The organism is Sphingomonas sp. DMC6 (genome assembly GCF_056314225.1).
On sequence record NZ_JBQUYT010000008.1, the window covers coordinates 57,107 to 111,519 of the forward strand.

Sequence of the window (54,413 nt, forward strand, 5' to 3'; positions counted from 1 at the left end):
GCATGGGTGCCGGCGCTGCCGTTGGGGACCAGAATCCGGTCGAACCGCAGCCCCAGCGCCGCCTCCTGCGCCAGTATTTCCCAGGCGCAGCCGACATAGCCCAGCGCACCGACCGGCGAGGAACCGCCCGCGCCCACCACATAGGGGCGGTGCCCCTCCGCCCGCAGCGCCGCTGCCCGCGCCTGGGCGAAGGCGAGCGGGTCGATATCGCCGGGCACGCGGTGGACCGTCGCGCCGAACAGGCCGTCGAGCAGCAGATTGCCGTTGTGGCGATAGTCGGGATCGTGCTGCGGCACGACATCGCCCAGCACCAGTTCGCAGGCCAGCCCCGTCCGCGCCGCCGCCGCCGCGCTCAGCCGCGCATGGTTCGATTGCAGCCCGCCGGTCGTGACGAAGGTGTCGCAGCCCTGCGCCAGCGCCTCGCCCAGCAGGAACTCCAGCTTGCGCAGCTTGTTGCCGCCACCGCCAATGCCCGCCACGTCATCGCGTTTCACATAGAGGGCGGTGCGCGTGCCTAGCGCGCGTTCCAGCCGTTCCAGCCGTTCGATCGGCGAGGGATGGGCGAGCAGCCGGACAGCGCCATGGCGCGCACGCAGCGCGGCGGGGTCGATCGCAGGGTTGTTCATCGCGCATCCTTATACCGTGCCGCCGGGGGGTAAAAACCGGCGCCCCCGCATGCCCGCGCAGCCGTGCGGATGGCAAGCCGTGGACATGGAATGGGCGCCGCTCCTGCTGCCGATTGATGCGATTTCGGCAACGGTCATTCTCACTTTTGCCCCCTAATCACGGCCTCGTAACGACACGAAATGACGGCAACGATGTGAGGGTGACCGCCCATCGCACGGAGGAAACGGGTATTTGCGCCGGAGGTCCGGCGGGCTGCTCCCCCATGCAGGCGAATTACGCTCCATCCCGTTTGTTCAGAGGAGCGTTACAATGCAGAAATTCATCCATGGCCTCGCCGCCGTCGCCGCGCTGTCGATCGCAGGTGCCGCGCATGCCCAGTCCGCCTCGTCGTTCAACGGGCCGTCGGTGGGTGTGCAGGGAGGCTGGGAATATACCGGCGTGCGCAACCCGACCACCGACCTGGGCGTGACGCCGGTGATCGGCCATCACGATACGGGCGTCGCCGGCGGCTTTGTCGGCTATGACAGGCAGGTCGCGCAGAACATCGTGGTCGGCGGCCAGGCCGAACTGAACCTGCCGATCGACAGCGCCTTCACCCGGGGCGGTGTGCAGGTCGATCCGAAGCGTTCGATCGATGCCAGCCTGCGCGCCGGCTATCTCGTGACGCCGGCGACCCTGGTCTATGTCCGCGGCGGCTATGCCAATGAACTGGTCGGCACCACGCTTGCGGGCCGCTCGGTTTCCGAAAGCCGCGATGGCTGGCTGGTCGGCGGCGGCCTTGAGCGGATGGTGACCGACAAGGTCTCCGCCCGCCTCGAATATCGCTACACCGACCTCAGCGGTGGTGACGGCAAGTTCGACCGGCACCAGGTGCTGTTCGGCGTCGCCTATCGCTTCTGATCCCGCGCCGGCGCCTGGTTCCCCCCCAACCAATGGCGCCGGCCCTAGCCTGCGTGCGTATGCGACGCGCCGCAGGGCGCGCCCGGCCGGTCCACCCCCGGCCGGGCGCCAGCTTTTGAAAGGCTTCCCGGACGTGCAATTGCTGGTATCGACGGGCCATGCACCTCGATGACCTTGCCGCCTTTGCGCAGGTGGTCCGCCACGGCGGCTTCACCGCGGCTGCGCGCGCGACGGGCTCGCAAAAGGCCAAGCTGAGCCGCCAGGTCGCGCGGCTGGAAAATGATCTGCAGATGCGGCTGCTCGAACGGTCGACGCGCAGTTTGCGGCTGACCGAGGCGGGCCGCGAGATTTTCGAGCATTGCGACGTGATCGCCGACCGCATCGATGCGACCCGGCTGATCGCCCAGCGCACCCGCACCGAAATCGTCGGCCTGCTGCGCGTGTGCTGCCAGCCGGGGTTCGCGCGCGCGCTGGAGCAGGATCTGCTGCCCGGCTTTCTCGCCCGCTATCCCGGCGTGCGGCTGGAACTGCATGTCACCAGCGAAGATGTCGATCTGGTCCGCGAATCGTTCGACGTGATGCTGCGCGGCAATGTCGATCCGCCCAGCTCGGGCTCGCTGATCTATCGCGAGTTTGCGCGGCTGCACCGGGTGATGGTGGCGGCGCCTGCGCTTGCGGCCAGCCTTGCCGGCCGCGATGTGATGGCGCTGCGCGACATCCCGACGCTTGTCTTCGGCGCGCCCGGCCGGGAGATGCGCTGGACGCTGGTGCACAGCTCGGGCGAGCGCCGCGAGCTTGAAATGCAACCGCGGCTGGCGAGCGATGACGGGTCGGTGATCCTGGAGGCCGCCCGCGCAGGGCTGGGCGTGGCAGTGATTCCGCAGGTCGCCTGCGAAGAGGAACTTGCCGCCGGCCAGCTCGTCCGCCTCTGGCCCGACTGGCGGACCGACGATTTCGCGATCAGCCTCTGCTATCCCTCGAAGAAGAGCATGACCCCCACGCTGCGCGCCTTTATCGACCATGTCGTGCCGGGAGTGGACCGGCAGCTCGCCGAGCGGATGCTGCAACAGACCGGCTGAGGAAAAGCGCTTACGCCACCCCGAACGGCACCACCCGGTTCAGATGGACATGGCCGATTTCGGCGCGGCCCAGATAGGGCACGCCCATTTCGCGGCACCAGCGCACGATCATCTCCTCGATCGTCTCGCCGAACGCCTCGCCGCCATTCGGGTCGATCTCGGTCACCGCGCCCAGCCGGATGCCGGCCACGCCCTTCAGCTGCTCGGCATGGGCCATGGTGAACAGCATCCGGTCGATGCGGTACAGCGGTTCCGACACTTCCTCGATCATCAGCACATGGTCGGTCAGGTCGGGCAGATATTTGGTGCCGATCAGCGAGGTCAGGATCGACAGGTTGAACGCCGCCGCCGGCCGCCCGTCGGCCAGGCTGGGCTCCAGCCCGCGCCGGTCGCGCTCGATCAGCCAGCCGAGCGACCAGCCGGCATCCTTGCCGTCGTCGTTGCGGCCGAGCGAACTCGCCATCGCCCCGTGCGCGACATGGCCGATCCCCGCCGCATAGAGCGCGCCGAGCATGAACCCCATGTCCGAATAGCCCAGATAGGTCTTGCGCCGCGCCGCGTCCCCCAGATGCGGCATCACCGCTTCCAGAATCCGGTTCGATCCATAGCCGCCGCGCGCGAACCAGATGGCGTGGATCGCCGGATCATTGGCATATTCCAGAAACGCCTGGGCGCGCACCGCGTCCGTCCCGGCGAAATGCCCCGCTTCCTCAAAGCATTGCGGGTGGAACACGATCTCGTGCTCCGGATAGGTCAGCGCCATGAACGCCGCCATCCGCAGCGAGGATTCCCTGGTCACCGTTCGTGCCGGTGCGACGACGCCGATCCGCATATGCTTGCCCACACTCCTCAAACCGCCGATAGCGTGCCCATGCAGCACCGCAAAGCATACTTCTTCGTAGGGATAGGCGGATCGGGCATGATGCCGCTGGCGCTGATCCTCGCCGGGCAGGGCGCCCGCGTCGCCGGATCGGACCGCAGCCTCGACCAGGCGCGCCTGCCCGCCAAGTTCGACTGGCTGCGCGCGCGCGGCATCGGCCTGTTCGCGCAGGACGGCAGCGGCGTACAGTCGCCCGATCAGGTGGTGGTCGCCTCCGCCGCGATCGAACCGAGCGTGCCCGACATGGTCCGTGCCGCCGCGCTGGGCTGCGAGCGCCGCACCCGGGCCGAGCTGCTCGCCAGCCTGTTCAACGCCTCGCCCTGTTCGATCGGCGTGGCGGGCACCAGCGGCAAGTCCACCGTCACCGGCATGATCGGCTGGATTCTCCACGCCTGCGGCCGCGACCCGACGGTGATGAACGGCGCGGTGATGAAGAATTTCGCCACCCCCGATGCGCCGTTCGCCAGCGCGCTGGTGGGCGGCGGCAAGGCGTTCGTCAGCGAAGTCGATGAAAGCGACGGCTCGATCGCCAATTACTGGCCGCACATCGCCGTGCTCAACAATGTCAGCCTCGACCATAAATCGCTGGAGGAATTGCGGCTGCTGTTCGGCGGCTTTGCCGGCAAGGCGGCGACCACCGTGGTCAATGTCGGCGATGCGGAAAGCGCCGCGCTGGCCATGGCGCTCGACCGTGGCCGCACCCGCACCTTCGCAGTGGAGGGCGAGGCGGACCTGATGGCGGTCAATCTGGTGCCGGAGGCGTTTGCGATACGCTTCGATCTCGTCACCGGCGGCGAGACGCACCGCGTGCGGCTGCAGGTGCCCGGCCGGCACAATGTCGCCAATGCGCTGGCGGCGATCGGCGCGGCGGTGGCGGCGGGGGTGACGCTGGCCGATGCCTGCGCGGCCATCGCCGGCTTCACCGGCCTGCGCCGCCGCTTCGAGCTGGTGGGCGAGGCGGGCGGCGTCGCCGTGATCGACGATTTCGGGCACAATCCGGACAAGATCGCCGCGACGCTCGACACGCTCCACGCCTTTCCCGGCCGGTTGCTGATCCTGTTCCAGCCGCACGGCTATGGCCCGCTGAAGGTGATGCGGCACGAACTGGTGGCGATGTTTGCGGGCAAGCTGGGGCGCGAGGACGTGCTGGTGCTGCCCGATCCGGTCTATCACGGCGGCACCGTCGCCCGCGAAGTGACCAGCGCCGACATCATCGCCGATGTCGCGGCAACCGGCGCCACCGCGCTCCACATCCCGGACCGCGCGGCGGCGGCGGCGCATCTGGTGGCCCAGACCCGCCCCGGCGACCGCATCGTCGTGATGGGCGCGCGCGACGATACGCTGAGCCAGGTGGCGGCGGAGATGGTGGAGCGGTTGAGGGGGTAGGGCGGCCTCGCCGCGTTGGGAAAGGCGGTGGTCAGCTTGCGACCAACATGCGTCTCTCGCGGTCGGGCTTTAAATGGAAGCTTCGGCCAGAACCTGCCGTTCGCTCAGCGCGAGGCTCTCTGTCAGAAGCGCGCCCCATGTCGGCCGTTCGATCCACCGGCCGGCAATCTTGAAAGCTGCCGTCGGTTGATATCACTCCGAGCCTTTTAATGGGTGAGGCGAAGGCTGAGTCTGATCCGGCCCGGGTTGCTGCAGTCTATTAAAACGCTCCCTTTGCTCTTTCTGCAAGCGCCGCTCTTCTCGACGATCAGCCCCACTGAAGGCATCGACTTTTAGGCGCCGACCTCCGGTAACTGACTTCATTGTATCGGCAATCTCCTTGAGCCTTCTAGCAACATCATCAATTCCATAGACTTGCCAATTGCCGTGGCCGGTAACGCTTTCAACCTTGAGAATGTCGTCGAAAGTGAATTTTCGGCCATCTAGGCTCTCGAACGCAATGTGGGCTTTGAAGACGGCCGGCTCATTGTCCCGGAACAGTTCCGGGCCTGATTCCAAATCGAAATGCAAGACTTCGTGCGGCCGTAAGAACTTGAGATCGCGTAAAATCGCCGAGTTCTCTAGGTCGAACTCAAGTGGCCATTCTGTCACCTTCGCAATTGAGGCTGTGACACCGGCCGCCGCTGCCCCGGCTAGGTTGGCTACGCAAAGCTGCACAAAGTTCGAATGGATCTCGTGAACACGAAGGTAAGCAACAACCCGTGGTTCTCCAGCGGATAGGCGGGTCTTCTCAGCCTCTCGTAAGAGGGCTCGCGTCGTCCACGCGTACCAGCCGGTCACTATCAGCAATGCTACCGTGGCAAGCGCTGTTACGGCCCCGGCATTGGAGTTGAGGAACTGGATCATCGTCCGAGTATAGGGAGTCGCCTGCAAGACCGACACCCAGGACGCAGTCTCCGTTTGCGCCATCATGGTACGCGCCTATGATCGGTCGAGTGCGCGAGCGGTTTGGCCACCGCTTCTCAGTACATCAGTCAAAGCTTCTCGACGCACCGCCGTTGCTTCCCTGACTGTTGCCGTTTCTATTAGATGTCGGCTTCGGCTCAAGCGTTGACCCGCGACGCCCTTCGCGATCTGTAATCCACTAACGCAAACTTAGAACCCAATTCTGTTACGCCGCATGCTCTTGATTTTTCATAGAGTAGTTCGCGCAACGGAACGTCAGCTATCCCGCCGATGTTCGCAGCTTGTTCTTTCCGCTTTATCCAGGCTATAAGAACGCAAAGGGGCACTCATGACTATAGCAAAGCGTTGGGCTGGCCGCGCGTTCGGCACAAACACTGGCAATGTGTTCATCACACTCGAGGGCGATGATTCGGCCCTGACTGGCACGCTGCGAATGAATGAACCCGGTGTGGCGATTGCCATCTATGCCGTCCAGGGCACGTTTGAGGGAGCATCACTGAAACTATCGGGGCAGCCCCAGATCGAGATAGAGGGGCTTGAATTTGGCGCCCTGACGATCGTCGGAAAGATGGACGGCAAGGGCGAAATAAGGGGTGATTGGGAAACAACGGTTGGTTCGGCGGGCACGTTTGTTCTCTTCCCGCACGGCGATGGAGGACAGTCAGACGAAGCCCAAAGGATCGAGCAGTTTCACGTCGCGCGTCACCATTTTGGTGCGATTGAAATAAACCGCAGCCAGTTTACGGAGATTGCGGAGAGCATTCGAAACGACTTTCCGACTGTGATCATAACGGTGGTCGCTGGCACCGAGCAAGCTCGCTACTTAGACGATTTCAAGCAGCTGCAATTCAGTGCGGATAGAGCAGAAATTATTAAAATCTTTGCGCAGAAACCGGACGGGTTGGGCGCAAACAATGTGGTATCGGTGGAATTTGGCCCCGGCGCTAATACAGCCATGACGCAGGGCGCGAATGAGGCATGGGTATTAGGTCGTTTAGAGACGCTTAAGCGCGACCTAAAGCGGTATGAACGAAGTTACGTGACGAACATAAAACGATGGGGCGTTGGAGTAAATCAAGTCCTTATGCTAGGCGGAATCGTCGTTCTACCTAGCCTGTCGACCCTTCGGGATCGCGCCGTTTTGATGGGAGCAGTTTTGGCGCTCATAGTTGCGGTGAATTGGCTCCACTCGCGGTACGTTCCATTCGCTGCAATTTATCTCGGGGAGAAGAAGACCGGAATGCTAGGCCGTATCTGGCCATCATTCACTTCGTGGGCAATTGGAATAATCGCCACGGTACTCGCCACGATCGTGGCAGCGTATCTTCAAGGGTATCTAAAAATTCCCAGCCCGCCGTCCGCGCCGAGCGCGGTCGAGGCTAAGAAGCAGTAATCCTTGCCGACCCGGCGCGGTCCGGATCAAAAATTCATCTGCGCAACCCTGTTGCCCATTTTGCTGCAGGAGGCTCCGCCGCGTCCGACTTCGGCCTTGCCTAAACGTGAAGCCGACCTTCAGCTATCGGCCCAGCCTCGGTCGATGTCTGATAGCCGGCCAGCGCAGCGCTGGACGTCGGCTCCTGGCAGGACTTGCCATTTGGCACATCACCTAGGAACGGCAGCTCCGTTCCACTTCCAGCCAGCCTGCTGCCTCTTGTTCCCAGCTGCATGTTCCCTATATGTTCAGGTTGCATCTCAATAAGGCGCCGCTCTTTGCCTCTGTCGGATCAACAGCCTCTCGTCCCTCTCGCGCACGCGCGTGAGCCTAAACTTCCTAAACTTCACCCCCGGTCCAGCCGGCCGGGCGTGCGCCGGAAAACACCTGTCATCCCGGCGGAAGGGATTTCTCTCGATGCGCTTTGGAGTACGCTCCCAAGGCGGCAGGTCTGTAAAGCACCATTGACATGTAAAGCGCGCTTGACGTAAAGTTAACTTGACTGATTCGCAAGGGAGCTTGACATGCAGCGTGAGCGTCTCAACCCGGCCCAGCGCCGCTATAGCTGGCGGTTCTCCAGTGCGATGGGGATCTATGCCGTCGTCATCATCGCCTGTGCGATGGCCAGCCGTGCCTGGCATCCGCAGGGCGCGGCGCTGTTCCTGCTGGCACTGGCGCCGGCCTTGCCGCTGCTTGCGGCGATCACTGCCTATGGCCTCTATCTCGTTGAGGAGAAGGACGAGTTTCTGCGCGCCACCAACGCCACGGCGGCGCTGGGCGGGCTCGGGGTGGTGCTCGCCTTCTTCACCGTCTGGGGGTTTCTGGAAGAGGGCGGGGTGGTCGCGCATTTCCCGCTCTGGGGCGCCTTTCCGCTGTGGGCGTTCGGCATGGGGCTCAGCCAGGGGGTGATCCGCCTGCGCAGCCGGGGCGACGGGGGCTGCGCATGAAGAACCGCCTGCGCGTGCTGCGTGCCGAGCGCGGCTGGAGCCAGCAGGATCTTGCCGAGCGGCTGGAGGTCTCGCGCCAGAGCGTCAACGCCATCGAGACCGGCCGCTACGATCCCTCGCTGCCGCTCGCCTTCAAGATCGCCGATCTGTTCGGCCTCGCCATCGAAGCGATTTTCGTCAATCCCGCACTGGAGAACGACCAATGACTCGTCTGGCGTCTTGCCTGTGCCGCCGCGACCGGGCGCTGCCCTGGGCGGCGATTTTCATTGCCCTTGCGGTGGCGAATGGCTGGTTCGGCCATGCCCGTGCGGCGACGGTTGCGGCCGCCCCGGCCGAGGCGGCGCTGGTGCAGATGGACCATGTCTCGGTGTCGGTATCGGGCAGCGGCAGCCCGGTGATCCTGATCCCCGGCCTGGCGAGCCCGCGCGCGGTGTGGGACGGTGTGGTGCCCGATCTCGCCCGGCACCACACCGTCTATGCGGTGCAGGTGAACGGCTTTGCCGGCGATGATCCGCGCGCCAATCTCCAGCCCGGCGTGCTCGACGGTATCGTCGCCGATCTCCACAGCCTGATCGCGTCGCGCAAGCTGGGTGCGGTGCCGGTGGTGGGGCATTCGATGGGCGGGCTGGTTGCGCTGATGCTCGCCGCGCGGCACCCCGGCGATGCCGGCCGGGTGCTGATCGTCGATGCGCTGCCGTTTGTCGGGGTGCTGTCTTCGGTCGACGCCACGGTGCAGAGCGTGAAGCCCGTCGCCGACATGCTGCGCACGCAGATGGCGAGCCTCTATGGCAAGACGCTGCCCGATGCCTTCGTCAACCAGAGCGCGGCGCAACTCGCGCTGAAGCCGGATTCGCGGGTGAAGGTCGCGGCCTGGACGCGGCAGGCCGACCTGCGGGTCAGCGCCCAGGCCTTTTATGAGGACATGACCACCGATATGCGCTCCGAACTTGCCGGTATCACCGCGCCGGTGCTGGTGCTGGTGCCGTCGGCGGCGGCGCAGGGTGGCGAGGTGTCGGCGCTCGACTTTTACCGCAAGCAATATGCCGGGACGCCGCATCTGGCGGTGCAGGGCGTGGCCGACAGCGGCCATTTCATCATGCTCGACCAGCCAGAGGCATTTGCCGGGGCGCTGAACGGCTTTTTGCGGTGAGGCGGGGGGTGTGAAAAGGGCGCCCGGCATCGCGGCCGGGCGCCCCTTTCTGCTGCGCGGGCTCAATAGGTGCCCGAGAAGCTCCGGTTGAGGTTGCGGTCGCTGCGCCAGTTCTGGTCGTCGCGGTCGGTGCGGTCCTCACCCTTCTCGCCGAACAGCGCGCCCGACCGTTCCTCGTCGCGCCAGTGGTTCTGGGCTTCCTCGGCGGTCTTGCGCAGCCGGACCTTGTCGTCGACCGACTGGATCCAGCGCGAGGGGATCGAGTGGTGGCGCCCCTCGGCATCGGTGTCGGTCTTGGTCAGCAGGATGCGGTCGCCGCGCACCTTGTCGACCGTGCCGACATGCACGTCGTCGGAGCCGACCACTTCCATATGCTCGGTCACGCGACGCAGGGCGTCGCGCTGGCCGGTGCGCTCGGTGCGCCAGCTTTCGAATTCGTTGTGGAAGCGCTGGGCATTCTCGCGGCGATATTCGTCGTAATCGCGGTCGAACTCCTCGATGCGGCTGCGGCGCCAGCTGCTGTAGTGATTGTCGGGGTGCTCGCGGCCTTCCTGGCGGGCGCGCAGTTCGTCCTGGCGCTGGTCCATGCGGCGGCGGCGTTCGGCCTCTTCATCGCCGAACCACGAGCGGACCTCGTCGCCGGCGCGTTCGAAAAAGCCGCGATCGTCGTCATAGTTGTTGCCGGCGCCGCCGCTGCGGCCCCAGTCGCGGTTGCTGGCGCCGCGATCGGTCCAGCCGCGGTTCTGCTGCCCGCCCTGGCCATAGCCGCCGTAGTTGCCGCCATAATTGCCATAGCTGCCGAAGTCGCGGTCGCGCTGGTTCTGGCCGCCATAGCGCTGCTGCTGGCCATAACCCTGTGTGCGCCAGTCGGGCCGGTTGCGGTTCCAGTCGTCGCGATAGTCCCGCTGCTCGCGCCCGCCATACCGGCCGCGCCCGCCGCCCAGCTCGCCCGCGGCGGTATAGTCGCGCGCGCTGGAATAGCTGTAATCGCGCCCCGAACCATAATCGCGGGTATAATCGCCATCGCTACCGTCATAGCGATCGTTCGGCGCATAGGGATTGTTGCGATCGTTCATCTGCCTATCTCCTGCTTCGGGCTTGGGAAGTGCGGCGATTTCTTGTTGCCGTCTGCGTCACAAGCGAGCGGGCGCGCGATCAGTTCCTGAAATTTGCAGCGTGTACAGACGCTTCGGCGCGGCGAAAAAACCGCCGGCCGGGAATGTGCGAAGCCAGTTGCATCGCGTTGCGGCTGTCGCTAATGGGAGCCCCTCCCGGGGCACCCCGGGGACCGGCGGCGGGGCTGTAGCTCAGATGGGAGAGCGCTGCAATCGCACTGCAGAGGTCAGGGGTTCGATTCCCCTCAGCTCCACCAGCCGCCCTTTTGCTTTCTTTTTCTTTATAGCATGATGGCCCCTGCCGGATCGGCAAGGGCCGGGTTCATTCTGCCATCGGCGGCATCAGGGGCATTTGGTGAACTGGCCCTTTTTCGGACCGCTGGCGACGTGGCACCGGCCTTTGGCGTCTTTGGTTACGCCCGAAGCGGCTGTGGGGGCTGCTGCGGTTGGGCACTTCACGAACTTGCCTTTGGCGTCCTTGCACGGGCCTGCCAGCGCAGGTGTAGCGATCAGCGCCAGCGTGGCGGCTGCTGCAATAATCCGACTCATAGCGATCCTCCTCCTGTAGATTCTTCGATGCGTGGATCATGCACCGTTTACAGGAGGCCGCAAGATATAACCGGAACGGATGTAAATAACACTGTAATGTCGAGGGTTATTTTCTGGCGATGTGCCGGAGCCTTCTAGGAGTCTGTTTAGTCCTCCATAATCACACCCAGCGCATCGGCGACGCGCAGGCGTCGGTCGATGATTTGGGCGGTCAGTCGCAATGCCAGCGCGCGGGCGTTTTGCCACGGCGTGCGTTCCTGCTCTGGAATCTGGAGCAGGCCGCTGCCCCAGCCCTGGGCGAGCAGGTGGAGGCGCTGCGGGTCGCTTCGGGCAGGCCGGTCGATGTCAACCAGCGCCGAAGGGAAGGGCAAGGCTGCTCGCGGAGAATCGAACCGCTCGGGCAGCGTGGGGTCGAGGCGGTCGGCCCCCGGCACCAGCAGCAACGCGCCCGCGACACGCGACACATAGCTGGCCGGCGATAGGCGCGCCCACCAGGCAGCCGCGAAGCAGCTCGCCCCGCTGGCGACCAGCAACACCGGCCGCGGCGCGTGCAGCACCACGTCGTCCAGCCGTGCGGCCCACAGGCTCCGCTGGCTGGGCGTCTCGGCGGTGTAAGGGATATGGGCTTCCCCCTGGGGAGGCAGGCCGAGCACCGCGCGCCAGAAGCGCGAGGGAGCATCGCCCATGGTCACTACGGAGAACAGGTCAGGGCTGGCAAGGACGAGTCCGGTCATGCGCGCGATTCTCCGAATCGAGGCCGCAACGCATCAATGCTATTCCTAGTTGCGGGCTAGGCAATAGCGAATCGGCGGACGGAAAAAGCGATGCGGGGAACTGCAGCGCGCCTTTTATATTTCCACCTGGCTACCCAGTTCGACGACGCGGTTGGTGGGCAGCTTGAAGAATTCCATTGCGCTTTCGGCGTTGCGCACCATCCAGGCGAACAGCTTTTCGCGCCAGATCGCCATCCCCGGCCGGCGCGACGGGATCAGCGTCTGGCGGGCCAGGAAATAGCTGGTGTCCATCGGCTTGAACGGCGCCCCGGCATCGGTGATCCGCGCCAGCTCCGCGGGCACGTCGATATCCTCCATGAAGCCGTAATGGAGGATGATGCGGTAGAAACCTTCACCCATTTGCGCGACTTCGGTGCGGGCCTGGCTGCGGACATGCGGCACCGGTTCGATCGCGACGGTCAGCACCACCACCCGCTCGTGCAGCACCCGGTTGTGCTTGAGGTTGTGCAGCAATGCCGGGGGAATGTCGTCGGCGGTCGAGGACAGGAACACGGCGGTGCCGGGCACGCGCGGCACTGCATGACAGGCCGAGCGGATGAACAGCTCGATCGGCATGGCGCCTTCGTGCAGCCGCTCGCGCACCAGCTTGCGCCCGGTTGCCCAGGTGGTGAGCACGGTGAAAGCAATCGCCGCGATTAGCAGCGGGAACCAGCCGCCATCGGGAATCTTGGTGACGTTCGAGGCGAAATAAACGCCGTCGATCACCAGGAACCCGCCGGTGACGAGCGTTGCCACCACCGGCGGCCAGCGCCACACTGCGAATGTAAGCACGCCCAGCATGCAGGCGGTGATGAACATCGTGCCGGTGACAGCGATGCCATAGGCGGCAGCCAGGTTGCTCGAGCTCTTGAAGCCTAGCGCCAGCAGAATGACGAGCGCCAGCAGCAGCCAGTTGACCAGCGGTACATAGATTTGCCCGGCTGCCTTGGCGCTGGTGTGGCGGATCTTGAGGCGCGGCAGATAGCCGAGCTGGACAGCCTGTTGTGTGACCGAGAACGCCCCCGAAATCACTGCCTGGCTGGCGATGATGGTCGCCATAGTGGCAAGGATGACGAGCGGCAGTCGGGCCCAGTCGGGCGCCATCAGGAAGAAGGGGTTCTCGATCGCTTCGGGATGTTCGAGCAAAAGCGCCGACTGACCCAGATAATTGAGCATCAGGCAGGGAAAGGCGATGTAGAGCCACGCGATCGAAATCGCCTTGCGGCCGAAATGGCCCATATCGGCATACAGCGCTTCGGCCCCCGTCACCGCCAGCACCACCGAGCCCAGCGCGAGGAAGGCGAGCGTCGGGTTAAGCTGAAAGAAGGCCAGCGCATAATGCGGGCTGAGCGCCCACAGGATACGCGGGGCATGGGCGATGCCGATCACGCCGAGCACTGCCAGGACCGCGAAATAGACGATCATCACCGGCCCGAACAGCTTGCCGACGGTGGCGGTGCCGCGCGATTGAATCGCGAACAGGCCGACCAGAATGGCAATGGTGATCGGCAGCACCAGCGGCGTTAGTCCATCCTGCACCACCGCCAGCCCTTCGACCGCCGACAGCACTGAAATGGCCGGCGTGATGATTGCATCGCCATAGAAGAGCGCCGTGGCGAGCACGCCCAGCATCCCGATCAGCGCGATCCAGCGCCGCGCCTGTAGCCGCGCGCCGATTAGCGCGAGCAGTGCCAGGCTGCCGCCTTCCCCCTTGTTGTCGGCGCGCAGGATGATGAAGACATATTTGACGGTGACGATCAGCATCATCGTCCAGAACACAAGCGACAGCACGCCGAAGATGTGCGTCGGGTCGACCGCGAGTTTGTGGTGGCCGATGAAGCTTTCCTTCAGCGCATAAAGCGGTGAGGTTCCGATGTCGCCGAACACCACCCCGATCGCGCCGATGGCGAGGGTGGCAAGTCCGTCCTGATGGGAATCTGCGTCGGAATGCGGATGTACGTCGTCCATGATCCCGCCTCTAGGCGCCGCGCGCGTGCGCGACCACAAACTTTATAGCTTCTTTATGCGAAGGCCACTCTTCCCCGTGGAACCTTAATCGCAATCGCGGTCACAGCGCTCCGCATCATCCACGGGAATTGGGAGCGGCGGCGATGGCGGCGATCCTGCAGCGCCTGGCGGCGGAAAGGCCGGGCTGGAAATTTCAGATCGCGGTGCGCGCGCTTGGGGCGGTGCTGCTCGGGCTATGCGCCTGGGCGGGCATCTGGCTGCACCGCGTGCTGGCCCATCCCGTACCCGCTGGCCCAGGTCTTGCCGTGTTCGCCATGGCGCTACTCGCCGTGGTCGGCTGGTGCTTGGGATGGGCCTTTCTGATCGAAGGCCCGGGGCTGTTCCGTCTGATCCCCGTGCCTGACCGCGCTTTTGTACCCTTTGCCGATTGAGGACCAAGACCATGTCCGATCTTTTGTGGGTGGGCGTACTGGCAGGGCTGTTCCTGCTGACGCTCGCCTTTGTCCGTTTGTGTGACCAGGCGTGAGGAGGGGCATCCGATGACGCTCGATCTCGCGCTCGCCGGGCTCACTGCGCTGGGCCTTCTCGCTTATCTCGTTGCCGTCCTCGTACGGCCCGAACGGTTCTGAAAGGGCCTGCCATGACTATCCAGGGCTGGGCGCTCATCCTCGCTTTCACTGCCATCGCCGTTGCGCTCGCCAAGCCGATCGGTCTGTGGCTTTTCGCCCTCTATGAAGGGCGCCGCACGCCGTTCCACCGCGTGCTGGCGCCGGTCGAGCGCGGCTTCTATCGCCTTGCCGGCATCAACCCGGATGTCGAGCAGAGCTGGCGCCGCTATGCTGTGCACCTGCTGCTGTTCCAGCTGGTGCTGACGCTATTCACCTATGCGCTACTGCGCCTGCAGACGGTGCTGCCGATGAATCCGCGCGGCCTGGCGAACCTCACCCCCGACGGGGCGATGAACGTCGGCATCAGCTTCGTCACCAACACCAACTGGCAATGGTATTCGGGTGAGGCGGCGCTGTCGAACTTCAGCCAGATGATGGCACTGGCGATTCACAACTTCCTGTCGGCGGCAACCGGTATTGCGGTGGCGTTTGCGCTGTTCCGCGGCTTTGCCCGACGGCAGGCGAACGGCATCGGCAATTTCTGGGCCGATTGCACGCGCGTCACCCTGTATCTGCTGCTGCCGCTCAGCATGGTCTATGCGCTCTATCTGCTCGCGAGCGGCGTGCCGCAGACCTTTGCCAGCACGATCGATCTGACCACGCTGGAAGGCGCGCACCAGACGCTGGTGGTCGGCCCTGTCGCCAGCCAGGAAGCGATCAAGATGCTCGGCACCAATGGCGGCGGCTTCTATAACGCCAATTCGGCGCACCCGTTCGAGAATCCCACGGCGCTCACCAATTTCGTGCAGATGTTGTCGATCTTCCTGATCGGCATCGGTCTGACCTGGACCTTCGGCAAGGCGGTGGGCAACACCCGCCAGGGTTGGGCGCTGCTCGCGGCGATGATGGTGCTGTTCCTCGCCGGCGTCGGCATCACTTACTGGCAGGAAGCGGCGGGCAACCCGATCCACCACGCCATGGGCCTTGCCGGCGGCAATATGGAGGGCAAGGAAGTCCGTTTCGGCGTGGCTGCTTCGGCGCTGTTCTCGGTCATCACCACGGCGGCGTCGTGCGGCGCGGTCAATGCGATGCATGACAGCTTCACGCCGCTCGGCGGAATGATCCCGATGTTCAACATCCAGCTCGGCGAGATCGTCGTCGGCGGCGTCGGATCGGGCATCTATGGCTTCCTGCTGTTTGCGCTGCTGAGCGTGTTTGTTGCGGGCCTGATGGTCGGCCGTACGCCTGAATATGTTGGCAAGAAGATCGAGGGCCGCGAAGTGAAGCTGGCGGTGCTGGCCATTGCCGTGCTGCCGCTGATGATCCTCGGCTTCACCGCGCTGGCCGCCGTGCTGCCCGACGGGCTGGCCGGGCCGCTCAACAAGGGGCCCCACGGGTTCAGCGAGATACTCTATGCCTTCAGCTCGGCGACCGGCAACAATGGCTCGGCCTTTGCGGGGCTGACCGCGGGCACGCCCTTCTACAACGGGTTGCTGGCGGTGGCGATGTGGATCGGCCGCTTCTTCATGCTGGTTCCTGCGCTGGCGATCGCCGGCAGCCTGGCGGCGAAGAAGTATCACCCCGAAAGCGCAGGCTCGTTCCCGACGACCGGGCTGCTGTGGGTGGGGCTGCTGGTCGGCATCATCCTGGTGGTCGGCGGGCTGACTTTCCTGCCCGGCCTGGCACTGGGGCCGATCGCCGAGCACCTCGCGATGCTGCACGGCCAATTGTTCTGACGAATCCCTCTCCCGTCGGGAGAGGGGGAGGGTGGGTGCGACGTCGTCCCCTGTAGGTGCCCACCCTCACCCCGTTTTTCGCCGCCCAGGCGGTGTCCGTCCCCTGCGAACGAGGGGGAACTGGAGTAGAATCGATGTCGACTGCCTCTTCCATCTTTTCGGCAAAGCTGATCGGGCCGGCGATCGGCGACGCTTTCCGCAAGCTGCATCCGGCCGATCTGGTCAAGAATCCGGTGCTGTTCACCACCGCGGTGGTGGCGCTGCTGCTGACGGTGCTGCTGGCGCTGGGCGGCGAGCATTTGCCCCTGGGCTTCCAGATCCAGCTGATCGTGTGGCTCTGGCTGACCGTGCTGTTCGGCACCTTTGCCGAGGCGCTGGCCGAAGGGCGCGGGCGTGCCCAGGCCGCGTCGCTGCGGGCGACTAAGTCCGAGCTGACCGCCAAAAGGCTGGTGGGTGCATCGGGCATTGAAGTCGTCGCCGCCGCGCGGCTGCGCAAGGGGCAGATCGTGCTGGTCGAAACCGGCGACCTGATCCCGGCCGACGGTGAGGTGATCGAAGGCGTTGCCAGCGTGAACGAAGCCGCCATCACCGGCGAAAGCGCGCCCGTGATCCGCGAGGCGGGCGGCGACCGCTCCGCCGTGACGGCGGGCACGCGCGTGATCTCCGACTTCATCAAGGTCCGTGTGACGCAGGATCCCGGCCAGGGTTTTCTCGATCGCATGATCGCCCTGGTCGAAGGCGCAGAGCGGCAGAAGACGCCGAACGAAATCGCGCTGACCATCCTGCTCGTCGGACTGACGATCATCTTCCTCATCGCGGTCGGCAGCATTCCGGGCTTCACCCGCTATGCCGGCGGCAGCGTGCCGGTGGCGATCCTCGCGGCGCTGCTCATCACGCTGATCCCCACGACGATTGCGGCGCTGCTCTCGGCGATCGGCATTGCCGGCATGGACCGGCTCGTGCGCTTCAACGTGCTCGCCAAGTCGGGCCGCGCGGTCGAAGCTGCGGGCGATGTCGACACGCTGTTGCTCGACAAGACCGGCACGATCACCATCGGCGACCGGCAGGCGAGCGAGTTCCGCCCGGTTTCGGGCATCTCGGTGGACGATCTCGCCCGCGCCGCACTGCTCGCAAGCCTTGCCGACGAAACGCCCGAGGGGCGCTCGATCGTGGTGCTGGCGCGCGAGAAATTCGGCGTCGCCGAACGCGAATTGCCGGCTGGTGCGGAAATTATTCCGTTCACTGCGCAGACCCGCATCTCCGGCGTGCAGCTGGGCGAGCGGCTGATCCAGAAGGGCGCCGTGGACGCAGTGCTTCGCGCCAATCCCGGGCTGGGCGACAGCGCCGCTGCGACCGAGCTGCGCACCATGACCGACGCAATCGCCCGCTCGGGCCAGACGCCGCTGGCAGTGGCGCAGGACGGCCGGCTTCTGGGCGTGATCGCGCTGAAGGACGTGATCAAGGCCGGGGTGCGTGAACGCTTTGCCGAACTGCGCCGGATGGGCATCCGCACGGTGATGATCACCGGCGACAACCCGCTGACTGCCGCCGCGATTGCTGCCGAGGCAGGCGTGGACGACTTCCTCGCGGAGGCCACACCTGAGGACAAGCTGGCGCTGATTCGCAAGGAACAGCAGGGCGGCAAGCTGGTCGCGATGTGCGGCGACGGCACCAACGATGCGCCGGCGCTGGCCCAGGCGGACGTCGGCGTGGCGATGAACACCGGCACCCAGGCTGCGCGCGAGGCGGGCAACATGGTCGACCTGGACAGCGACCCGACCAAGCTGATCGAGATCGTCGGTCTGGGCAAGCAGCTGTTGATGACGCGCGGCGCGCTGACGACCTTCTCGGTCGCCAACGACGTGGCGAAATATTTCGCCATCATCCCGGCCATGTTCATTGCCTTCTACCCCGGCCTTGGCGTGCTGAACGTGATGGGGCTGGCCAGCCCGCAGTCGGCGATCCTGTCGGCGATCATCTTCAACGCGCTGATCATCCCCTGCCTGGTGCCGCTGGCGCTGAAGGGCGTGCAGTATCGCGCGATCGGGGCGGGCCCGCTGCTGGCACGCAATCTCGCGATCTACGGGCTGGGCGGGCTGATTGCCCCGTTCGCCGGGATCAAGCTGATCGACCTTGCCGTCACCGGGCTGGGATTGGCCTGAGGCTCTTCAACGCGATTATTCCCTCCCCGCCGCTGCCCCCGCCACGCGCAAGGGGAACGCAGGCGGGACGGGACAAAGGAAACTACGATGCTCAACGATCTTACCTCTGCCGTCCGCCCCGCCGTGGTGCTGACCGTGCTGTTCGCGCTGTTGCTGGGGCTCGCTTACCCTGCCGCGATCACCGGCGTGGGCCAGCTTGCCTTCCCGCATCAGGCCAATGGCAGCCTTGTCACCGAAAAGGGCCGCGTGGTCGGTTCCGAACTAATCGGCCAGAATTTCAACGGTGCCGGCTATTTCCATCCGCGCCCCTCGGCCGCGGGCAAGGATGGCTATGACGCCACGGCTTCGTCGGGCTCCAACCTCGGCCCGACCAGCCAGGCGCTGGCTGATCGTATCAAGGGCGATGTCGCCAAACTGGGTATCGCACCAAGAGGTCAGGTTCCCGCCGACCTGGTGACGACCTCCGCCTCGGGGCTCGATCCCGACATCAGCCCCGAGGCGGCTCTTTTTCAGGCAGCTCGCGTTGCCGAGGTGCGGCACCTGCCCGTGAAGCAAGTGCAAGCGTTGGTTGCGGCCCAGACCGAACAGCCGCTGCTCGGCTTTATCGGCGAACCGCACGTCAATGTCCTGGCGCTCAATCTGGCCCTCGACAGGCTGGGGGCGGGCGAGGCACATAGCGCTAAGTGAATTCCCGTCCCGACCCCGATCAGCGCCCGTCGCCTGAGGCCTTTCTGCGCGAAGCCGCGCAGGAGGGCCGCGGCCGTTTGAAGGTATTCCTCGGTGCGGCGCCCGGGGTGGGCAAGACCTATGAGATGCTGGGGGACGGCATGGCCCGCCGCCGCGCCGGCATCGACGTGGTGATCGGCGTCGTTGAAACCCATGGCCGCGCCGAGACCGAGGCGATGACGCACGGTTTCGAGATCGTGCCGCGCCGCGCTGTCGACTATCAGGGCCGCCGCATCGAGGAGATGGACCTCGACGCGATCCTCGCCCGCCGCCCGCAACTGGTGCTGGTCGACGAGCTTGCCCATACCAACGCTCCGGGCAGCCGCCACGACAAGCGTTATCAGGATGTCGAGGAACTGCTGGCGGCGGGGATCGACGTCTATTCCACCGTCAATATCCAGCATATCGAGAGCCTGAACGACGTTGTTGCATCGTTCACCCGCGTGCGGGTGCGGGAGACGTTGCCCGACCGGGTGCTCGAAGCTGCCGAGATCGAAGTCGTCGACATTCCGCCCGACGAACTGATCGAGCGGTTGAAGGACGGCAAGGTCTATGTGCCCGAGGAAGCGACGCGGGCGCTGGGCCATTTCTTTTCCAAATCGAACCTGTCGGCGCTGCGCGAGCTGGCGCTGCGGCGGGCGGCGCAGGCGGTCGATGCCCAGATGCTCGATTATGTCAGGGCGCACGCGCTGGCCGGCACCTGGGCCGGCGGCGAGCGCGTGGTGGTCGCGGTGAGCGAACTGCCCGGATCGGCCGAGCTGGTGCGCGCCGCCAAACGCACCGCCGATGCGCTGCGTGCGCCCTGGACGGCGGTGCATATCGAAACCGCCCGAAGCGGAACGCTGCATGCAGCGGACGAAGCGCGGATCGCCTCTACATTACATCTGGCGAGCCAGCTGGGCGGGCAGGTCGCGAGTGTACCCGCCGAAAGCGTAATCGAGGGGCTGAAGCGCTTTGCCGCCGAGGCGCGGGCGACGCAGTTGATCGTAGGCAAGTCAGCGCGTTCGCGCCTGTTCGAGCTGCGCCACGGATCGGTGGTCGACCGGCTGGTGCGCGAAACGCCGGGCGTCGCCGTGCATGTCCTGCCGCTCAGTGGCGGCGAAGCCGATCAAGGCCGCCGCGAACGCCGGCGGATCGCCTTTGGCTCGGCCGAAGCCTATCTGGTGTCACTGGGCCTGACCGCACTCGTAACGTTGCTCGGGGTTGTGTTTCCCGAAGGCACGCTGGTCAATATCGGGCTGCTCTACCTGCTGCCGGTGATGGTCGCGGCGACCCGCTACGGCCTCTGGCCCGGTATCGTGACCGGGCTGGTCTCGTCGCTCGCCTATAACTTCTTCTTCATTCCGCCGACCCACACGTTCACCATCCAGGATCCCCGCAACATCCTGACGGTGATGGTGCTGCTGGGTGTCGGCATCGTCAGCAGCCAGCTCGCGGCGCGGGTGCGGGTGCAGGCGGACCTCGCCCAGCGCAGCGCGGCGCAGAACAGCTCGCTCGCCGGCTTTGCTCGACTGCTGACCGGTGTCAGCAAATATGCGGACCTGGGCCAGACCCTGTGTGCGGAAGTGGCGCGGATGCTCGACGCCAATACGGTGCTGCTGCTGCCGGGGCCTGAGGGACTGCGGCTGGCAGCGGCCTATCCGGCCGAGGATCGGCTGGAAATGCTGGAGCAGGCCGCAGCGCGCTGGGCGTTCGAGCATAACAAGCCGGCCGGGCGTGGATCCGACACGCTGACGGCAAGCGAATGGCTGTTCCACCCGCTCGCGGCAGGCGGGCGGGTGCTGGGGGTGTTCGGCATCGCCAGCCCCGATGCCGGCCAGCCGATCCGGCCCGACCAGTTGCCGCTGCTGATGAGCCTGATCGACCAGGCGGCGCTGGCGCTGGAACGGATCGGACTGGAATCGGAGATGGCGACGATCACCCAGTTGCAGGAACGCGACCGGTTGCGCGCGGCGCTGCTGTCCTCCGTCAGCCATGATCTGCGCACGCCGCTTACGACCATCTTGGGAATGCTCGCCGGGCTGGAGGCTGAAAGTCCCGCCCAGGCCGAACAGCTCGCCGCTGCCCGTGGCGAGGCGGAACGGCTTAACCGCTTCGTCGCCAATCTGCTCGACATGGTGCGGATCGAAGCGGGCGCCTTGCACCAGACGATCGAGCCGGTCGATCTGGCTGAAGCCATTGCGTCGGCCGTGCACGACCTGCGCCGCGTGCTGGAAGGGCATCCGATCCGGCTGGATGTATCGCCCGAATTGCCGCTGGTCCGCGTCGATCCGCAGCTGTTCCACCACTGCCTGATCAATCTCCTCGAAAACGCCGCCAAATATGGTGAGGCGGGGGCGCCGATCACGGTTGCGGCACGGCGGCTATCCTCCGGCCTCGCGCTCGACGTGCGTGACGAGGGGCCGGGCCTGCCGCCGGGCGAGGAAACGCGCATCTTCGAAACCTTCACCCGGATCGAAGGATCGGACCGCAAGGGCGGCACCGGGCTAGGGCTGGCGATCGTCAAGGGCTTTGCCGAGGCGATGGGACTTACCGTGACGGCGTCCAACCGCCCCGAGGGCGGCGGCGCCTGTTTCACCCTGCGTTTCGACGAGGCGCATCTGCTGAGGACCGGAGACGCCGAATGAACCCCGCTGCCCGCCTGCTTGTCGTCGATGACGAGGCGGCGATCCGCCGTTTGCTCGCGACCAGCCTGACCCGCGCCGGGTATAAGGTGGTAGAGGCGGGCACCGCGCGCGAGGCGCTGAATGCGCTGCACATCGACAAGCCCGAGGTCGCGCTGCTCGACCTAGGCCTGCCCGACCGGGACGGGCTGGAACTGGTGCCGCTGCTGAAGGCGGCCGGCGTGGCGGTGCTGGTGGTCTCGGCACGCGACGAAACCGAGCAAAAGGTCACTGCGCTGGACCTTGGCGCCGATGATTACGTGACCAAGCCGTTCGATACCGAAGAAGTGCTGGCGCGCGTCCGCACCGCGCTGCGCCATCGGCTGACCCGGGAAGCCGGCGCGCCGGTGGTGCGGATCGGCACGGTGGAAATCGACCTCGACGCCAGGCTGGTTCGGCGGGAAGGCGAGGAAGTGCATCTGACGCCGAAGGAATTCGGCTTCATTGCGGAACTGGCGCTCCATCCCGGCCGGGTCGTGACGCACGCCCAGTTGCTCCGCAATGTGTGGGGGCCGGGACATGAAAGCGATGTGGAATATCTGCGCGTCGCGGCGCGCGGCGTCCGTCGCAAGCTGGAAGACGATCCAGCGCGCCCGCTCCTGATCCGCAACGAGCCCGGCGTCGGCTATCGGCTGATGGCCTGAAGCGCCGGCTCTGCCTGCAGCCGGTAGCCGATCCCCTTGACGGTCGCGATCCGGACATCGCCGCCGGCTTCGCGCAACTTGGCGCGCAGGCGGTGGATGGTAACGGCGACGACGTTCGACCCCAGCATCGCTTCAGACCCGAAGAGCTGCGATTCGATATAGGGCGCGCTGGCGACCATTCCGGCGCGGCGTGCGAGCAGCGCGAGCATCTGGGTTTCGCGGAAGCTGAGGTCCAGCGGCTTGCCGTGCATCGACGCGCGCTGCTGGAAGGTGTCGAATACAAGTGGACCGCAGCGGATCTCCGATCCGTGGATGTGGTCGAAAGGGGAGACCAGCGCCCTGAGACGGGCCACGATCTCATCGGGCAGGCACCACTGCGCCTGATAATCGTCGGCACCAGCGTCCAGTCCGGCGATGCGCGTCATTGCCGAAGCGCCCGGATCATGGATCAGGATCGGTAGCGGCCGCCCGGTACGCCGTAGCTCATCCACCAGCGTAATGGCGTCGCCGTCACGCTGTTTGCGGCTGAGCAGCAGGCAGTCCGGCCAGGCATCGGCAAGGCGTTCCCGTGCCTCTGCAAGGCTGGCGTTATGCTCCAGATCGAAGCCCGCGGCGGCGAGGTGGCCGCTCAGCTTCGGCGGGATCGCTCGGGGCGGAAAGACAAGCAGAATCCGCAAGGGCGGTTCCCTGGATTGCATTGGGAAATGCGCCGGGGCCGAACGGTCGGCCCCGGCGACATCGACTAGAAGTGAAGGATCACGTCGCCGGAAAGTACCAGCTGGTGGTTCTTGTTCGGGGCGACACCCAGAGCGGCATTGCCGTTGAAGGCATTGGCGTCGATCGAGCGATAATAGGCGACTTCCGGCCGCATCTCGATCTGCGGGCTGAACCAATGTTGCAGGCCGATCGCGATGTCATAGTAGCGCGTCGCGACGCCGGTCCGCTGGCCTTCCTCGTCATTATAATATTCGGTGCGCAGCGAGATATTGTCGCGGGGCGTCGGCTGGTAGTTCGTGTAGGCCAGCATCGCGAATGCCTTGGCCGTGCAGGTCAGCACGGTGCTGTCATGGCACTGGGCCATGTTCGGCGCATTGAACGCCAGGCTGGCGAACGGCGTGCCGCCATTGGCCGCCGCGTTCTGAACGACCGGATTGTTGCTGTTGGGAACCTTTGTCTCGTACAGATTATAGGTCTCGAACGAGACATGCCACTGGTCGGTGAACTTGTGGTAATAGGTGAAACCCAGCCATTGCAGGTTGTTATAGCCCCAGGTGCCGGTGTTGATCGCATCGGCACAGGCATAGAGGGCATCGCGCGCGGTGTCGGTCTGGTAGCGGATGCAGCCGGTGAACGAGGGTTGGGCGCCCGGATCCTTGCGGAACGTCTTGCCCGGATAGAGCGGGCTGGGGAACGGGTTGGCGATGTGCTTGCCCATGTTCAGGATCGCGGTGTCGCTGCCGCCGGTCAGGCCCAGCTGGACGAACAGATTCTTGCTCAGCGCCAGCGTCGCCTGGATGCCAGTGTTGGTGTAGTTGTCGAAGCTGTAGGTCAGCGAGTGGCTGTACATATAGTTGTTCGGCGCAAGCTGCGCTTCGATATCGGGCAGGGCAATGAAGCGGCCGACGCGCAGTTCCAGCCCCTTGGCGACCTTGGGGAAATAGAGGTCGCCATAGACCATCGGCATGTCGAATCCGTTGGACGCATTGCGGTTGAGATAGGGGCCGGAGAACAGTCCGTAGGACAGGGTGTAGCGATAGTTGCCGCCGTACAGCGCCGAAATGCGAAAGCCCCAGTCGAAATGGTCTGTCTGCACGGTATCGGGCGTGCGCTCGACATAGAGCACGGTCTGGTCGAGCTGCACCCCGTTGGGGTTATAGTCGTACGCTGCGGGCTGGTTGCCCTGGCGGCGATCCGACGTGGAAATATTGCCGCCGACATCGACCCAGCCATAGACCTGGATATGCGCCTTGCTCATCGCTTCGCCCAGGCCGGTATGGGCAATCGCCACCATCAGCGGGCTGTCGACTGAATTGGGGCGATTGACGCCCAGGCTGGTCGCGCCGCCATAGGGCCATTCGGTGAACGGCATCGGCGGTGCGTTGACGGGCTGCGGCGTCCAGCCGTCACGGCGGCCAGCAGGTGCATTGGGGTCCGAAATCGGCGATGCGACCTTGCCCATCTCTGCCGCCTGATAGCGGAAAAAGCGACCAATGACTCTAGTCCCCAACGCCCCATCCGTCACCTGCACCGGCGCGACAGGAGTGCTCGCCGGGGCTGCGGGGGCAGCGGGGTTGGCGGGCGCATTTTGCGTCTGGTCGGCCGTCGCTGCGACCGGATCAGCTATCGGGCGCGTTGCGCCATCGCTAGCGGGCCCCTGCGTAAGCGTGAGACTGGCGGCGAGGCCAATTGCAGTAATCGTCATCGGTGTTCCCTTTTATGCGATCGAGCCTCGCGTTCCGCTTTGTCGGTGCGAAGCGATCGAGCGGCAGCCGCCTAGCAGCGTCGCCCGTTAAGAAGCGCTGGGGAGATGTCGCCGTCGGCGTAATGAACCCATAAATTACAGAAGATTACACCTGTGGCCTTTGCGCCCATCCGTGGCCTCGTCGAGCGGCAAAGGCTGGCAATTTCAACGCATTCCACTATCGCAGTGCGGTGCAAGCCGGGGATCGACCATGACGCACGCCATCGCCCGTGTCGGGCGCGACAGCTATTCCACTGCGATCGACCTGGGCACGCGGGCCCTGACCGCCGACGAGCCGGTCTCGCGCGGGGGCAGCGATACCGGCCCGGCCCCTTATGAATTGCTGCTCGCCAGCTTGGGCGCGTGTACTGCGATCACGCTTCGCATGTATGCTGATCGCAAGGCCTGGCCGCTGGAGACGGTGGAGGTACGGCTGTTCCTGCACGGCCAGGGCGAAAAGCTGCGGATCGAACGGGTGCTGGTGTTCGCCGGGGTCGATGGCGCGCAGGCGGCGCGGCTCGCGGAAATCGCCGAGCGCACGCCGGTGACCCTGACCCTGAAAAATGGGTTGCCGATTGATACTCGACTGGGATGACCTATACCGCCGACGCGGGAAGGGGAATCACCAACAAGGCGAATAAGCGATGCAGGAAGCTCATCCGGTAACAGACGATTCGGCGACGTTGCTCGTCGTCGATGACGATCACGACATCCGGTTGCTGCTGGCCAACAGCCTGGGCGCGCGTGGGTATAAGGTGGAGACTGCTGCGAACGTTCGCGATATGGACCAGATCCTTGCGAATACGCCGGTCGATCTGGTCATTCTGGACGTGATGATGCCCGGCGAGGACGGGCTTTCTGCCTGTCGCCGCATTTCGCGACAGGATGGTCCCGACGTGATCCTGCTGAGCGCGCTGGGCGAGGAGCAGGACCGTATTCTGGGCCTGGAAGTCGGTGCCAGCCATTATCTGCCCAAGCCGTGCAGCCCCCGCGAAATTCTGGCGACCGTGCGTGCCGCTTTGCGCAAGCGTGGCGCGATCGCGCCGCCGCCGCCCGGCGACGTCTATAGCTTTGAGGGTTGGCGGATCGATCTGGGCAGCCACGAGCTGTTCGATCCCGATGGCGTGCTGGTAGGACTGACCGATGGCGAATTTGCGGTGCTGCGCGTTTTCATCGAGCGGCCGCGGCGGGTGCTGACGCGCGAGGCACTGCTGGCGGCCGCGCGTGGGCCCGACTCGGATGCCTATGACCGGGCGATCGACGTGCAGGTAAGCCGGTTGCGGCGCAAATTGCGTTCGGGCGCTGACGAAATCATCCGCACCGTGCGTAACGAAGGCTATCTGTTCGTGCCGCGTGTGGCGCGGGCGTGAGGCGCGCGTGAGGAAGGCGGGCGGGGCGGACTCGCCGCTGTTCCTGACCATCTTCCTCCTGATGCTCTTCTGTGTCGCGGTCGTGCAGCTGCTAAACCTGGCGGCGCTGATCGCGGTGCAGGCGCCCAAGGCCAAGCTCTATACCGTCGGCCAAGTTGCCCAGGCGATGCAGCAGCCGCATTCCGGCCATGAGCTTTTCGACGTCCACATCGTTGCCCAGGGCAAGCCCGCCCCCTGGAGCCCGCGTGCCGAACGTATCCAGAAGGCGCTCGCAGCAGTGCTGGGCGTACCTGATTCGTATGTGATCGTCAGCTTCCCGCCGCCGCCATTGCAGCGCCAGCCGCACTATGATCCCTCGAGCGTTCCGCCGACGCCCCCGTTTCTTAGTGCCGCTGCCGCGCGCGATGTGGTGATCATGAGCGATTTCACCGCGCAGGCGCGCCTGCCGAGCGGGCGATGGATCGTGGTGAGCGCCGAAACCGGTGAGCCATGGCGCTGGTTCGTGCTGCTCTGGCTGCTGCTGTCGGCGATTGCTGTCGCGCCCTTCGCCTGGACGCTGGCGCAGCGTTTCGCGAAGCCGATCGGTGCCTTTGCCGCTGCGGCGGATCGACTGGGCCGTGATCCGCGGGCACCGCCACTGGAGCTGACTGGCCCCCCCGAAATTGCTGATGCCGCCCGTGCGCTCAACCGGATGCAGGCACGCCTCAACCGCTATGTCGAGGATCGCGCGATGATGATTGCCGCCGTCGCACACGATCTGCGCACGCCGCTGATGCGATTGGGGCTGCGGCTGGAAGCGGCGCCCCCGGAGGTTCGCAGCGCGTGCGAGGGCGATATACGCGAAATGCAGGCGATGATTTCTGCCGTGATGGCCTATGTGCGCGACCGCGGCGATGCTGCCGTGCGCCGCCAGCTCGATTTGCGCTCGCTAGTGGAAACGGTGATCGATGAGGCATACGACCGCGGCGAAGAAGTTGCGCTGGAGCCCGGCGATCCGGTGGTGATCACCGGTGATCCGGTGGCGCTGAAGCGCCTGCTCAACAATCTCGTATCGAATGCTGTCAAGTATGCGGGCGGTGCCGAGGTGCAGCTGACGCGCGAGGCGCATCAGGTGGTGATCGAAGTGCGCGATCAAGGGCCGGGCATTGCGGAAGCGCAGCTTGAGCGTGTGTTTGATCCCTTTTTCCGCAGCGAGGGTTCCCGCAACCGCGATACCGGCGGTATGGGGCTGGGCCTGACCAGCGCGCGCGCGGTGGCCAGGGCCCATGGCGGCGAGATAACGCTGCGCAACCGCATCGGTGGCGGTCTGCGTGCGCGGGTACAACTTCCGGCGTAGTTTGAACGGGATACCTAGCCGTCTGCGCGGTTTGCTGATAGCGCTATCACCTATCGGCGGAGAACATGCCGAGTGGCTGGGAGACGATCTATGGCGACGCGGCGCGAACTGCTGGGCGGAATAGGTGCGGGCGTAATGGCGGGGGCGATCGGCCGGCCCGCATGGGCGGCCGGCAAGCGCAAGCTGGGCTATGCTATTGTTGGACTAGGCAATTATGCCGTCAACCAGATCATGCCGCGCATCAAGGATTGCGAATTCGCCGAACTGAAGGCGCTGGTCAGCGGAACGCCCGCCAAGCTGGAGAAGTACGGCGCTGAATACGGGATCCCCAAGACGCACTGGTACAACTACCAGACCTACGACCGGATGCGCGACAATCCCGACATCGATCTGGTCTATGTCGTGCTGCCCAACAACATGCATGCCGAATACTCGATACGCGCGAGCAAGGCTGGCAAGCATGTGCTGTGCGAAAAGCCGATGGCGATCTCCTCCGCCGAATGTGAGGCGATGATCGCCGCGGCAAAGCAGGCCGGCAGGAAGCTGATGATCGGCTATCGCTGCCATTTCGAGCCCTATAACCTGAAGGCGATCGAAACGGTGCAGTCCGGCGCGCTGGGGCGACCGACACTGATCACCGCCGAACATGGCTTCTATGCCCAGCCCAACCAGTGGCGGCTGGACAAGCCGATGTCGGGGGGCGGGTCGCTGATGGATATCGGCATCTATAGCCTCAACGCCGCGCGCTATCTGGCCGGGCAGGAACCGGTGGAAGTGAGCGCGATGGAAGTTACCGACCGCAGCGACCCCCGGTTTCGTAATGTCGAGGACCGCATCGATTTCCAGCTGCGCTTTCCGAGCGGGATAATCGCCAATTGCGTGTCGAGCTACAGCTCGGGCCACAACGCTTTTCGCGTCACCGGCACAAAGGGTTGGGTGGGGATGGAGCCCGCCACCCCTTATGAGGGCCATCAGATGTGGACGCGGATCGGCGGGAAACAGCAGCAGGTGGTGCTGCCGCCGCCGGCCAAGAACCAGTTTGTCGGGCAGCTCGATCATCTTGCCGAATGTGCGATGACCGGGCGTGAGCCGATCGTTTCCGGCGAGGAGGGATTGCGCGACATGCGGCTGATCGAAGCCATTTATCGTTCCGCCCGCGAACACCGCGCGCTCCCGCTCGCATGAATCGGCGGGAGGTAATGGCGGCGGGCACGTTGCTCGCCGCGTCGAGCTGGGTTCCGCTCGCGCGTGCCGTTCGTCCGGTTGCGTATCATGCGGCGCGGATAAAGGCGCTGATCGGCCAGATGACGCTGGCCGAAAAGATCGGCCAGATGAACCAGATTGCCGGCGGCCGGCAAAAGTCGCTTAATTCAAAGCTGGATGCGGCGATGCTCGACCGCGTCCGGCGCGGTGAAATGGGCTCGTTCCTCCACGTCGCCGGCGCCGAGCCGCTGCGTGACCTGCAACGGGTGGCGGTGGAGGAATCGCGATTGAAGATTCCGCTGCTGTTCGGGATGGACGTGATCCACGGCTATCGCACCATCCTGCCGGTGCCGCTTGCGCTGGCGGCGAGCTGGGACGTGGCGGTGGCCGAACAGGCGGCGCGGATCGCGGCGGAAGAAGCCTGGGCTGCCGGGCTGCACTGGACCTTCACGCCGATGGTCGACATCGCGCGCGATCCGCGCTGGGGCCGGGTGGTCGAGGGGGCGGGCGAGGACGCCTATCTCGGCAGCCGCATTGCCGAGGCACAGGTGGCCGGTCTGCAAGGGACGGACCTTGCGCGCGGCATGCGGATGATGGCCTGTGCCAAGCATTTCGTCGGCTATGGCGCCGCTATCGGCGGGCGCGATTACGACAGCGCTGACATGAGCGAGCAGGCATTGCACGAAGTCTATCTGCCGCCGTTCCATGCCGCCGCGCGCGCGGGTGCGGGCAGCTTCATGACGGCGTTCAATGCGCTCGATGGCGTGCCGATGACGGCCAATGCCACGCTGGTCCGTGGCTTTCTGCGCGCGCAATGGGGCTATCAGGGGCTGGTGGTCAGCGACTGGAATGCCATCCGCGAACTGGTCAATCACGGTGTCGCCGCCGATGCCCGAGAAGCCGCGGTGCTTGCACTGAAGGCGGGCGTCGACATGGACATGGCGAGCGGCAGCTATGCCACCTGTCTCGCCGAGGCTGCGACGCAGGATGCTAGTCTGGTCCCGCTGATCGATGCGGCGGTCGAGCGCATTCTTGCCACCAAGGCCAGGCTGGGCCTGTTCGACAATCCCTATGGCTTTGGCGATCCCGTGCGGGACAAGGCGCCGCTCCGTCGCAGCGAAGCGCGCGATCTGGCCCGGCGCTCGGTGGTGCTGCTGCGCAACGACGGCGGGCTGTTGCCGCTCAAGCCGGGCGCGAAACTGGCGCTGGCCGGCGCGCTCGCGGACGATGCAGCCTCTGCCATCGGATCGTGGAAGGCCCGCGGGCAGGCGGCCGATGCCGTGACGCTGCGTACCGCCTTGCCCGATGCTGTGTATGTGCCCGGCGCCGGACCGCGCAGCACCGATAGCGCCGGCATCGCCGCGGCCGTCGAGGCGGCCGGACGCGCAGAGGTGGTGCTGGTGGCGATCGGCGAAGACTTCGACTTTACCGGGGAGGCGCGCAGCTATGCCGAAATCGGCCTCCCCGGCGCGCAGGGCGCGCTGCTCGCGGCGCTGAAAGCGACAGGGAAGCCGATCGTCGCCATCCTGATGGGCGGCCGGCCGCTGGCGCTGGAGCGCGAGCTGGCGGGTATTCCGGCGGTGCTGCAGACTTGGCTGCTCGGTATAGAGAGCGGCCCCGCTATCGCCGATATTCTGACGGGCAAGGCGGCACCGGGTGGTCGCCTGCCGATTGGTATGCCGCGCGTTACCGGCCAGTCGCCGCAATCTTATGCGCATCTGCCGAGCGGGCGTCCGGCCAATCCGGACCTGCTGGTCGATAGCGCGCGCTATCACGATGTCGGTATCGGTCCGCTGTTTCCGTTCGGTCACGGGCTCACTTATGGCGACATCGCCTATGAACCGCTGGTGCTGAGCGCAGAGACGGTTGCGCCGGGCGGGCGGATCGTTGCCTCGGTCACCGTGACCAATCGCGGCGCTGTGAGAGCCGAGGAAGTGGTGCAGCTTTACGCGAATGATCCCGTTGCCACCGTCTCGCGCCCGGTGGCGGAACTGCACGGTTTCGCCCGTGTGGCGTTGAACCCGGGGCAGCGCCGGACGGTTCGCTTCACGCTCACGCCCGAACAATTCGCCTTCTGGCGGGAAGGACGCTGGGTGATCGAACCCGGCGACATCCGCCTGATGGTGGGCGCATCGTCGGCCGATCTGCGCAGCGAAGCGCGCTTTCGCATCACGGCGGCGGGCGAGGGCAAGGCGCCTGCTGCGGCGCTGGCCAGCGGGGTGGAGATCGTCTGATGGTGGAACCCTGGCATACGCTGGCAATCGTTGCCGGCAGCATCGCGACCGTTATCCTGCTGGTGCTGCGCCTGAAGTTTCAGCCATTTGTCGCGCTGTTGCTGGTGGCGCTGGCGACCGGCCTGGTGTTCGGCAGCGACCCGCAGGCGGTGATCGCAGCGATCCGCAAGGGCACGGCAGAGGCGCTGGGCTTTGTTGCGGTGGTGATCGGGCTCGGCGCGGTGCTGGGCGGCATGCTCGAGGCGTCCGGCGGCGTACAGGCGATCGCGCGACGACTGCTCGACTGGTTCGGCGAGCGGCGCGCGCCCTGGGCTTTGACGGTGATCGGCATTCTCGTCGGCGTGCCGCTGTTCTTCGATGTCGCCTTCATCATCCTTGCGCCGCTGCTCACCACGCTGGCGCTGCGGGCAGAGCGGCGCGTGACCTATTTTGCGCTGCCGGTACTCGCCGGGCTGATGACGATGCACGCGCTGCTGCCGCCGCATCCGGGACCGGTGGCGGTCGCCGAGCTGCTGCACACCGATTATGGGCGGATGGCGCTCTATGGCCTGATCTGCGGTATCCCTTCCGCTATTCTCGCTGGACCTGTCTTCGCGAAGCTGGCCCATGGCGCGCCGGGCTATGGCGCAATCGGTGCACCACCGATGCTCGACGAGGGCGCGCCGCAGACCGCGCCGATCGGCTTTCTGCCTGCACTGGCGGCCATGCTGCTGCCGCTGGCGCTGATCTTGGCGGGCACGGTTGCAGGGCAGGCAATGGCGCCGGGGCTTGCGCGGTCGGTGCTGGCCTTTCTGGGGCATCCCTTTGTCGCGCTGATGATCGCCGTGGTTGCGGCGATGCTGTGGCTGCGGTTCGTGACGGACGCGTCTTTCGCGACCTTGTCGACGATCAGCACACGGGCGCTGGAGCCGGCGGGGTTGATGGTGCTGATCATCGGTGCAGGGGCGGCCTACAAGGAAGTGCTGATCGAATCGGGTGCCGGCAAGCAGATCACCATGGCGGTGCAGGCGGCGCAGGTATCGGTGCCGGTCTTCGCCTTCCTGCTTTCCGCTTTCGTCCGCGTGGCCCAAGGATCGGCGACGGTGTCGATGGTAACCGCCGCGGGGTTGGCGGCACCGCTGATCGTCGCCGCGGGGCTGAGCCCCGACCGGATTGCGCTGGTGACGGTGGCGATCGGCGCGGGTGCAACGGTGGTCAGCCATGTCAACGACACCGGCTTCTGGCTGGTGAAGCAATATCTGGGGCTTACCGAGGCGCAGACCTTTCGCAGCTGGACGCTGGGTGCGACGATTGCGGGACTTGCGAGTTTCGCCATGGCGCTGCTGCTCTGGCCATTTGTTTGAGGGAGATGCCCGTGAATTTCGCTGCCACCCGTCGTGCCGTGCTGGGCGGTCTTGCCGCCTTGCCGCTGCTGCCCCGCATTGCAAAGGCGGATACGGTGGGTTCGATCACCCGGCTCGATCCGGCGCTCGATGCGCTGCTTGATGCGCATACGCCGATCGAAGTGATCTGCACCGGCATCCAATGGGCGGAGGGCCCCGTCTGGATACGCGATGCGGCAGTTACTTCCGACGCGGCGGGGCAGACCAGCGGGTTTGACCGCAGCTATCTGCTCTTTTCCGATCCGCCGGCGAACATCGCCTATCGCTGGGACGGGCATGACAAGCACGTGTTCCTGAAGCCGTCGGGCCTTGCCGGGCCCATCCCGGCAGGCGTGCGCGAGGCGGGGTCGAACGGCATGATTCTTGGCCGCAAGGGCGAACTGCTGATGGCGGATAGCGGCACCCGTGCGATTGCAGCTGTTGACCTCGACACCAAGGAAAAGACCATCCTTGCGGGCCGTTTTCAGGGCAAGCGGTTCAACAGCTGCAACGATCTGGTGCAGGCGAAGAATGGCGCGATCTATTTCACCGATCCGCCCTATGGTCTGAGCGAAGGCGACAAATCGCCGCTCAAGGAATTGAAGTTCAACGGTGTCTATCGGCTGGACCCGAACGGCAGCGTCCATCTGATCGACGCGCGCCTTACGCGGCCGAACGGCATCGGCCTGTCGCCCGACAATCGCACGCTATATGTGTCCGTATCGGACGAGAAGGCTCCCTATATCCACGCCTATACACTGGGACCGGACGGGTTGCCGCGCGGGCGGCGGATTTTCGCTGATTTCCGACGCGGCATCGCGGCGAAGCTGCCCGGCTTGCCGGATGGGATGAAAGTGGCGGCAAGCGGGCACCTGTTCGCCAGCGGCCCTGGCGGCATCCATATCCTCTCGCCCGCTGGTCGGCGGCTGGGTTTGATTTCTACCGGCAAGGCTGCGGCCAATTGCTGCTTCGGTGAGGATGGGAAGACCCTGTTCATCACCTCCAGTGATATGGTGGTTCGGGTATGCCTTTCGCAAAGTGGATGGTAAATTAACAATATCCGTTTCGGGTTTTTCCTATGGGAATTTACTAATGACTGTTTGATGCCATCCAATGAAAATGGGAGGGCCATGGAAGATATCAAACTCGACTATGCTGTTCCCGATGGTTCGGTCGCTGAATTCGTCACTCTGTTTTATCGTTTTCACGCGGATGTTGTCCGTTTCGATGATGTTGAGCGGGCGGATCACGCGCAAATCCGCTTTCGCCTGACGCCGGGCGCAGCCGAATACCGTTTCGTGGATGGCTGCGCGCAGCTGGCATCGGATGCGCACCTGATCGGGCCAACAACTGCCGCGTTCCATGTCCGTGCCGAGGGGCCGGTGCTGGTATTCGGTGCGGGCCTTACGCCGCTGGGTTGGGCGGCGCTGGTGGGTGGGGATGCCTCGGGCATGACCAACCGCGTCGTCGATCTCCACGCCCTGTTTGGCGAGGCGGTGGCGGACGCTGTCCCGCAGATGCAGCGCGTTGCATCGGATTTCGATGCACTCGTCCGCTGCGGCGAGGCCATCATCAAGACGTTGCTGCGGACGCGCTGCGCGCGCGAGGCGGCCTTCATCCGAATCGTCGACACCTGGTTGAGCGGCGCGGAATCGCCCGAAATCGGCAATCTCGCGGCGGCCACCGGCATGTCGATTCGCCAGTTGGAACGTAAATGCAAGGCGCTGTATGGCGCGGGGCCGAAAGGCTTGGCGCGGAAATATCGTGCCTTGCGTGCCGCAGTGTCGCTGGTCGCGGAAGGTGCGACGATCGACGACGTGCTGGCCCGTGGTTTTTACGACCAGTCGCACCTGATCCGCGAAGTGAAGCAGTTCACCGGCTTTACACCCGGGCAGATTCAGTCGGAACCCGGCCTGCTTGCGCAACTCACGATCAGCCGGCGCAGTGCGCTGGCCGGCCGGGTGGCCCCCCTCATCAGCGATACCTGACGTGAGCGCGCTCGCGGTTTCGTGACGAGCGCGCTAAGGCGGGGCATGGTCCCGCCCGAAGCCATTCCTGCAGCCACGGTGATCGTGCTGCGCGACGTGCCGCGCGGCCAGCCCGAAATCCTGATGGTCGAGCGGTCGCAGGCGATGACGTTTGCGGGCGGGGCGCTGGTATTTCCCGGTGGTCGTGTCGATGCGAGCGATCATGCGCTGGCATCGATCGAGCAAGGGGATCGAGAGGAACGTGCCGCGCGCATCGCCGCCGTGCGCGAGACTCTGGAAGAGGTGGGACTGGCGACGGGCCTGGAAGCGACGGCGGAGGCGCTGGCAGCGATACGCGCGCGGCTCCACGCGGGACAGTCCATGGGCGAGGCACTGGCGGCGACGGGTGCGCGGTTGCGGCTGGAAGCGCTGGTGCCCTTTGCACGCTGGCTGCCCTGGGGCCTGCCGCATCGTGTGTTCGATACCCGCTTCTACCTTGCGCGGGCACCGCAGGACGCGGCACCGCTTGTCGACGGCAGCGAGAATGTCCGTCTGTTCTGGGCACCCGCGACCGAGGTGCTGCGCATGGCCGATGCCGGGGAGGCGATGATCATCTACCCGACGCGGCGCAACCTCGAGCGGCTGGCGCTGTTCGACGATTTCGACGCTGCCGCGGCGCATGCGCGGGCACATCCGGTGCAGACGATTTCGCCGTGGAAGGAGCAGCAGGGCGGTATCGACTGGCTGTGCATTCCGGAGGGGCTGGGCTATCCGGTTACGCGCGAACGGTTCGACACGGTGCGGCGCGCATGAGGGCGATCCGGCAGGCACTCGCCGCTACCTTCGCCTTCGCGCTGATTGCGGCGACGGCGCTGATCCTCTCCGTCCTGACGCGCGACCGGCCGCAGGACTTGCCCTGGACGCCGCTCGATCTGGGCCGGCCCATCGGGGCCTTTACCGGGCGCAAGCTGGCGGGATTGACCGAGGATGCGCCGCGCTGCCGGGCGCTACTGCGAGCCGCTGGCGTGAATTTCGCGGCGGTGCCGGCCGTACGGGAGGGCAGCTATTGCGCCTATGCAGATGGCGTGCGGCTCGAGCCAGGCGGTGCACGCACGATTGCGCTGACCCCGGCAGTGACCATGTCCTGCCCGGTCGCGGCAGGACTGGCGATGTGGGAGTGGGATGTGGTGCAGCCCGCTGCCCAGCGGCATTTCGGCATGGCAGTGAAGCGGATCGAACATCTCGGCAGCTATTCGTGCCGACGTATCTATGGCAGCAGCGCCGGCGAGTGGAGCGAACATGCTACGGCCGACGCCATCGATGTCGCCGCCTTTGTGCTCGCCGATGGCCGGCGGGTTAGCGTGCTGAGCGACTGGAAGGGAGATGCGGCGCGGGCCGGTTTCCTGCACGATGTGCGAAGCGGTGCGTGCCGCCTGTTCGCCACGGTGCTATCGCCCGATTACAGTTCGGCGCACCGCGACCATCTCCACCTCGATCAGGCAAATCGGGGTTTGCTTGGCTGGCGCAGCTGCCGCTGAGCCTTCGCCGCTGTGGCGGCGAAGGCTGGCAGGTGATCAGTTGGGCAGTGCCCGGGCGTCGACCTTTTCCACCCATTGCGGGAAGAAGGAAGGCTGGCGGTTCGACCAGCCCGACGCGGTTGCGGCGGCTTCGCTGATCGACTGGAGCAGCTTGCGGCGGAGATCCGGGTGCAGATTGGGCAGCGCTGCCGCCGAGCAGAAGGCGGATGGCAGCCATGGCCGAACTTCGGCGCCGACCAATCGCTCATAGAGGAAGCGGTAGGCCGAGAAGCTGGTCAGCCGGCCCTGACCCAGATCGAACGCAGAGACCGTCACCAGCGGCGCCATGAACGGCTCGATCGTGCCGAGGTCGCTATCGTTGGGCAGAAGCGCGCGCACTTCCACCAGCCGCTCGTACATACGCGCCTGGGCGCGGATGCTGGCGGCCTCGACCACGTCGCGCGACCAGCGGGTGAGGGCGTCGTCGCGCTCCAGCCCGATGTCGAGCGAGCGGCGCACATAGCGCTGGGTCGCCGCGGTAAATCCTGCGAATTCTTTCATCTCGGCCAGCGTCATTGCGCCTTCGGCCGGTCTGTTCCGTGCAGCCATGCCAATCTCCCACCCACTCTTGCGTCCCCAGGGAAGGATCATGCGCCGCAATGGTTAACGCGAACCTTAACGGCCCCCTCCGTATCCCCACGAGCATTGGAACGTATAATTTGGTGCAGTGCAATATCCGGATGCGACGAGTTGAGTTTGGGGATTCCTGAAGGCTCCGGCGGCGGTTCCGTCCGTTCAGAAACGGTTCAGCGCACTCCATCGGTCCAATCCAACGGTTCGTCGGATCGGCGCACCCCGGGGCTTCACCTTCGTCCTATGATCTGGCTACCAACACTCAACAGATTCGCTTCCTGACCGGGGGGTCCAATTGAGTTTCACACGTTTTGCAGCGCGTTTTGCGCTGGTGGCTTCGTGCGCTCTGATGACTGTCGCCCCGGCTCAGGCTCGCGGGACTTTCTGGCAGTGCGTTACCTTTGCCCGCCAGGCTACGGGTGTCGATCTGCGCGGCAATGCCTGGACCTGGTGGGACCAGGCGGCCGGCCGCTACGAGCGCGGCGAGGCCCCGAAGGTCGGCGCTGTCATGTCGTTTCAGCGTACCGCTCGCATGCCGATGGGCCATGTTGCGATGGTTTCCAAGGTGATCAGTGAGCGTGAAGTGCTGCTGACCCATGCCAACTGGTCGCGCCGCGGTGCCGTCGAGCGTGACGTCCGCGCTGTCGATGTGTCGCCTAATGGCGACTGGAGCCAGGTCCGCGTGTGGTACGCCCAGACCGGCAGCCTCGGCACGTCGGTCTATCCGGTGAACGGCTTCATCTATCCGGGCGCGCCGGCCAGCGACTGGGCCAATGTCCAGGTGGCGTCGCTCAACCTGCCGCAGCTCGCCGCAAATTGACGGGCGCTCAGGCGGCGCGGAAGGCCATCGCCACGCCGTTCATGCAATAGCGTTTTCCGGTCGGTCGCGGGCCGTCGTCGAACACATGGCCGAGATGGCCGCCGCAACGGCGGCACAGCACTTCGACCCGTGACATCCCGAGGCTGTCGTCCGCCCGCGTGATCACTGCATTGTTGAGCGGCGCGTAGAAGCTAGGCCAGCCGGTGCCGCTGTCGAACTTTGTTGTCGAGGCGAACAGAGGCAGATCGCAGCCCGCGCAGACGAACACGCCTTTGCGATGTTCCTTGTTCAGCGGACTGGTGAAGGGATATTCCGTGCCGCCCCGGCGAAGGACGTTATAGGCCGCCGGGCTCAGCCGCTTGCGCCATTCGGCGTCGCTCAGCTTGTAGGGGAAGTCCGGCAACGGCGTTGCGGGCGCGGTGCCGCAGGCGAGCAGCGGCAATGCGGCTGCGCTGACGCCGGCGGCAAGCAGTTGGCGGCGGTGTAGCATGGGCGAACCTCCTCAGGCCTCCTGATATAGGTTCGCCCCACGCGCCGAAAAGGTTACAGGCACCGTCAATAGCGGCTGAGTTCGACCGGCATTTTCCGATAGCCATGGACGAAACAGGCCGCCACCCGCTCCGGCTCTCGCAGCACATTCGCGCGCAGGCGCCGCCGGGTCATTTCTTCCATCAATATCCCGATCTGCAATTCCGCCAGTCGGGCGCCGACGCAGCGATGAATGCCATGGCCAAAGGCAAGGTGGCGGCGGGCATTTTCACGGTCAACGATGATCTTGTCGGCATCCGGGAAGATGCTCTCGTCCCGGTTGGCCGAGAGATACCAGAGGATCAGCTTGTCGCCCTCGCGAATTGTCTGCCCCTCCAGCGCCGTATCCTGCGTCGCCGTGCGGCGCATATGAGCGAGCGGCGTCTGCCAGCGGATGATTTCCTGCACCGCATTGGGGATCAGGCCGGGATCGGCCTCCAGCCGCGCGCGCTGGTCGGGAAATTGCTCCAGCCCCCAGGCAAAGGCGCTCATCGAATTGCGCGTGGTGTCGTTGCCGCCGACGATCAGCAGGATCAGGTTCCCGAGGAACTCCATCTGATCCATATGCGCCATCGCATCGGAATGGATCATCATGGAGATCAGGTCGGGGGTGGGTTCCTTGCCGATCTTCCGCTGCCACAGATTGCCGAAATAGGCGGCGCACTCGAACAGGATCTCACGGCGTTGCTCCTTGCGCGCGGGATCCTTGGCGATCTCGATGTCGCCCGCCCAGTCGGACCAATAGGTAAGCAGGCGTCGTTCTTCCCAGGGGAAGTCGAACAGGATCGCCAGCATCTGCGTGGTCAGTTCGATCGAGACATGGTCGACCCAGTCGAATTCCTGCCCCACCGGCAGGCCATCGAGAATCTCGCCCGTCCGCCGACGGATGTCATCGCTCATCCGCACCATCTCGCTGGGTGTGAAGGCTGGGGAGACGGTGCGGCGCTGGCCGGTATGTTTCGGCCGGTCCATCGCGATGAACATCGGCATCTTGATGTCGCCTTCCATCAGATCGGCGATGGTGATGCCGCCTGCCTCGCTCGAATACAGATCGGGAAGTGATTCGACTTCGACGATCGGCTTGTAGGTGGAGACCGACCAATAGGGGCCGAAAGCGCTGTGCCCGGTGTAATGGACCGGATGCTGGGCGCGCAGTTCGCGAAACGGCGCCTGCCAGATATCGTCGCGGTAAAGTTCGGGCCGGCTGACGTCGAGCGGATCGACGTGATTTTCCGGCGCAGCGTCAGAGACAAGCGTCGCCATGAGTCCTCTCCCGTTATTTGGGGGCAGGAGGCCACATGCTTACACAGGTGTCAATAGTGCTGACTCTCGTCAGGCCTGCGCAGCTTTTTTCGCTCGCTTCGGGCTGCCGGACTTGAGCACGCCGCGCCGGAACAGGCGGGCTGCCACCCAGATGATGACTGCGACCCACAAGGCTTGCCAGGGCAAGGCGAGCAAGTGCGGCCACAGCTCCGGCGACGTTACAGCGCGCGCGGCCATCGCTAGCGGCGAGCTGAACGGGAAGATTTCTGCCACCCGCGCGATCCAGCTATCCTCATGTCCGCCGGCATAGGAGCCCAGGCCCAGCATGCCGAACTGGAAGATGGTGATCGGCAGCGACAGCATCTGGATCTCGCGCTGCGTCGACGCAAGCGAGCCCAGCCCCAGAAATACCGCGCTCTGCAGCAGATAGGCCATGGTGAAATAGGCGACGAACAGCACCGCAAAGACGGGGCCGGTGGCCGTGCCGAGTTCCGACAGGAAGACAGCGGCGTTCGGCGGCAGCAGCTTGGGCAGATTGACGAGCAGCGTGCCCCAGAAGCAGACGAACAGCAGCGCCGAGCCGAATGCGCCCAGCAATTTGCCGAAGAACACGCTTTCCAGCGGCACGGCGGCGGCGAGCACTTCGATCACCTTGTTCGAACGCTCTTCCGCCATCGCGCCCACCGCCTGGCCCGATAGCATCAGCGTCAGGAAGAAGATGCCGAGGGCAGCGAAATAGGCCGATACGCTCTTGCCACTGGTGCTTGGCTCGCCGCGGGTGACGACTTCCACGCTCGGGCTGCTGAGCGGTTGCGCGCCGCCGCTACGTTCGGCCCGCAGCGTCTGTTCGGCCAGCGCGGCGAGATAGCGGCCATCGCCCGGACTGTCGGGGGCGCGCAGGATGTGCGGATGATCGAGCGGACCGTAGAGGATAGCCGAAATCTCCACCTTGCTATCGTGGAACAGCGTCCGCGCCTGTTTGGCAGGATCGGCGGCGGGCGCGTCGATCCGCAGGCTGGGGCGGTCGAAGCTGCTCGGGAAAACCGTGCGCAGCTGCTTGTCGGCGGCGCGGATCGCCGCTTCCTGCGCGGCCGGCGCAATCACGACGATACGCTGCTTGTCTTCGTTACCGCCCAGCGCGCTCTGGGCGCTGAGGTTGCCGACCACGCCGAAGCCGATCATCAGCAACGGGCTGAACAGGAACAGCAGGAAGGTGGGCGTCATTACCGTCGCGGTCAGGTCGCGGCGGGCAATGGTGAGCGTCTGGCGCAGGAAGCGGCGGAACGGGCTCATGCAATCGCCTCCTGCTGGGCTTCGGCTTCGGCCAGTGCTTCCGCACCGACGATCCGGACAAAGGCATCGTGCAGACCCGGGCGGTCGATCGACAGGCCCGATATGCCATAGCCTGCCTCGATCAGACGGACGAGGAGTGCCTCCACCCCTTCGTCCGGCACCGTGAAGCGCCAGCTCCCGGCGTCGTCGCGCACCGCATCGGCGGGGAGCAGGTCGGCAACACCGATGGCATCGTGATGCGGGGTGTAGCGGGCGCGCAGCGACAGGGTGGCGCGGGCTTCGTCCACCGTGCCTTCAAAGCGGACCTTGCCGCCCGCGATGATCGAGATGCGCTCGCACAGCCGCTCGGCATGGGCCATGACATGGGTGGAAAACAGGATGGTCGCACCACGATCGCGCTGGGCGCGGATCAGGCCTTCCAGCCGTTCCTGATTTACGGGGTCGAGGCCCGAAAAGGGCTCGTCCAGCACCAGCAATTCCGGTTCGTGCACCACCGATCCCAGCAATTGGACCAATTGGGCCATGCCCTTGGAGAGCTTGCGGATCTTCTCGTCTGCGGCGTGGCCAAGCCCGGCGCTTTCGAGCAATTCGCCGGCACGCTTGCGGCCGGTCGCCCAGGGCAGGCCGCGCAGCGCGCCCATGAAGGCAATCGCCTCGCGGCACTTCATGTTGGGGTAGAGGCCGCGCTCCTCCGGCAGATAGCCGACATGGTCGCTCCTGTCGCGCGGATGGGCGCTATCCAGCAGCGTGCGCTTGCCTTCGTCGGGCTCGATGATCCCCAGCAGCATCCGCAGCGTGGTGGTCTTGCCCGCGCCATTGGGGCCGAGCACGCCATAGATCAGCCCCTTGGGGACGGCGATGCTCACGCCGTCAACGGCACGCCGGTCGCCGAAGCGTTTGACGAGCCCGGTGGCATGCACGGCCAGATCGCGCAATTTGGCTTCCCCCCTGTATCTGCATTCGTGGTAGCGGGTGCGTGTGCGACAAGACAAGCCCATCGAAACGCAACTTAAAGTCAAAGCGGCCGAAATCGGCTTCGCGGCCTGCGGGATCGCCGATGCCGGGGCGACGCCGCTTGCCGCCGCCCGGCTGCGCGAGTGGCTGGCGGAGGGCGCGCATGGCGACATGCTGTGGATGGCCGAGCGCGAGGAACAGCGCGCCAGCCCGCGCGGGCTGTGGCCCGAGGTCCGCTCGGTGATCGCCCTCGGCATGAGCTATGCGCCTGCCACCGATCCGCTGGCCCTGGCGGAGGCGGGGGAAGTGGGGCGCATCTCCGTCTATGCGCAGGGGGGCGATTATCACGATGTGATGAAGCGGCGGCTGAAGGAACTGGCGCGCTGGCTGGTGGCGGAGGCGCCGGGTGCCGATTTGAAGGTGTTCGTCGATACCGCGCCGGTGATGGAAAAGCCGCTGTCCGAGGCGGCGGGGCTCGGCTGGCAGGGCAAGCACACCAACCTTGTCAGCCGCGAGCATGGCAGCTGGCTGTTCCTGGGGGCGATCTACACCACGCTCACTCTGGCGCCGGACGGGCAGGGGCGGGGCGGCTGCGGCAGTTGCGATGCCTGCCAGACGGCCTGCCCGACCGATGCGTTCCCGGCGCCCTATCGGCTCGATGCACGGCGCTGCATCTCGTACCTGACGATCGAGAACAAGGGGCCGATTCCGCACGCATTCCGCGCCGGCATCGGCAACCGCATCTATGGCTGCGACGATTGCCTGGCGGTGTGCCCGTGGAACAAGTTCGCCGCCGCCGCGCAAGCAACCCTGGCGTTCCATCCGCGCGCCGAGCTCACCGTGCCGTACCTTGCCGATCTGCTCGCGCTCGACGATGCGGCGTTTCGTGCGGTGTTCGCGGGCTCGCCTATCAAGCGGATCGGGCGCGACCGGATGGTGCGCAACTGCCTGATTGCTGCGGGAAACAGCGGCAGCGCGGCGCTGTTGGCGCCAGTCGTGGCACTGCTCGACGATCCTGCGCCGGTGGTGCGCGGCGCGGCGGTGTGGGCATTGTCCCGGCTCGATCCGGCGCGCTGGGAAGCCGAGCGCCCGGTGCGGGCGCAGGCCGAGTGCGATGCCGATGTCGCCGCCGAATGGGCCGCCTCAGCGCCGCTTCGTTAGCGCCGCGACGCAGCTCGCCTGGTCGATCGGGCTGCCGTCGCGCTGGCGGGCATCGACCCAGGTGACGACCGGCTGGCCCTTGGCGCCCTGTAGCGGGTAGAGATAGGCATCGAGGACGCAGATCGGCCCGGTGAATTGCAGCTTGCGGCCGGTGCCTTCGGTCACATCGAGCCGAGGCTCGCCGAAACGCGCGATCAGATGCGCGGCATCCTGCCCCCGCACTGCGGCGAGGTTGAGCGGCTGGGTTGGGGCTATGGCAGGCGCCGGTACCGGGACATAGCCGGCGCTGCGCGGTGCCGGCACGGCCGGGCCGCAACCGGCCAGCGCCAGTGGCGCGAAGCAAAGGGGCAGCAGGCGGATCGTCGTTCGAGCGTTCAAGTTCTTTCCCTTGGTTGCACTTGGCACAGCCCCTCTTTAGGGCTTCGCCAACTTCAATTGGAGCCCAGAAACTTGACCAGCCCCACCTATGACGTGGTCGCGATCGGCAATGCCATCGTCGACATTCTTTCCCAGGCCGACGATGCCTTCATTGCCGAAATCGGCGTGCCCAAGGGATCGATGCAGCTGATGTTCTCCCCCGAAGAGGCTGACGCCCTCTATGCCAAGATGGGCCCCGGTCGCGAGGTTTCCGGCGGGTCGGCGGCGAACACCGTTGCGGGCATCGCCGCGCTAGGCGGCAAGACCGCGTTCATCGGCCAGGTTGCCGACGACCAGCTCGGCACCGTGTTCGCGCACGACATCCGCGCGGCGGGCGTGCATTTCGACACGCCGGTGCGGGCCGGCCAGCCGACCACGGCGCGCTGCCTGATCTTCGTGACGCCGGACGGCCAGCGGACGATGAACACCTTCCTCGGCGCGTCGCAGTTCCTGCCGGCGAGCGCGCTGGACGAGCAGCTGATTGCGAACGGCGCGATCCTCTATCTCGAAGGCTATCTGTGGGATCCCGAAGAGCCGCGCGCCGCGATGCGCAAGGCGATCGAGATTGCGCGGAATGCCGGCCGCAAGGTGGCGTTCACGCTGTCCGACGTGTTCTGCATCTCGCGCCACGGCGACGATTTCCGCAAGCTGATCGAGGACGGGCTGATCGACATCCTGTTCGCCAACGAAAACGAACTGCTGGCGCTGTGCCAGCATGAAGAGTTCGAAGCGGCAGTGCAGCACATCCATGGCAAGGTGCCGCTACTCGTCGTCACCCGCAGCGAAAAGGGCGCGATTGCCCTGCAGGGCGACGAGCGGGTGGAGGTTTCCGCCGAACCGATCGACGAACTGGTCGACACGACGGGCGCGGGCGACATGTTCGCCGCGGGCTTCCTGCACGGCCAGGCGCAGGGCCGCGGGCTGGAGGATTCGCTCCGCCTCGGCGCCATCTGCGCGGCGGAGATCATCCAGCATTATGGCGCGCGCGCCGAGAAGGACCTGAAGGCGCTGGCCGCCGCGAAGGTGGGCTGAGCCCCGCCCGCGGGAGGTGAAGTTTAGGAAGTTTAGGCTCGGCGAGGGTTGAATCCCTTCGCCGGGCGGTCGATTTCGGGGCTTATATCAAGCTGCATGGATGGAGACCCATCCCCAGCGTCATGCCAGCGCAAGCTGGCATCTCCCGCAGGTGCGCTGTTCCGCTTTCGCCCAGCCCCACGCGGACGAGGCCCAATCAACGCAACTTGATATTACTTGTCAAAGAGCGGGCCACGGCATCCGTCGGCCGACGCCAGTGCAGCAGCCAAAATCCTATTTTGCAAGCGCCGTTCGGATGGCGCTGGCGGTGATGAAAAAGGGCCGGAGGATCGCTCCTCCGGCCCTTTTCCTTTGTCGGTCAGAACCGTCAGTGCGTGCCCGGCACCGGCGGCTGCAGATCCTCATAGGCTTCCGGCTCGTGCACTTCGTCGAGCCCGCGACCGACATGGCTGCGCGAGCGGCTATAGGCGAAGTAGACGATGAGGCCGATGATCGCCCAGCCGATGAACAGCAGGATCGTCGCGTGCGACAGGCTGACGAACAGATAGAGGCAGCCAATGATCGCGATGGGTGCCGTCACCATAATCGCCGGCGTGCGGAACGGCCGCTTGCGGTGCGGATCGGTACGGCGCAGCACCAGCACCGCGATCGACACCGCGGCGAAGGCGAACAGCGTGCCGGAGTTCGACACGTCTGCCAGCAGACCGACGGGGAAGAAGGCGGCGAACAGCGTCACGAAGATGCCGGTCAGCAGCGTGATGACGTGCGGCGTATGGAACTTCGGATGCACGCGCGAGAAGAATTCGGGCAGCAGGCCGTCGCGGCTCATCACGAAGAAGATGCGGGTCTGGCCGAACATCATCATCAGGATGACCGACGGCAGCGCGATGATTGCCGCAGCACCGACCAGCCAGCCGATGAACGGATAGCCCACCTGCTTCAGCGTCCAGGCCAGCGCTTCCTTCGAGCAGACAACGGCTGCTTCGTGGATCGCCTGACATGCCTGCGACAGGGCCGGCGTGCCCGGCGACAGCGGAACGCCCGAGGGGCCGGAAACCGGCTGCGCGCCCACCGTGCCGATCACCCCGGCGGCGACGAGCAGATAGAACAGGGTACAGATGCCCAGGCTGCCGATCAGGCCGATCGGCATGTTGCGCTGCGGGTTCTTGGTCTCCTCGGCGGCGGTCGACACCGCGTCGAAGCCGACATAGGCGAAGAAGATCGATGCCGCGGCGCCCGAAATGCCGGCAAAGCCGAGCGGGGCGAACGGCGTGAACTGGCCGGTCTTGATGACCGGGATGGTCAGCACGACGAACATCGCCAGCGCGATCACCTTCACGCCCACCAGTACGGCGTTGACGGTGGCGCTTTCCTTGGTGCCCTTGATCAGCAGCGCCGTCACCACCGCCGCGATCAGCATCGCCGGCAGGTTGATCATGCCGCCGTCGAACGGCCCGCGCACCAGCGACAGCGGGATGGTGATATGGAAGCTGGAGTTGAGCCAGCCGATGAAATAGCCCGACCAGCCGACCGACACGGCGCCGGCCGCGATCGCATATTCGAGGATCAGCGCCCAGCCGACCATCCAGGCGACCAGTTCGCCCATCACCGCATAGCTATAGGTATAGGCTGAACCCGACACCGGCACCATCGCCGCCATTTCGGCATAGCAGAGCGCCGCCACCGCACAGACGAAGCCGGCGATGACGAACGACAGCATCATGCCGGGGCCGGCCTTTTGCGCGGCTTCGGCGGTGAGCACGAAGATACCGGTACCGATCACCGCGCCGACGCCCAGCATGGTGAGCTGGAAGGCGCCGAGCGAACGATGGAGCGATTTCTTTTCGGCCGTGGCCAGGATTGCATCGAGAGGCTTTACGCGCCCGAATATCATTGCATGGTCCCCTTCGCGGCGAGCGTTGCGCCGCCCCCTTTGGATCGAAAGGCGCGAGCCTAATCGCAAAAGCGGCGGGCGCAATCCCTTACGGCGTGGTTCGCGAAACAATATTACGCAGTTTTCCCCGGCTCAGCGGGCCAGCATCGGCCCCAGCGGCTTGCCGGCGAAGATATGGACATGGAGGTGCGGCACTTCCTGATGCCCGTCCTGCCCGATATTGGCGAGCAGGCGATAGCCCGGCTCGACGAACCCCGCCGCCCGCGCCACCGTGCCCACCGCGCGGACGAAGCCGGCAATTTCCGCATCGCTGGCGTTGGCGGAAAAATCGTCCCAGCTCACATACGGCCCCTTGGGGATCACCAGAATGTGATGCGGCGCCTGCGGGTTGATGTCGTGAAAGGCGAAGGCGAAGTCGTCCTCATACACCTTTTTCGACGGAATCTCGCCGCGCAGGATCTTCGCGAAGACGTTCTGGTCGTCATAGGGAAGCGTGGGGTCGATCGGCATGATGGGCTCCGTGGTTCAGATCCTCCCCGGAACGGGGAGGGCATCGCATCGCGCTCTCTTGCTCCCCTCCCTGCATTGCAGGGAGGGGCCGGGGGTGGGGCCGCCGCCGCCAGGCGGCGGGACTCGCTTTCCGTCGGGAGAGCATTTTTCGGAGCGCGCAGACGCGCGCACCCACCCCCAACCCCTCCCTTGTCAGGGAGGGGAGCGAAAGAGCCAAAGGTGGTCGCTCTCCCCGTTCCGGGCAGGACCGAGGGGGAGCGGGCCTCACGCCCCGCGCGCCGCCTTTTCGGCGATGCCCGACACGCCTTCGCGGCGCGCCAGCTCGGCGCGGACGTCGTCGAGGCTGAGCCCCATGTCCGCCAGCAGCACCAGCAGGTGGAAGAGCAGGTCGGCCGATTCCTTCACCAGCTCGGCCTTGTCGTCCTGGATCGCGGCGATCACTGCCTCGGTCGCTTCCTCGCCCAGCTTCTGCGCGATCTTGGCGCGGCCGCGCGCCGTTAGCTTGGCGACATAGCTGGCCGCGGGATCGCCGGTGCGGCGGTCGCGGATCGTCTGTTCGAGCGTGTCGAGAATATCGGCCATGCGCCCCGGCTGCGGGAGCCGGGCGCCGCTGTCAATCCTGCCGGCGGCGGAAGCGTGCCCGCAACCGGCTGCGGACGAGCCAGATGCCGCCCGCCGCGCAGGCCGCCAGCGCCAGATCGGACAGCTCGGGCATCGAACGGTGCCCGGCGACGCCGGTATGTGCCGGTTCGTCGGCGGCCAGGGCAGGGGTGGCCAGGAGCAGCAGGGGCAGAAGCGCGCGCATGGCCCTTCCATGCACCGGCGGCGGTTGGCGAAGGGTTAAGCGGCTTTCCCGCTTGCCCGAATCCGCGCGGCGGGGCAGCACCGTCGCCATGGACGATCCACAACCCGATCCCGCAGCGCCCGACGGGCTGGCGCGGCCGCTATGGCTGGCGCTGGGATTCGTGTTCGTCGCGCTCGGCTTTATCGGCGCGCTGCTGCCGCTGCTGCCGACGACGATCTTCCTGATTCTCGCCGCCGGCTGCTTCGCCCGATCCTCGCCGCGGCTGGAGGCGTGGCTGCTCGGCCATCCACGCTTCGGCCCGACGCTGGTGGCATGGCGCGAACAGGGTGCGATCCCGCGCAAGGGGAAGGTTTTCGCCTGCGCCGGCATGGCGCTCGGCTACGGCCTGTTCGCCTGGGGCGCGCGGCCGGGGCCGTGGCTGGCGGTCGGGGTGGCGGCGGCGATGCTGGGATGCGCTTGGTATGTGCTGAGCCGGCCGACGGCGGTTTGATCGGCCGGGGGATGACTGGGAACCGGCGGACAGCGGGCATCCGGCAGGCCCGCCCTAATGTGTCGGAACCCCGCACTCTAAATATTCGATCGTTCTAGCTTTGAGATTGTACACAACCTGAATAGCCAGGCAGTTTTCCGCCGCTACGAGTGGCCAGTTACCGAATGACACCCATTTGCGTTGGCCCGGCGGTAAATCGGCTATCGCTCGGCAAGATGCAGGTTTTGAAGTCCCATCCGGCTTGATCTCATCGCAGCCGAAATCGGCAGGCCGACTTTCTGTTGCAGTAGTGTACGCTCCAAAGACTCTGCCTTTATCTTCCGCATAATAGCGTGCGTACTTTTTTAGTGGAAGCGAGCCATTCGGCAATTTAATACTCGCTTCGATTTCATCCATGATCTTGTTGTGTTGAGACTCGTCCCGAGCGCTACAAGCCGTGATCGGAAGAAGCGCGGCAATCAAACAAATCCGTTTCATCCGAACTACCATTTCATATGGTAGCTGCGTTTGCAATTGTGACGCAAGCCGACCTGCCGTCCCCCTACCCCCTCACCGGAATCCCCGCCGCCGCCAGTGCCGCGTGCGCCTCCGCGATCGTCGCCTGGCCGAAGTGGAAGATCGACGCCGCCAGCACCGCCGAGGCATGGCCGTCGCGGATGCCTGCTAGCAGATCGTCGAGCCCGCCGACGCCGCCCGAGGCAACCACGGGCACCGTCACCTGATCGGCGATGGTGCGGATCAGCGCGAGGTCATAGCCGTCGCGGGTGCCGTCGCGGTCCATCGAAGTGACGAGCAGCTCGCCCGCGCCCAGCTCGGCGAGGCGCAGCGCGTGCTCGACCGCGTCGATGCCGGTTGCGCGGCGGCCGCCATGGGTGAACACTTCCCAGCGGCCGTCGCCGGTCCGCCGTGCGTCGACCGAGGCTACGACGCACTGGCTGCCCATGCGGTCGGCGATCTCGGCGACCACTTCGGGGCGCGATACCGCCGCGCTGTTCACCGCGACCTTGTCCGCGCCCGCCAGCAGCAGCGCGCGGGCATCCTCGACGCTGCGCACGCCGCCGCCGACGGTGAGCGGCATGAAGCACACCTCGGCGGTGCGGCGCACCACGTCGAGGATCGTGCCGCGCGCCTCGTGGCTGGCGGTGATGTCGAGGAAGCAGAGCTCGTCGGCGCCCGCCGCGTCATAGGCGCGGGCCTGCTCGACCGGATCGCCGGCGTCGCGTAGTTCGACGAAGTTGACGCCCTTGACGACGCGGCCGTTCGCCACGTCGAGGCAGGGGATCACGCGGGCACGGACGGTCATCGCCCGGCCTCGATCGCCTCGGCCAGGTCGAGCCGCCCGTCATAGAGTGCGCGGCCGGAGATGACGCCTTCGATACCGTCCTCGACATGCTTCCGCAGCGCATGGATGTCGTGGATGTCGGTGACGCCGCCGCTGGCGATCACCGGAATCGACACGGCCTTGGCCAGCGCTACCGTCGCCTCGACATTGCAGCCCTTGAGCAGGCCGTCGCGGCCGACATCGGTGAAGAGCAGGGCAGCGACGCCGGCATCCTCGAACCGGCGGGCGAGATCGACAACGCTCACGTCCGACACATCGGCCCAGCCATGCGTGGCGACCATGCTGTCGCGCGCGTCCACCGCGACGACGATCTGGCCGGGATGCGCGCGGGCGGCTTCGCGGACGAGGTCGGGGTTTTCCAGCGCGGCGGTGCCGATCACGACGCGGGTGACGCCCATTTCCAGCCAGCGCCGGATCGACTCGCGGTTCCGGATGCCGCCGCCCAGCTGCACCTTGCCGCGGAATTTGGCGAGGATGTTGGCAACCGCGAGGCCGTTCACCGACTCACCGGCAAAGGCGCCGTCGAGATCGACAACATGCAGCCATTCGGCGCCCGCCCTGGCGAACAGTTCGGCCTGGGCGGCAGGGTTGTCGCCATAGACGGTGGCGCGGGCCATATCGCCCTCGGCAAGGCGGACGACCTGGCCGGCCTTGAGATCGATGGCGGGGAAGATGTGCAGGGTCATTGGTTTGTCCATGTCGGCGCGGCGTCTGCGTTCCCCTCCCGCGAGCGGGAGGGGCGCGATGGTCGAGCGGGCTGCCCTCACGGCTTCCACGCCAGGAACCGCTCCAGCAGAGCGATGCCGTAGCGCTGGCTCTTTTCGGGGTGGAATTGCAGCCCGACGAAGTTGTCGCGGCCGATCGCCGCCGTCACCGGGCCGCCATGGTGGGTGGTCGCCAGCACCGCTTCGCCCTCGAACGCGAAGCTGTGGAGGAAATAGGCCTCGCCCGGCTCGATCAGCGGGTGTTCGGACACGGGCACCACGTCGTTCCAGCCCATGTGCGGCACGCGTACGTCCGGCCCCGCCGGCAGGTGACGCACGGTGCCGGGAATCCAGCCGAGGCCGGCATGGGTGCCGAGTTCCTCGCCCGTGGTCGCCAGCAATTGCATCCCCACGCACACGCCCAGGAACGGCATGGCGTCGCGCAGCACCCGCGTCTCCAGCGCATCGACCATGCCGGGGATCGCGCGCAGCCCCGCCGCGCACGCGCCGAACGCCCCCACGCCGGGTAGTACGACGCGCTCGGCGCGGAGGACTGCTTCCGGATCGGCCGTGACGGCGATGTCGGTAGCGCCGGCCGCCTTCAGCGCATTGTGCACCGAATGGAGGTTGCCCGCGCCATAGTCGATCAGCGCAACGCTCACTGGCCGAGCAACTCCAGCCCCGGTGCGAGCACGCTCGGCGCGACTTCGATGAAGTCATAGTCGGCCGCACCGGCGGTCGCGAAGGGATCGGTCGCGGCCCAGGCCTTCACTTCGTCGAGGCCGCCGCGCGCGAAGAAGAAGCCGCCCGTCACCGGCACCTTCCGCCCGGCCACCAGCAGCCGGCCGTCGGCGACGCCCTGTTTCAACCAGTCGAGATGCGCGGGGCGCAGCGCGTCGATTTCGGCAAGATCGACCTTGTAGGTGAGTAGCACGAGGATCATCACAGCACTCCCTTGGTGGAGGGGATCACGCCTGCCTTGCGCGGATCGATCTCCACCGCCTCGCGCAGCGCGCGGGCCAGGCCCTTGAACGCGGCTTCGGCGATATGGTGGTTGTTGCTGCCGTACAGCGTCTCGACATGCAGCGTCAGCCCGGCGGTCTGGGCGAAGCTGTGGAACCAGTGCTCGAACATCTCGGTGTCCATCTCACCCAGCTTCTTCTGGGAGAATTCGGTCTTCCACACGAGATAGGGGCGGCCGGAAATGTCGATCGCCACCCGGGTCAGCGTCTCGTCCATCGGCGACAGCGCATCGGCATAGCGGCGGATGCCCTTCTTGTCGCCGAGCGCTTTTGCGATGGCTTCCCCGATCGCAAGGCCGGTGTCCTCGACCGTGTGATGCTGGTCGATATGCAGATCGCCGACGGTTTTCACCTCCATGTCGATCAGCGAATGGCGGCTGAGCTGTTCGAGCATATGGTCGAAAAAGCCGATGCCGGTGCTGATGGAATAGACGCCGGTACCGTCGAGATTGACGGTGACGTCGATCGAGGTTTCGCTCGTCTTGCGGCTGATCGTCGCGGTGCGCATGGGGGTGCACATAACGCGCGCTGCGTCGCATGCAATCTTGACCGCAATTTTCCAGCCGCTACCCAGAGGGCATGACTGGCGACGTGCCCGATAGTTTGATTCCGTATGACGAGATCGTGCAGGAGGCCCTGCGCGCCGTTGTGGGCCGCGTTCTCGGCTCGGTCGCGCAAACCGGCGGCCTGCCGGGCGCGCACCATTTCTACATCACCTTCAAGACCCAGGCGCCGGGGGTCGACATTCCCAAGCGGCTGATCGAGCGTTTCCCCGACGAAATGACGATCGTGATGCAGCACCGCTTCTGGGATCTGACGGTCGACGACCGCAAATTTTCGGTCGGGCTCAGCTTCAACCAGATTCCCTCGATCCTGACGATCCCGTTCGCGGCGATCACCGGATTCCACGATCCGGCGGTCAATTTCGACCTGCGTTTCCAGGCGCAGGAAGGCCCCGAAGACCCCGAGCCGCATGACGAAGCCGAAAATGACGGCCCATCGGCGGTGAAGCCGGCGGATGACGGCTCCAACGTCGTCTCGGTGGACTTCAAGCGGAAGAAATAAGCCGGTTTCTCAGAATGCCAGCCGTGCCCGGGCGACCAGCCGGTCGCCGGCATGGCCTGCGTCGGCATAGGGCGAGCGAGCGGCGCCTTCGCGGATGTCGGTGCCGGTATAGGTGATCCCCAGCGTCAGCGCATCCTTGGTCCGCTCAATGCCGAGATGCCAGTCGCTGTAGCTGCCGGTCGGCCGCAAGCGGGCCGAGCGGGGGCCATCCGAATCGCCCCAGCTATGCCCGGCGCCGCCCAGCACGGTGAAGGCGGTGCCGGGAATCCCGACATTGCCGTTCGCATAGGCATAGGCATTGTCGCCGCCGATCGCGCTTTGCGGCGGGGCGTAGGTGAGGCCGGCGCCAAGTTGCACGGGGCCGAGCGAGAAGCTGCCGCTCCCGCCGAGTTCGCCATAGTCCATCCGCCCGCGTGCACCGGCGAAGAAATGGCCGGTGGCATAGCCGCGCAGCGCGAACGCGCCGATCTGGAAGACGCGGCCCAGCTCGACATCGGCAACCGCATCGGCACCGGCGCTTCGCACCGAGCTGCGGGTAGCGGCGATTCGGCCAGACAGGTCGAAGCCGGCCAGCGACGCGGAAGCATCTGCCGAGGCGGAAACCTTGCCTTCGCTCCAGCTGATACCGCGGCGATTTTCGTCGCTGGCGATTTCCACCCCGCCGGTGACGGACTGGGCATGGGCGAGGGTGGGGGCAAGGGCCGGGGCAAGCGCGCCCGCCAGCAGCGTGGCGGCAAAGGCGGAGACGCGCCGGGCGGCGCGCGCCCGGTTACGGGCTTGGCTTTTCTGCATCGATATGTTTCCTGCGGATGCCCCTGCCTGTTTGCGGCCGGTGGCGTGGCTGCTCTAGCGCGTCCGGCGGGCCGGGCAAGTTATCAAATGTTTCCGGCGCTTAGCCGACTTCGATCCATCCGGGCTTGGCGAAGCGGGACTTTTGCTCCTACAGCCGCGCCAAATCATCCCGGAGGATCCTGTGACTCAGACCACCCGTACCGAAACCGACTCGATCGGCGCGATCGAAGTTCCCGCCGACGCCTATTGGGGCGCGCAGACCCAGCGCTCGATCGAGAATTTCCCGTTCGGCGCGCAGGAGCGGATGCCGATCGGCATCGTCCATGCCCAGGCAATCGTGAAGCAGGCGGCGGCGCGGGTGAATGTGAAGCACGGGCTCGACCCCAAGATCGCCGAGGTGATCGATCAGGTCGCGCAGGAAGTGATCGACGGCAAGCTCGACGACCAGTTCCCGCTGGTGATCTGGCAGACCGGCAGCGGCACCCAGACGAACATGAACGTCAACGAAGTGATCGCCGGCCGTGCCAACGAAATCCTTACCGGCAAGCGCGGCGGCAAGTCGCCGATCCACCCGAACGACCATGTCAACATGGCGCAGTCGTCGAACGACAGCTTCCCGACCGCGCTGCACATCGCGGCCGCGCGCGCCGTGACGCTGCAGCTCTATCCGGCGCTCGAGCGGCTGCACGGTGCGCTCGACAAGAAGGCGAAGGATTGGGACCATATCGTCAAGATCGGCCGCACCCATTTGCAGGACGCGACGCCGCTGACGCTGGGCCAGGAATTTTCGGGCTATGCCGCGATGCTCGCCTCCGCGCGGGCGCGGTTCCAGAGCGTGCTGGAAATCGACATCTTCAAGCTGGCGCTGGGCGGTACCGCTGTCGGCACCGGGCTCAACTCGCCGCCCAACTATGCCGAGGATGTCGCGGCCGAGATCGCCAAGATCACCGGCCTGCCGTTCGTCACCGCGCCGAACAAGTTCGAATCGCTGGCGACCAAGGACCAGCTGGTCAACCTGTCGGGCACCTGCAACACGCTGGCGGTGTCGCTGACCAAGATCGCCAACGACATCCGTCTGCTGGGTTCCGGCCCGCGTTCGGGCCTGGGCGAGCTGGAACTGCCGGCGAACGAGCCGGGCAGCTCGATCATGCCGGGCAAGGTGAACCCGACCCAGTGCGAAATGCTGACGATGGTCGCGGGCCAGGTGATCGGCAACCACGTGGCCGTCACCGTGGGCGGCATGCAGGGCCATATGGAGCTCAACGTGTTCAAGCCGCTGATCGGCTCGAACGTGCTGCGCTCGATCACGCTGATGGCGACCGGCATGGAAAGCTTCGCCGAACGCACCGTCGACGGGCTGAAGGCGAACGAGAAGCAGATCGCGGACCTCGTCAACCGCTCGCTGATGCTGGTGACGGCGCTGGCGCCGGCGATCGGCTATGACAATGCCGCCAAGATCGCCAAGAACGCGCATGAAAAGGGCCTGACGCTGAAGGAGTCGGGTCTGGCATTGGGCCTGGTCGATGAAGCGACGTTCGACCAGTATGTCCGGCCGGAGACAATGGTCGGCCGCTGAGGGAACCCCGGCCCGCATGCGCCGTTGTTCGTCCAAAAGGAGACTTGGATGATCGGCAAGGTAATTGCGGGCTGGATCGGCAGCAGCATCGACCGGCGCGACGGTGAGGGCGGCGCGATGGGGGCGGTGATCGGCATCGCCACCTGGGAAGTTGCCAAGCGCGTCGTGCCGGCGGCGCTGGTGCTGGGCGCCGGTGCGGCGGGCGCATTGTACCTGAAGCGCAAGCTCGACGGCACCGCCTGACACTTTCTGCCGCGCGCCGTGGTGGCGCCTTAGGCTTGACGTGCGCCCCGCACCCAAGCCAAAGGCTCCCATGGCCGATCATCACGAACACGACCCGCATGGCTTTCGG

At 65.7% G+C, this 54,413-nt stretch carries 58 protein-coding genes and 1 tRNA gene (2 of these 59 running past the window's edge); 33 read left to right on the forward strand and 26 right to left on the reverse strand.

Translation table 11 applies throughout. From position 1 onward, the window contains the following. Positions 1 to 626, reverse strand: partial view of a D-cysteine desulfhydrase family protein gene (locus ACT53M_RS16665; protein ID WP_476234809.1) — the 5' portion only. It extends 415 nt beyond the left edge of the window; the window shows 626 of its 1,041 coding nt (coding positions 1–626); the start codon lies at positions 624 to 626; its stop codon lies off the left edge, out of view. A 310-nt stretch (positions 627 to 936) separates the two neighbouring features. On the opposite strand from ACT53M_RS16665, the gene ACT53M_RS16670 reads away from it, so the two are divergent. After that, on the forward strand, positions 937 to 1,527 hold the full coding sequence (locus ACT53M_RS16670) for an outer membrane protein (protein ID WP_476226883.1): 591 nt from the start codon (positions 937 to 939) through the stop codon (positions 1,525 to 1,527). Between the two features lie 158 nt (positions 1,528 to 1,685). Continuing rightward, positions 1,686 to 2,606 carry a LysR substrate-binding domain-containing protein gene (locus ACT53M_RS16675; protein WP_476234810.1) on the forward strand — a complete coding sequence of 307 codons (921 nt, stop codon included), beginning with the start codon at positions 1,686 to 1,688 and terminating at the stop codon, positions 2,604 to 2,606. 10 nt (positions 2,607 to 2,616) lie between these two features. On the opposite strand, the gene ACT53M_RS16680 is transcribed toward ACT53M_RS16675, so the two are convergent. Next, complete coding sequence (locus ACT53M_RS16680; RefSeq protein ID WP_476234812.1) at positions 2,617 to 3,438, reverse strand: LD-carboxypeptidase; 822 nt, start codon at positions 3,436 to 3,438, stop codon at positions 2,617 to 2,619. A gap of 39 nt (positions 3,439 to 3,477) precedes the next feature. Here ACT53M_RS16680 and ACT53M_RS16685 point away from each other — a divergent pair, with 39 nt between their 5' ends. After that, positions 3,478 to 4,872, forward strand: coding sequence for a glutamate ligase domain-containing protein (locus ACT53M_RS16685; protein WP_476234814.1), 1,395 nt, complete (start codon positions 3,478 to 3,480; stop codon positions 4,870 to 4,872). A gap of 192 nt (positions 4,873 to 5,064) precedes the next feature. Here the strand turns inward: ACT53M_RS16685 and ACT53M_RS16690 are convergent, their stop codons facing one another. Further along, on the reverse strand, positions 5,065 to 5,778 hold the full coding sequence (locus ACT53M_RS16690) for a hypothetical protein (RefSeq protein ID WP_476234817.1): 714 nt from the start codon (positions 5,776 to 5,778) through the stop codon (positions 5,065 to 5,067). A 388-nt stretch (positions 5,779 to 6,166) separates the two neighbouring features. On the opposite strand from ACT53M_RS16690, the gene ACT53M_RS16695 reads away from it, so the two are divergent. The 4 genes from ACT53M_RS16695 to ACT53M_RS16710 all read left to right on the forward strand — a co-directional run bounded on the left by ACT53M_RS16695 (position 6,167) and on the right by ACT53M_RS16710 (position 9,367). Continuing rightward, complete coding sequence (locus tag ACT53M_RS16695; RefSeq protein WP_476226888.1) at positions 6,167 to 7,231, forward strand: hypothetical protein; 1,065 nt, start codon at positions 6,167 to 6,169, stop codon at positions 7,229 to 7,231. Between the two features lie 563 nt (positions 7,232 to 7,794). Next, on the forward strand, positions 7,795 to 8,217 hold the full coding sequence (locus tag ACT53M_RS16700) for a hypothetical protein (protein WP_476234819.1): 423 nt from the start codon (positions 7,795 to 7,797) through the stop codon (positions 8,215 to 8,217). Next, positions 8,214 to 8,423: a helix-turn-helix transcriptional regulator gene (locus ACT53M_RS16705; RefSeq protein ID WP_476234821.1), complete on the forward strand. Its 210-nt coding sequence runs from the start codon at positions 8,214 to 8,216 to the stop codon at positions 8,421 to 8,423. The genes ACT53M_RS16700 and ACT53M_RS16705 overlap by 4 nt, the downstream gene beginning before the upstream one ends. Continuing rightward, positions 8,420 to 9,367: an alpha/beta fold hydrolase gene (locus ACT53M_RS16710; RefSeq protein ID WP_476234823.1), complete on the forward strand. Its 948-nt coding sequence runs from the start codon at positions 8,420 to 8,422 to the stop codon at positions 9,365 to 9,367. Before ACT53M_RS16705 ends, ACT53M_RS16710 begins: the two co-directional genes overlap by 4 nt. A gap of 62 nt (positions 9,368 to 9,429) precedes the next feature. On the opposite strand, the gene ACT53M_RS16715 is transcribed toward ACT53M_RS16710, so the two are convergent. Beyond that, the gene (locus tag ACT53M_RS16715) at positions 9,430 to 10,443 is read right to left on the reverse strand and encodes a DUF2171 domain-containing protein (RefSeq protein ID WP_476234825.1); all 1,014 of its coding nucleotides are present in this window, start codon (positions 10,441 to 10,443) and stop codon (positions 9,430 to 9,432) included. Between the two features lie 220 nt (positions 10,444 to 10,663). On the opposite strand from ACT53M_RS16715, the gene ACT53M_RS16720 reads away from it, so the two are divergent. Beyond that, positions 10,664 to 10,739: transfer RNA gene (locus ACT53M_RS16720), tRNA-Ala, on the forward strand. Between the two features lie 85 nt (positions 10,740 to 10,824). On the opposite strand, the gene ACT53M_RS16725 is transcribed toward ACT53M_RS16720, so the two are convergent. The 3 genes from ACT53M_RS16725 to ACT53M_RS16735 all read right to left on the reverse strand — a co-directional run bounded on the left by ACT53M_RS16725 (position 10,825) and on the right by ACT53M_RS16735 (position 13,772). Beyond that, entirely contained in the window at positions 10,825 to 11,031 is a 207-nt protein-coding gene (locus tag ACT53M_RS16725; RefSeq protein ID WP_476234827.1) for a hypothetical protein, read from the reverse strand. A gap of 146 nt (positions 11,032 to 11,177) precedes the next feature. Beyond that, the gene (locus tag ACT53M_RS16730; protein WP_476234829.1) at positions 11,178 to 11,765 is read right to left on the reverse strand and encodes an alpha/beta hydrolase; all 588 of its coding nucleotides are present in this window, start codon (positions 11,763 to 11,765) and stop codon (positions 11,178 to 11,180) included. 114 nt (positions 11,766 to 11,879) lie between these two features. Continuing rightward, the gene (locus ACT53M_RS16735) at positions 11,880 to 13,772 is read right to left on the reverse strand and encodes a potassium transporter Kup (RefSeq protein WP_476234830.1); all 1,893 of its coding nucleotides are present in this window, start codon (positions 13,770 to 13,772) and stop codon (positions 11,880 to 11,882) included. 143 nt (positions 13,773 to 13,915) lie between these two features. Between ACT53M_RS16735 and ACT53M_RS16740 the strand changes: the two genes are divergently transcribed. The 7 genes from ACT53M_RS16740 to ACT53M_RS16770 all read left to right on the forward strand — a co-directional run bounded on the left by ACT53M_RS16740 (position 13,916) and on the right by ACT53M_RS16770 (position 22,311). Next, on the forward strand, positions 13,916 to 14,203 hold the full coding sequence (locus tag ACT53M_RS16740) for a hypothetical protein (protein WP_476234832.1): 288 nt from the start codon (positions 13,916 to 13,918) through the stop codon (positions 14,201 to 14,203). A gap of 108 nt (positions 14,204 to 14,311) precedes the next feature. Next, positions 14,312 to 14,401 (forward strand): K(+)-transporting ATPase subunit F, encoded by a 90-nt coding sequence (gene kdpF, locus ACT53M_RS16745; protein WP_476226898.1) that lies wholly within the window; start codon positions 14,312 to 14,314, stop codon positions 14,399 to 14,401. Between the two features lie 11 nt (positions 14,402 to 14,412). After that, positions 14,413 to 16,116, forward strand: a complete 1,704-nt coding sequence (kdpA, locus tag ACT53M_RS16750; RefSeq protein ID WP_476234834.1) for a potassium-transporting ATPase subunit KdpA — start codon at positions 14,413 to 14,415, stop codon at positions 16,114 to 16,116. Positions 16,117 to 16,250: 134 nt separating this feature from the next. Beyond that, the gene (kdpB, locus tag ACT53M_RS16755; protein ID WP_476234836.1) at positions 16,251 to 18,278 is read left to right on the forward strand and encodes a potassium-transporting ATPase subunit KdpB; all 2,028 of its coding nucleotides are present in this window, start codon (positions 16,251 to 16,253) and stop codon (positions 18,276 to 18,278) included. A gap of 87 nt (positions 18,279 to 18,365) precedes the next feature. Next, entirely contained in the window at positions 18,366 to 18,965 is a 600-nt protein-coding gene (gene kdpC, locus ACT53M_RS16760) for a potassium-transporting ATPase subunit KdpC (RefSeq protein WP_476234838.1), read from the forward strand. Next, entirely contained in the window at positions 18,962 to 21,631 is a 2,670-nt protein-coding gene (locus ACT53M_RS16765) for a DUF4118 domain-containing protein (protein ID WP_476234839.1), read from the forward strand. Before kdpC ends, ACT53M_RS16765 begins: the two co-directional genes overlap by 4 nt. Further along, complete coding sequence (locus ACT53M_RS16770; protein WP_476234840.1) at positions 21,628 to 22,311, forward strand: response regulator; 684 nt, start codon at positions 21,628 to 21,630, stop codon at positions 22,309 to 22,311. The genes ACT53M_RS16765 and ACT53M_RS16770 overlap by 4 nt, the downstream gene beginning before the upstream one ends. On the opposite strand, the gene ACT53M_RS16775 is transcribed toward ACT53M_RS16770, so the two are convergent. Together ACT53M_RS16775 and ACT53M_RS16780 are read right to left on the reverse strand one after the other, a co-directional pair. Beyond that, entirely contained in the window at positions 22,293 to 22,988 is a 696-nt protein-coding gene (locus ACT53M_RS16775) for a response regulator transcription factor (RefSeq protein ID WP_476234842.1), read from the reverse strand. The two genes, ACT53M_RS16770 and ACT53M_RS16775, sit on opposite strands and share 19 nt — an antisense overlap. A 65-nt stretch (positions 22,989 to 23,053) precedes the next feature. Further along, positions 23,054 to 24,733: an outer membrane beta-barrel protein gene (locus ACT53M_RS16780; RefSeq protein WP_476234843.1), complete on the reverse strand. Its 1,680-nt coding sequence runs from the start codon at positions 24,731 to 24,733 to the stop codon at positions 23,054 to 23,056. A 250-nt stretch (positions 24,734 to 24,983) separates the two neighbouring features. Between ACT53M_RS16780 and ACT53M_RS16785 the strand changes: the two genes are divergently transcribed. The 10 genes from ACT53M_RS16785 (at position 24,984) to ACT53M_RS16830 (ending at position 35,781) form a co-directional block, all read left to right on the forward strand. Continuing rightward, on the forward strand, positions 24,984 to 25,367 hold the full coding sequence (locus tag ACT53M_RS16785) for an OsmC family protein (protein WP_476234844.1): 384 nt from the start codon (positions 24,984 to 24,986) through the stop codon (positions 25,365 to 25,367). 49 nt (positions 25,368 to 25,416) lie between these two features. After that, positions 25,417 to 26,142 (forward strand): response regulator, encoded by a 726-nt coding sequence (locus tag ACT53M_RS16790; protein WP_476234846.1) that lies wholly within the window; start codon positions 25,417 to 25,419, stop codon positions 26,140 to 26,142. 7 nt (positions 26,143 to 26,149) lie between these two features. Next, positions 26,150 to 27,478, forward strand: a complete 1,329-nt coding sequence (locus tag ACT53M_RS16795; RefSeq protein ID WP_476234847.1) for a sensor histidine kinase — start codon at positions 26,150 to 26,152, stop codon at positions 27,476 to 27,478. A gap of 90 nt (positions 27,479 to 27,568) precedes the next feature. Further along, on the forward strand, positions 27,569 to 28,663 hold the full coding sequence (locus tag ACT53M_RS16800; protein WP_476226909.1) for a Gfo/Idh/MocA family protein: 1,095 nt from the start codon (positions 27,569 to 27,571) through the stop codon (positions 28,661 to 28,663). Next, entirely contained in the window at positions 28,660 to 30,915 is a 2,256-nt protein-coding gene (locus ACT53M_RS16805) for a glycoside hydrolase family 3 N-terminal domain-containing protein (RefSeq protein WP_476234849.1), read from the forward strand. Before ACT53M_RS16800 ends, ACT53M_RS16805 begins: the two co-directional genes overlap by 4 nt. After that, entirely contained in the window at positions 30,915 to 32,258 is a 1,344-nt protein-coding gene (locus ACT53M_RS16810; protein ID WP_476234851.1) for a GntT/GntP/DsdX family permease, read from the forward strand. Before ACT53M_RS16805 ends, ACT53M_RS16810 begins: the two co-directional genes overlap by 1 nt. An 11-nt stretch (positions 32,259 to 32,269) precedes the next feature. Continuing rightward, positions 32,270 to 33,325: an SMP-30/gluconolactonase/LRE family protein gene (locus ACT53M_RS16815; protein WP_476234853.1), complete on the forward strand. Its 1,056-nt coding sequence runs from the start codon at positions 32,270 to 32,272 to the stop codon at positions 33,323 to 33,325. Between the two features lie 81 nt (positions 33,326 to 33,406). Further along, complete coding sequence (locus tag ACT53M_RS16820; protein ID WP_476234854.1) at positions 33,407 to 34,264, forward strand: helix-turn-helix transcriptional regulator; 858 nt, start codon at positions 33,407 to 33,409, stop codon at positions 34,262 to 34,264. 45 nt (positions 34,265 to 34,309) lie between these two features. Beyond that, a complete protein-coding gene (locus tag ACT53M_RS16825; RefSeq protein WP_476234856.1) occupies positions 34,310 to 35,056 on the forward strand; it encodes an NUDIX hydrolase in 747 nt (248 codons plus the stop codon). After that, positions 35,053 to 35,781: an extensin-like domain-containing protein gene (locus ACT53M_RS16830; RefSeq protein ID WP_476234857.1), complete on the forward strand. Its 729-nt coding sequence runs from the start codon at positions 35,053 to 35,055 to the stop codon at positions 35,779 to 35,781. Before ACT53M_RS16825 ends, ACT53M_RS16830 begins: the two co-directional genes overlap by 4 nt. Before the next feature lie 36 nt (positions 35,782 to 35,817). Here ACT53M_RS16830 and ACT53M_RS16835 read toward each other — a convergent pair whose 3' ends face one another. Continuing rightward, positions 35,818 to 36,369, reverse strand: a complete 552-nt coding sequence (locus ACT53M_RS16835) for a hypothetical protein (RefSeq protein ID WP_476226917.1) — start codon at positions 36,367 to 36,369, stop codon at positions 35,818 to 35,820. A 373-nt stretch (positions 36,370 to 36,742) separates the two neighbouring features. Between ACT53M_RS16835 and ACT53M_RS16840 the strand changes: the two genes are divergently transcribed. Next, complete coding sequence (locus tag ACT53M_RS16840; RefSeq protein ID WP_476226918.1) at positions 36,743 to 37,213, forward strand: CHAP domain-containing protein; 471 nt, start codon at positions 36,743 to 36,745, stop codon at positions 37,211 to 37,213. 7 nt (positions 37,214 to 37,220) lie between these two features. Here ACT53M_RS16840 and msrB read toward each other — a convergent pair whose 3' ends face one another. The 4 genes from msrB to ACT53M_RS16860 all read right to left on the reverse strand — a co-directional run bounded on the left by msrB (position 37,221) and on the right by ACT53M_RS16860 (position 41,232). Continuing rightward, on the reverse strand, positions 37,221 to 37,703 hold the full coding sequence (msrB, locus tag ACT53M_RS16845) for a peptide-methionine (R)-S-oxide reductase MsrB (protein ID WP_476234859.1): 483 nt from the start codon (positions 37,701 to 37,703) through the stop codon (positions 37,221 to 37,223). 65 nt (positions 37,704 to 37,768) lie between these two features. Next, positions 37,769 to 39,004 (reverse strand): cytochrome P450, encoded by a 1,236-nt coding sequence (locus ACT53M_RS16850; protein ID WP_476234861.1) that lies wholly within the window; start codon positions 39,002 to 39,004, stop codon positions 37,769 to 37,771. A 69-nt stretch (positions 39,005 to 39,073) separates the two neighbouring features. After that, complete coding sequence (locus ACT53M_RS16855) at positions 39,074 to 40,297, reverse strand: ABC transporter permease (protein WP_476234863.1); 1,224 nt, start codon at positions 40,295 to 40,297, stop codon at positions 39,074 to 39,076. Continuing rightward, positions 40,294 to 41,232, reverse strand: a complete 939-nt coding sequence (locus ACT53M_RS16860; protein WP_476226922.1) for an ABC transporter ATP-binding protein — start codon at positions 41,230 to 41,232, stop codon at positions 40,294 to 40,296. The genes ACT53M_RS16855 and ACT53M_RS16860 overlap by 4 nt, the downstream gene beginning before the upstream one ends. Positions 41,233 to 41,275: 43 nt before the next feature. Here ACT53M_RS16860 and queG point away from each other — a divergent pair, with 43 nt between their 5' ends. Further along, a complete protein-coding gene (queG, locus tag ACT53M_RS16865) occupies positions 41,276 to 42,412 on the forward strand; it encodes a tRNA epoxyqueuosine(34) reductase QueG (protein ID WP_476234934.1) in 1,137 nt (378 codons plus the stop codon). On the opposite strand, the gene ACT53M_RS16870 is transcribed toward queG, so the two are convergent. Further along, positions 42,395 to 42,790, reverse strand: a complete 396-nt coding sequence (locus ACT53M_RS16870; RefSeq protein ID WP_476234865.1) for a hypothetical protein — start codon at positions 42,788 to 42,790, stop codon at positions 42,395 to 42,397. The genes queG and ACT53M_RS16870 overlap by 18 nt on opposite strands. A 72-nt stretch (positions 42,791 to 42,862) precedes the next feature. On the opposite strand from ACT53M_RS16870, the gene ACT53M_RS16875 reads away from it, so the two are divergent. Continuing rightward, on the forward strand, positions 42,863 to 43,861 hold the full coding sequence (locus tag ACT53M_RS16875; RefSeq protein ID WP_476234867.1) for an adenosine kinase: 999 nt from the start codon (positions 42,863 to 42,865) through the stop codon (positions 43,859 to 43,861). A gap of 367 nt (positions 43,862 to 44,228) precedes the next feature. Here ACT53M_RS16875 and ACT53M_RS16880 read toward each other — a convergent pair whose 3' ends face one another. The 4 genes from ACT53M_RS16880 to ACT53M_RS16895 form a co-directional block, all read right to left on the reverse strand. Further along, positions 44,229 to 45,755 carry an amino acid permease gene (locus ACT53M_RS16880; RefSeq protein ID WP_476234869.1) on the reverse strand — a complete coding sequence of 509 codons (1,527 nt, stop codon included), beginning with the start codon at positions 45,753 to 45,755 and terminating at the stop codon, positions 44,229 to 44,231. A 132-nt stretch (positions 45,756 to 45,887) separates the two neighbouring features. Continuing rightward, on the reverse strand, positions 45,888 to 46,265 hold the full coding sequence (locus ACT53M_RS16885; RefSeq protein ID WP_476234870.1) for a histidine triad nucleotide-binding protein: 378 nt from the start codon (positions 46,263 to 46,265) through the stop codon (positions 45,888 to 45,890). Positions 46,266 to 46,529: 264 nt separating this feature from the next. Beyond that, positions 46,530 to 46,847 (reverse strand): phosphoribosyl-ATP diphosphatase, encoded by a 318-nt coding sequence (locus tag ACT53M_RS16890; protein WP_476234871.1) that lies wholly within the window; start codon positions 46,845 to 46,847, stop codon positions 46,530 to 46,532. A 31-nt stretch (positions 46,848 to 46,878) separates the two neighbouring features. Then, on the reverse strand, positions 46,879 to 47,160 hold the full coding sequence (locus ACT53M_RS16895) for a hypothetical protein (protein ID WP_476234872.1): 282 nt from the start codon (positions 47,158 to 47,160) through the stop codon (positions 46,879 to 46,881). Here ACT53M_RS16895 and ACT53M_RS16900 point away from each other — a divergent pair. Continuing rightward, complete coding sequence (locus ACT53M_RS16900) at positions 47,159 to 47,560, forward strand: YbaN family protein (protein WP_476234874.1); 402 nt, start codon at positions 47,159 to 47,161, stop codon at positions 47,558 to 47,560. The two genes, ACT53M_RS16895 and ACT53M_RS16900, sit on opposite strands and share 2 nt — an antisense overlap. 54 nt (positions 47,561 to 47,614) lie before the next feature. Here the strand turns inward: ACT53M_RS16900 and ACT53M_RS16905 are convergent, their stop codons facing one another. From ACT53M_RS16905 to hisB, 6 genes are all read right to left on the reverse strand, one after another. Then, positions 47,615 to 47,956 (reverse strand): hypothetical protein, encoded by a 342-nt coding sequence (locus ACT53M_RS16905; protein WP_476234876.1) that lies wholly within the window; start codon positions 47,954 to 47,956, stop codon positions 47,615 to 47,617. 145 nt (positions 47,957 to 48,101) lie between these two features. Continuing rightward, positions 48,102 to 48,863 carry an imidazole glycerol phosphate synthase subunit HisF gene (gene hisF, locus ACT53M_RS16910; protein ID WP_476234878.1) on the reverse strand — a complete coding sequence of 254 codons (762 nt, stop codon included), beginning with the start codon at positions 48,861 to 48,863 and terminating at the stop codon, positions 48,102 to 48,104. Next, positions 48,860 to 49,588, reverse strand: coding sequence for a 1-(5-phosphoribosyl)-5-[(5-phosphoribosylamino)methylideneamino]imidazole-4-carboxamide isomerase (gene hisA / locus ACT53M_RS16915; protein ID WP_476234879.1), 729 nt, complete (start codon positions 49,586 to 49,588; stop codon positions 48,860 to 48,862). Before hisA ends, hisF begins: the two co-directional genes overlap by 4 nt. Positions 49,589 to 49,665: 77 nt before the next feature. Further along, the gene (hisH, locus tag ACT53M_RS16920) at positions 49,666 to 50,268 is read right to left on the reverse strand and encodes an imidazole glycerol phosphate synthase subunit HisH (protein WP_476234880.1); all 603 of its coding nucleotides are present in this window, start codon (positions 50,266 to 50,268) and stop codon (positions 49,666 to 49,668) included. After that, complete coding sequence (locus tag ACT53M_RS16925) at positions 50,265 to 50,549, reverse strand: YciI family protein (RefSeq protein ID WP_476234881.1); 285 nt, start codon at positions 50,547 to 50,549, stop codon at positions 50,265 to 50,267. Before ACT53M_RS16925 ends, hisH begins: the two co-directional genes overlap by 4 nt. Then, a complete protein-coding gene (hisB, locus tag ACT53M_RS16930; protein ID WP_476234882.1) occupies positions 50,549 to 51,136 on the reverse strand; it encodes an imidazoleglycerol-phosphate dehydratase HisB in 588 nt (195 codons plus the stop codon). The genes ACT53M_RS16925 and hisB overlap by 1 nt, the downstream gene beginning before the upstream one ends. Positions 51,137 to 51,207: 71 nt before the next feature. Here hisB and ACT53M_RS16935 point away from each other — a divergent pair, with 71 nt between their 5' ends. Beyond that, entirely contained in the window at positions 51,208 to 51,693 is a 486-nt protein-coding gene (locus ACT53M_RS16935) for an SspB family protein (RefSeq protein ID WP_476234883.1), read from the forward strand. A 9-nt stretch (positions 51,694 to 51,702) separates the two neighbouring features. Here ACT53M_RS16935 and ACT53M_RS16940 read toward each other — a convergent pair whose 3' ends face one another. Continuing rightward, a complete protein-coding gene (locus ACT53M_RS16940; RefSeq protein ID WP_476234884.1) occupies positions 51,703 to 52,485 on the reverse strand; it encodes a TorF family putative porin in 783 nt (260 codons plus the stop codon). A 181-nt stretch (positions 52,486 to 52,666) separates the two neighbouring features. On the opposite strand from ACT53M_RS16940, the gene fumC reads away from it, so the two are divergent. The 3 genes from fumC to gmk all read left to right on the forward strand — a co-directional run. Beyond that, positions 52,667 to 54,061, forward strand: coding sequence for a class II fumarate hydratase (fumC, locus tag ACT53M_RS16945; RefSeq protein WP_476226938.1), 1,395 nt, complete (start codon positions 52,667 to 52,669; stop codon positions 54,059 to 54,061). A gap of 48 nt (positions 54,062 to 54,109) precedes the next feature. Then, entirely contained in the window at positions 54,110 to 54,304 is a 195-nt protein-coding gene (locus ACT53M_RS16950) for a hypothetical protein (RefSeq protein ID WP_476234885.1), read from the forward strand. A 70-nt stretch (positions 54,305 to 54,374) separates the two neighbouring features. Next, positions 54,375 to 54,413, forward strand: the start of a protein-coding gene (gene gmk, locus ACT53M_RS16955; protein ID WP_476234887.1) for a guanylate kinase. Its footprint extends 645 nt past the window's final position; only the first 39 of its 684 coding nucleotides appear in the window; its start codon is at positions 54,375 to 54,377; its stop codon lies off the right edge, out of view.

Bases quoted from the DNA above. Each gene is read 5' to 3' on its own strand.
- ACT53M_RS16670 (WP_476226883.1), top strand. From the start codon at position 937: ATGCAGAAATTCATCCATGGCCTCGCCGCCGTCGCCGCGCTGTCGATC.
- ACT53M_RS16675 (WP_476234810.1), top strand. From the start codon at position 1,686: ATGCACCTCGATGACCTTGCCGCCTTTGCGCAGGTGGTCCGCCACGGC.
- ACT53M_RS16680 (WP_476234812.1), bottom strand. From the start codon at position 3,438: ATGCGGATCGGCGTCGTCGCACCGGCACGAACGGTGACCAGGGAATCC.
- ACT53M_RS16685 (WP_476234814.1), top strand. From the start codon at position 3,478: ATGCAGCACCGCAAAGCATACTTCTTCGTAGGGATAGGCGGATCGGGC.
- ACT53M_RS16690 (WP_476234817.1), bottom strand. From the start codon at position 5,778: ATGATCCAGTTCCTCAACTCCAATGCCGGGGCCGTAACAGCGCTTGCC.
- ACT53M_RS16695 (WP_476226888.1), top strand. From the start codon at position 6,167: ATGACTATAGCAAAGCGTTGGGCTGGCCGCGCGTTCGGCACAAACACT.
- ACT53M_RS16700 (WP_476234819.1), top strand. From the start codon at position 7,795: ATGCAGCGTGAGCGTCTCAACCCGGCCCAGCGCCGCTATAGCTGGCGG.
- ACT53M_RS16705 (WP_476234821.1), top strand. From the start codon at position 8,214: ATGAAGAACCGCCTGCGCGTGCTGCGTGCCGAGCGCGGCTGGAGCCAG.
- ACT53M_RS16710 (WP_476234823.1), top strand. From the start codon at position 8,420: ATGACTCGTCTGGCGTCTTGCCTGTGCCGCCGCGACCGGGCGCTGCCC.
- ACT53M_RS16715 (WP_476234825.1), bottom strand. From the start codon at position 10,443: ATGAACGATCGCAACAATCCCTATGCGCCGAACGATCGCTATGACGGT.
- ACT53M_RS16725 (WP_476234827.1), bottom strand. From the start codon at position 11,031: ATGAGTCGGATTATTGCAGCAGCCGCCACGCTGGCGCTGATCGCTACA.
- ACT53M_RS16730 (WP_476234829.1), bottom strand. From the start codon at position 11,765: ATGACCGGACTCGTCCTTGCCAGCCCTGACCTGTTCTCCGTAGTGACC.
- ACT53M_RS16735 (WP_476234830.1), bottom strand. From the start codon at position 13,772: ATGGACGACGTACATCCGCATTCCGACGCAGATTCCCATCAGGACGGA.
- ACT53M_RS16740 (WP_476234832.1), top strand. From the start codon at position 13,916: ATGGCGGCGATCCTGCAGCGCCTGGCGGCGGAAAGGCCGGGCTGGAAA.
- kdpF (WP_476226898.1), top strand. From the start codon at position 14,312: ATGACGCTCGATCTCGCGCTCGCCGGGCTCACTGCGCTGGGCCTTCTC.
- kdpA (WP_476234834.1), top strand. From the start codon at position 14,413: ATGACTATCCAGGGCTGGGCGCTCATCCTCGCTTTCACTGCCATCGCC.
- kdpB (WP_476234836.1), top strand. From the start codon at position 16,251: ATGTCGACTGCCTCTTCCATCTTTTCGGCAAAGCTGATCGGGCCGGCG.
- kdpC (WP_476234838.1), top strand. From the start codon at position 18,366: ATGCTCAACGATCTTACCTCTGCCGTCCGCCCCGCCGTGGTGCTGACC.
- ACT53M_RS16770 (WP_476234840.1), top strand. From the start codon at position 21,628: ATGAACCCCGCTGCCCGCCTGCTTGTCGTCGATGACGAGGCGGCGATC.
- ACT53M_RS16780 (WP_476234843.1), bottom strand. From the start codon at position 24,733: ATGACGATTACTGCAATTGGCCTCGCCGCCAGTCTCACGCTTACGCAG.
- ACT53M_RS16785 (WP_476234844.1), top strand. From the start codon at position 24,984: ATGACGCACGCCATCGCCCGTGTCGGGCGCGACAGCTATTCCACTGCG.
- ACT53M_RS16790 (WP_476234846.1), top strand. From the start codon at position 25,417: ATGCAGGAAGCTCATCCGGTAACAGACGATTCGGCGACGTTGCTCGTC.
- ACT53M_RS16800 (WP_476226909.1), top strand. From the start codon at position 27,569: ATGGCGACGCGGCGCGAACTGCTGGGCGGAATAGGTGCGGGCGTAATG.
- ACT53M_RS16805 (WP_476234849.1), top strand. From the start codon at position 28,660: ATGAATCGGCGGGAGGTAATGGCGGCGGGCACGTTGCTCGCCGCGTCG.
- ACT53M_RS16810 (WP_476234851.1), top strand. From the start codon at position 30,915: ATGGTGGAACCCTGGCATACGCTGGCAATCGTTGCCGGCAGCATCGCG.
- ACT53M_RS16820 (WP_476234854.1), top strand. From the start codon at position 33,407: ATGGAAGATATCAAACTCGACTATGCTGTTCCCGATGGTTCGGTCGCT.
- ACT53M_RS16825 (WP_476234856.1), top strand. From the start codon at position 34,310: ATGGTCCCGCCCGAAGCCATTCCTGCAGCCACGGTGATCGTGCTGCGC.
- ACT53M_RS16830 (WP_476234857.1), top strand. From the start codon at position 35,053: ATGAGGGCGATCCGGCAGGCACTCGCCGCTACCTTCGCCTTCGCGCTG.
- ACT53M_RS16835 (WP_476226917.1), bottom strand. From the start codon at position 36,369: ATGGCTGCACGGAACAGACCGGCCGAAGGCGCAATGACGCTGGCCGAG.
- ACT53M_RS16840 (WP_476226918.1), top strand. From the start codon at position 36,743: ATGACTGTCGCCCCGGCTCAGGCTCGCGGGACTTTCTGGCAGTGCGTT.
- msrB (WP_476234859.1), bottom strand. From the start codon at position 37,703: ATGCTACACCGCCGCCAACTGCTTGCCGCCGGCGTCAGCGCAGCCGCA.
- ACT53M_RS16850 (WP_476234861.1), bottom strand. From the start codon at position 39,004: ATGGCGACGCTTGTCTCTGACGCTGCGCCGGAAAATCACGTCGATCCG.
- ACT53M_RS16855 (WP_476234863.1), bottom strand. From the start codon at position 40,297: ATGAGCCCGTTCCGCCGCTTCCTGCGCCAGACGCTCACCATTGCCCGC.
- ACT53M_RS16880 (WP_476234869.1), bottom strand. From the start codon at position 45,755: ATGATATTCGGGCGCGTAAAGCCTCTCGATGCAATCCTGGCCACGGCC.
- ACT53M_RS16885 (WP_476234870.1), bottom strand. From the start codon at position 46,265: ATGCCGATCGACCCCACGCTTCCCTATGACGACCAGAACGTCTTCGCG.
- ACT53M_RS16890 (WP_476234871.1), bottom strand. From the start codon at position 46,847: ATGGCCGATATTCTCGACACGCTCGAACAGACGATCCGCGACCGCCGC.
- ACT53M_RS16900 (WP_476234874.1), top strand. From the start codon at position 47,159: ATGGACGATCCACAACCCGATCCCGCAGCGCCCGACGGGCTGGCGCGG.
- ACT53M_RS16895 (WP_476234872.1), bottom strand. From the start codon at position 47,160: ATGGCGACGGTGCTGCCCCGCCGCGCGGATTCGGGCAAGCGGGAAAGC.
- ACT53M_RS16905 (WP_476234876.1), bottom strand. From the start codon at position 47,956: ATGGATGAAATCGAAGCGAGTATTAAATTGCCGAATGGCTCGCTTCCA.
- hisF (WP_476234878.1), bottom strand. From the start codon at position 48,863: ATGACCGTCCGTGCCCGCGTGATCCCCTGCCTCGACGTGGCGAACGGC.
- hisA (WP_476234879.1), bottom strand. From the start codon at position 49,588: ATGACCCTGCACATCTTCCCCGCCATCGATCTCAAGGCCGGCCAGGTC.
- ACT53M_RS16925 (WP_476234881.1), bottom strand. From the start codon at position 50,549: ATGATCCTCGTGCTACTCACCTACAAGGTCGATCTTGCCGAAATCGAC.
- hisB (WP_476234882.1), bottom strand. From the start codon at position 51,136: ATGCGCACCGCGACGATCAGCCGCAAGACGAGCGAAACCTCGATCGAC.
- ACT53M_RS16935 (WP_476234883.1), top strand. From the start codon at position 51,208: ATGACTGGCGACGTGCCCGATAGTTTGATTCCGTATGACGAGATCGTG.
- ACT53M_RS16940 (WP_476234884.1), bottom strand. From the start codon at position 52,485: ATGCAGAAAAGCCAAGCCCGTAACCGGGCGCGCGCCGCCCGGCGCGTC.
- ACT53M_RS16950 (WP_476234885.1), top strand. From the start codon at position 54,110: ATGATCGGCAAGGTAATTGCGGGCTGGATCGGCAGCAGCATCGACCGG.